Source organism: Megasphaera vaginalis (ex Srinivasan et al. 2021) (genome assembly GCF_000478965.1).
GTDB classification, from domain to species: domain Bacteria; phylum Bacillota; class Negativicutes; order Veillonellales; family Megasphaeraceae; genus Megasphaera; species Megasphaera vaginalis.
This window is the reverse complement of record NZ_AWXA01000004.1, coordinates 1-57,671: the sequence shown is the minus strand read 5'-3', so window position 1 is coordinate 57,671 and position 57,671 is coordinate 1. Positions and strand designations below refer to the sequence as shown.

55 protein-coding genes are annotated in these 57,671 nt (G+C 48.4%); 17 read left to right on the top strand and 38 right to left on the bottom strand.

Features of this window, described 5'->3' with window-relative positions:
- Nucleotides 1-89: 89 nt before the first annotated feature.
- The 7 genes from HMPREF1250_RS00545 to HMPREF1250_RS00515 form a co-directional block, all read right to left on the bottom strand.
- Nucleotides 90-524 carry a MarR family winged helix-turn-helix transcriptional regulator gene (locus HMPREF1250_RS00545; protein ID WP_023052645.1) on the bottom strand — a complete coding sequence of 145 codons (435 nt, stop codon included), beginning with the start codon at nucleotides 522-524 and terminating at the stop codon, nucleotides 90-92.
- 113 nt (nucleotides 525-637) lie between these two features.
- Nucleotides 638-1,651 (bottom strand): 2-hydroxyacid dehydrogenase, encoded by a 1,014-nt coding sequence (locus HMPREF1250_RS00540; protein ID WP_023052670.1) that lies wholly within the window; start codon nucleotides 1,649-1,651, stop codon nucleotides 638-640.
- Between the two features lie 86 nt (nucleotides 1,652-1,737).
- Nucleotides 1,738-2,190: a pyridoxamine 5'-phosphate oxidase family protein gene (locus HMPREF1250_RS00535; protein ID WP_023052610.1), complete on the bottom strand. Its 453-nt coding sequence runs from the start codon at nucleotides 2,188-2,190 to the stop codon at nucleotides 1,738-1,740.
- Nucleotides 2,191-2,192: 2 nt separating this feature from the next.
- Nucleotides 2,193-2,699 carry a pyridoxamine 5'-phosphate oxidase family protein gene (locus HMPREF1250_RS00530; RefSeq protein ID WP_023052634.1) on the bottom strand — a complete coding sequence of 169 codons (507 nt, stop codon included), beginning with the start codon at nucleotides 2,697-2,699 and terminating at the stop codon, nucleotides 2,193-2,195.
- A 34-nt stretch (nucleotides 2,700-2,733) separates the two neighbouring features.
- On the bottom strand, nucleotides 2,734-4,140 hold the full coding sequence (locus HMPREF1250_RS00525) for an FAD-binding oxidoreductase (RefSeq protein WP_036242137.1): 1,407 nt from the start codon (nucleotides 4,138-4,140) through the stop codon (nucleotides 2,734-2,736).
- Nucleotides 4,141-4,492: 352 nt separating this feature from the next.
- The gene (locus tag HMPREF1250_RS00520; RefSeq protein ID WP_023052658.1) at nucleotides 4,493-5,812 is read right to left on the bottom strand and encodes a serine dehydratase subunit alpha family protein; all 1,320 of its coding nucleotides are present in this window, start codon (nucleotides 5,810-5,812) and stop codon (nucleotides 4,493-4,495) included.
- A 26-nt stretch (nucleotides 5,813-5,838) separates the two neighbouring features.
- Nucleotides 5,839-6,525, bottom strand: coding sequence for a helix-turn-helix transcriptional regulator (locus HMPREF1250_RS00515; RefSeq protein WP_023052587.1), 687 nt, complete (start codon nucleotides 6,523-6,525; stop codon nucleotides 5,839-5,841).
- Nucleotides 6,526-6,830: 305 nt separating this feature from the next.
- On the opposite strand from HMPREF1250_RS00515, the gene HMPREF1250_RS00510 reads away from it, so the two are divergent.
- The 3 genes from HMPREF1250_RS00510 to HMPREF1250_RS00500 are packed head-to-tail and all read left to right on the top strand — an operon-like array spanning nucleotide 6,831 to nucleotide 10,516.
- Nucleotides 6,831-8,090: a hypothetical protein gene (locus HMPREF1250_RS00510; RefSeq protein WP_023052613.1), complete on the top strand. Its 1,260-nt coding sequence runs from the start codon at nucleotides 6,831-6,833 to the stop codon at nucleotides 8,088-8,090.
- A gap of 29 nt (nucleotides 8,091-8,119) precedes the next feature.
- Nucleotides 8,120-9,316 (top strand): amidohydrolase, encoded by a 1,197-nt coding sequence (locus HMPREF1250_RS00505; protein WP_023052630.1) that lies wholly within the window; start codon nucleotides 8,120-8,122, stop codon nucleotides 9,314-9,316.
- Between the two features lie 30 nt (nucleotides 9,317-9,346).
- Nucleotides 9,347-10,516: a M20 metallopeptidase family protein gene (locus HMPREF1250_RS00500; protein WP_023052604.1), complete on the top strand. Its 1,170-nt coding sequence runs from the start codon at nucleotides 9,347-9,349 to the stop codon at nucleotides 10,514-10,516.
- A gap of 962 nt (nucleotides 10,517-11,478) precedes the next feature.
- Here HMPREF1250_RS00500 and HMPREF1250_RS11470 read toward each other — a convergent pair.
- From HMPREF1250_RS11470 to HMPREF1250_RS11000, 7 genes are all read right to left on the bottom strand, one after another.
- Nucleotides 11,479-11,724: a hypothetical protein gene (locus HMPREF1250_RS11470; protein WP_155914471.1), complete on the bottom strand. Its 246-nt coding sequence runs from the start codon at nucleotides 11,722-11,724 to the stop codon at nucleotides 11,479-11,481.
- Nucleotides 11,725-12,164: 440 nt separating this feature from the next.
- Nucleotides 12,165-13,064, bottom strand: a complete 900-nt coding sequence (locus HMPREF1250_RS00495; RefSeq protein WP_023052619.1) for a hypothetical protein — start codon at nucleotides 13,062-13,064, stop codon at nucleotides 12,165-12,167.
- Nucleotides 13,065-13,122: 58 nt separating this feature from the next.
- Nucleotides 13,123-14,160 carry a hypothetical protein gene (locus HMPREF1250_RS00490; RefSeq protein WP_023052657.1) on the bottom strand — a complete coding sequence of 346 codons (1,038 nt, stop codon included), beginning with the start codon at nucleotides 14,158-14,160 and terminating at the stop codon, nucleotides 13,123-13,125.
- Entirely contained in the window at nucleotides 14,120-17,713 is a 3,594-nt protein-coding gene (locus HMPREF1250_RS00485) for a hemagglutinin repeat-containing protein (protein ID WP_023052625.1), read from the bottom strand. Before HMPREF1250_RS00485 ends, HMPREF1250_RS00490 begins: the two co-directional genes overlap by 41 nt.
- Nucleotides 17,714-17,827: 114 nt before the next feature.
- Nucleotides 17,828-20,968: a filamentous hemagglutinin N-terminal domain-containing protein gene (locus tag HMPREF1250_RS10785; protein WP_196806830.1), complete on the bottom strand. Its 3,141-nt coding sequence runs from the start codon at nucleotides 20,966-20,968 to the stop codon at nucleotides 17,828-17,830.
- A gap of 39 nt (nucleotides 20,969-21,007) precedes the next feature.
- Entirely contained in the window at nucleotides 21,008-22,687 is a 1,680-nt protein-coding gene (locus HMPREF1250_RS00480) for a ShlB/FhaC/HecB family hemolysin secretion/activation protein (protein WP_023052635.1), read from the bottom strand.
- Between the two features lie 299 nt (nucleotides 22,688-22,986).
- On the bottom strand, nucleotides 22,987-23,700 hold the full coding sequence (locus HMPREF1250_RS11000) for a helix-turn-helix domain-containing protein (protein ID WP_023052638.1): 714 nt from the start codon (nucleotides 23,698-23,700) through the stop codon (nucleotides 22,987-22,989).
- Nucleotides 23,701-23,813: 113 nt separating this feature from the next.
- On the opposite strand from HMPREF1250_RS11000, the gene HMPREF1250_RS00470 reads away from it, so the two are divergent.
- From HMPREF1250_RS00470 to HMPREF1250_RS12235, 7 genes are all read left to right on the top strand, one after another.
- Nucleotides 23,814-23,993, top strand: coding sequence for a hypothetical protein (locus tag HMPREF1250_RS00470; protein WP_023052590.1), 180 nt, complete (start codon nucleotides 23,814-23,816; stop codon nucleotides 23,991-23,993).
- Nucleotides 23,994-24,099: 106 nt separating this feature from the next.
- On the top strand, nucleotides 24,100-24,501 hold the full coding sequence (locus tag HMPREF1250_RS00465) for a hypothetical protein (protein WP_023052644.1): 402 nt from the start codon (nucleotides 24,100-24,102) through the stop codon (nucleotides 24,499-24,501).
- A gap of 735 nt (nucleotides 24,502-25,236) precedes the next feature.
- A complete protein-coding gene (locus tag HMPREF1250_RS00460) occupies nucleotides 25,237-25,746 on the top strand; it encodes a plasmid mobilization protein (RefSeq protein WP_036242136.1) in 510 nt (169 codons plus the stop codon).
- On the top strand, nucleotides 25,697-26,548 hold the full coding sequence (locus HMPREF1250_RS00455; protein WP_023052586.1) for a relaxase/mobilization nuclease domain-containing protein: 852 nt from the start codon (nucleotides 25,697-25,699) through the stop codon (nucleotides 26,546-26,548). The genes HMPREF1250_RS00460 and HMPREF1250_RS00455 overlap by 50 nt, the downstream gene beginning before the upstream one ends.
- A 14-nt stretch (nucleotides 26,549-26,562) precedes the next feature.
- Complete coding sequence (locus HMPREF1250_RS00450; protein WP_036242134.1) at nucleotides 26,563-27,033, top strand: hypothetical protein; 471 nt, start codon at nucleotides 26,563-26,565, stop codon at nucleotides 27,031-27,033.
- Nucleotides 27,034-27,048: 15 nt separating this feature from the next.
- On the top strand, nucleotides 27,049-27,894 hold the full coding sequence (locus HMPREF1250_RS00445; RefSeq protein ID WP_023052595.1) for a site-specific integrase: 846 nt from the start codon (nucleotides 27,049-27,051) through the stop codon (nucleotides 27,892-27,894).
- A complete protein-coding gene (locus tag HMPREF1250_RS12235) occupies nucleotides 27,801-28,115 on the top strand; it encodes a tyrosine-type recombinase/integrase (protein ID WP_081696462.1) in 315 nt (104 codons plus the stop codon). Before HMPREF1250_RS00445 ends, HMPREF1250_RS12235 begins: the two co-directional genes overlap by 94 nt.
- A gap of 107 nt (nucleotides 28,116-28,222) precedes the next feature.
- Here HMPREF1250_RS12235 and rplL read toward each other — a convergent pair whose 3' ends face one another.
- The 15 genes from rplL to HMPREF1250_RS00370 form a co-directional block, all read right to left on the bottom strand.
- Nucleotides 28,223-28,591 (bottom strand): 50S ribosomal protein L7/L12, encoded by a 369-nt coding sequence (gene rplL, locus HMPREF1250_RS00440; protein WP_023052688.1) that lies wholly within the window; start codon nucleotides 28,589-28,591, stop codon nucleotides 28,223-28,225.
- A gap of 57 nt (nucleotides 28,592-28,648) precedes the next feature.
- Nucleotides 28,649-29,206: a 50S ribosomal protein L10 gene (gene rplJ, locus HMPREF1250_RS00435; protein ID WP_023052626.1), complete on the bottom strand. Its 558-nt coding sequence runs from the start codon at nucleotides 29,204-29,206 to the stop codon at nucleotides 28,649-28,651.
- 171 nt (nucleotides 29,207-29,377) lie between these two features.
- Nucleotides 29,378-30,091 carry a 50S ribosomal protein L1 gene (gene rplA / locus HMPREF1250_RS00430; protein WP_023052628.1) on the bottom strand — a complete coding sequence of 238 codons (714 nt, stop codon included), beginning with the start codon at nucleotides 30,089-30,091 and terminating at the stop codon, nucleotides 29,378-29,380.
- Nucleotides 30,092-30,151: 60 nt separating this feature from the next.
- Nucleotides 30,152-30,577 carry a 50S ribosomal protein L11 gene (gene rplK / locus HMPREF1250_RS00425; protein ID WP_023052663.1) on the bottom strand — a complete coding sequence of 142 codons (426 nt, stop codon included), beginning with the start codon at nucleotides 30,575-30,577 and terminating at the stop codon, nucleotides 30,152-30,154.
- 91 nt (nucleotides 30,578-30,668) lie between these two features.
- Nucleotides 30,669-31,208: a transcription termination/antitermination protein NusG gene (gene nusG / locus HMPREF1250_RS00420; RefSeq protein WP_023052637.1), complete on the bottom strand. Its 540-nt coding sequence runs from the start codon at nucleotides 31,206-31,208 to the stop codon at nucleotides 30,669-30,671.
- 14 nt (nucleotides 31,209-31,222) lie between these two features.
- On the bottom strand, nucleotides 31,223-31,459 hold the full coding sequence (gene secE / locus HMPREF1250_RS00415) for a preprotein translocase subunit SecE (RefSeq protein WP_023052607.1): 237 nt from the start codon (nucleotides 31,457-31,459) through the stop codon (nucleotides 31,223-31,225).
- 50 nt (nucleotides 31,460-31,509) lie between these two features.
- Nucleotides 31,510-31,659 (bottom strand): 50S ribosomal protein L33, encoded by a 150-nt coding sequence (gene rpmG / locus HMPREF1250_RS00410; protein WP_014015374.1) that lies wholly within the window; start codon nucleotides 31,657-31,659, stop codon nucleotides 31,510-31,512.
- Between the two features lie 165 nt (nucleotides 31,660-31,824).
- Nucleotides 31,825-32,208 (bottom strand): nucleotidyltransferase substrate binding protein, encoded by a 384-nt coding sequence (locus HMPREF1250_RS00405; protein ID WP_023052668.1) that lies wholly within the window; start codon nucleotides 32,206-32,208, stop codon nucleotides 31,825-31,827.
- A gap of 185 nt (nucleotides 32,209-32,393) precedes the next feature.
- Complete coding sequence (locus HMPREF1250_RS00400) at nucleotides 32,394-33,047, bottom strand: potassium channel family protein (protein WP_023052616.1); 654 nt, start codon at nucleotides 33,045-33,047, stop codon at nucleotides 32,394-32,396.
- A 14-nt stretch (nucleotides 33,048-33,061) separates the two neighbouring features.
- A complete protein-coding gene (locus HMPREF1250_RS00395; RefSeq protein ID WP_071784744.1) occupies nucleotides 33,062-34,468 on the bottom strand; it encodes a TrkH family potassium uptake protein in 1,407 nt (468 codons plus the stop codon).
- 202 nt (nucleotides 34,469-34,670) lie between these two features.
- Entirely contained in the window at nucleotides 34,671-35,906 is a 1,236-nt protein-coding gene (locus HMPREF1250_RS00390; protein ID WP_023052696.1) for a [Fe-Fe] hydrogenase large subunit C-terminal domain-containing protein, read from the bottom strand.
- Nucleotides 35,907-36,073: 167 nt separating this feature from the next.
- A complete protein-coding gene (locus HMPREF1250_RS00385; RefSeq protein WP_023052592.1) occupies nucleotides 36,074-36,673 on the bottom strand; it encodes a SanA/YdcF family protein in 600 nt (199 codons plus the stop codon).
- A gap of 178 nt (nucleotides 36,674-36,851) precedes the next feature.
- Nucleotides 36,852-37,775, bottom strand: coding sequence for a thioredoxin-disulfide reductase (gene trxB / locus HMPREF1250_RS00380; protein ID WP_023052632.1), 924 nt, complete (start codon nucleotides 37,773-37,775; stop codon nucleotides 36,852-36,854).
- Nucleotides 37,776-37,788: 13 nt separating this feature from the next.
- Entirely contained in the window at nucleotides 37,789-38,106 is a 318-nt protein-coding gene (gene trxA, locus HMPREF1250_RS00375; protein WP_023052596.1) for a thioredoxin, read from the bottom strand.
- Nucleotides 38,107-38,209: 103 nt separating this feature from the next.
- Entirely contained in the window at nucleotides 38,210-38,878 is a 669-nt protein-coding gene (locus HMPREF1250_RS00370) for an ArsR/SmtB family transcription factor (protein WP_023052641.1), read from the bottom strand.
- Nucleotides 38,879-39,088: 210 nt separating this feature from the next.
- Between HMPREF1250_RS00370 and HMPREF1250_RS00365 the strand changes: the two genes are divergently transcribed.
- From HMPREF1250_RS00365 to HMPREF1250_RS00355, 3 genes are read left to right on the top strand one after another with little or no spacing between them, the layout of a single operon-like run.
- Nucleotides 39,089-39,334, top strand: a complete 246-nt coding sequence (locus HMPREF1250_RS00365; RefSeq protein WP_023052689.1) for a DUF1858 domain-containing protein — start codon at nucleotides 39,089-39,091, stop codon at nucleotides 39,332-39,334.
- 11 nt (nucleotides 39,335-39,345) lie between these two features.
- Nucleotides 39,346-39,936 (top strand): hypothetical protein, encoded by a 591-nt coding sequence (locus HMPREF1250_RS00360; RefSeq protein WP_023052631.1) that lies wholly within the window; start codon nucleotides 39,346-39,348, stop codon nucleotides 39,934-39,936.
- A gap of 27 nt (nucleotides 39,937-39,963) precedes the next feature.
- Nucleotides 39,964-40,557, top strand: coding sequence for a hemerythrin domain-containing protein (locus HMPREF1250_RS00355; RefSeq protein ID WP_023052600.1), 594 nt, complete (start codon nucleotides 39,964-39,966; stop codon nucleotides 40,555-40,557).
- A 609-nt stretch (nucleotides 40,558-41,166) separates the two neighbouring features.
- Here the strand turns inward: HMPREF1250_RS00355 and HMPREF1250_RS00350 are convergent.
- From HMPREF1250_RS00350 to HMPREF1250_RS00325, 5 genes are all read right to left on the bottom strand, one after another.
- A complete protein-coding gene (locus HMPREF1250_RS00350) occupies nucleotides 41,167-42,993 on the bottom strand; it encodes a subtype B tannase (RefSeq protein WP_023052664.1) in 1,827 nt (608 codons plus the stop codon).
- A 451-nt stretch (nucleotides 42,994-43,444) separates the two neighbouring features.
- Nucleotides 43,445-44,272, bottom strand: a complete 828-nt coding sequence (locus HMPREF1250_RS00340; RefSeq protein ID WP_023052648.1) for an ATP-binding protein — start codon at nucleotides 44,270-44,272, stop codon at nucleotides 43,445-43,447.
- Nucleotides 44,273-44,449: 177 nt separating this feature from the next.
- Nucleotides 44,450-45,214 (bottom strand): TIGR03943 family putative permease subunit, encoded by a 765-nt coding sequence (locus tag HMPREF1250_RS00335; protein WP_023052666.1) that lies wholly within the window; start codon nucleotides 45,212-45,214, stop codon nucleotides 44,450-44,452.
- A complete protein-coding gene (locus HMPREF1250_RS00330) occupies nucleotides 45,211-46,776 on the bottom strand; it encodes a permease (protein WP_023052639.1) in 1,566 nt (521 codons plus the stop codon). The genes HMPREF1250_RS00335 and HMPREF1250_RS00330 overlap by 4 nt, the downstream gene beginning before the upstream one ends.
- Before the next feature lies 1 nt (nucleotide 46,777).
- Nucleotides 46,778-47,818, bottom strand: coding sequence for a CobW family GTP-binding protein (locus HMPREF1250_RS00325; protein ID WP_023052682.1), 1,041 nt, complete (start codon nucleotides 47,816-47,818; stop codon nucleotides 46,778-46,780).
- Nucleotides 47,819-48,038: 220 nt separating this feature from the next.
- Between HMPREF1250_RS00325 and HMPREF1250_RS00320 the strand changes: the two genes are divergently transcribed.
- Nucleotides 48,039-49,577 (top strand): putative polyphosphate:AMP phosphotransferase, encoded by a 1,539-nt coding sequence (locus HMPREF1250_RS00320; protein ID WP_023052683.1) that lies wholly within the window; start codon nucleotides 48,039-48,041, stop codon nucleotides 49,575-49,577.
- Nucleotides 49,578-49,738: 161 nt separating this feature from the next.
- Here the strand turns inward: HMPREF1250_RS00320 and HMPREF1250_RS00315 are convergent, their stop codons facing one another.
- Together HMPREF1250_RS00315 and HMPREF1250_RS00310 are read right to left on the bottom strand one after the other, a co-directional pair.
- Nucleotides 49,739-50,953 (bottom strand): L,D-transpeptidase family protein, encoded by a 1,215-nt coding sequence (locus HMPREF1250_RS00315; RefSeq protein WP_023052660.1) that lies wholly within the window; start codon nucleotides 50,951-50,953, stop codon nucleotides 49,739-49,741.
- Nucleotides 50,954-51,059: 106 nt separating this feature from the next.
- Nucleotides 51,060-52,019, bottom strand: coding sequence for an L-lactate dehydrogenase (locus HMPREF1250_RS00310; RefSeq protein WP_023052673.1), 960 nt, complete (start codon nucleotides 52,017-52,019; stop codon nucleotides 51,060-51,062).
- 190 nt (nucleotides 52,020-52,209) lie between these two features.
- On the opposite strand from HMPREF1250_RS00310, the gene HMPREF1250_RS00305 reads away from it, so the two are divergent.
- Complete coding sequence (locus tag HMPREF1250_RS00305; RefSeq protein WP_023052676.1) at nucleotides 52,210-52,566, top strand: cupin domain-containing protein; 357 nt, start codon at nucleotides 52,210-52,212, stop codon at nucleotides 52,564-52,566.
- Nucleotides 52,567-52,584: 18 nt separating this feature from the next.
- Nucleotides 52,585-54,210, top strand: a complete 1,626-nt coding sequence (gene hcp / locus HMPREF1250_RS00300; RefSeq protein WP_023052687.1) for a hydroxylamine reductase — start codon at nucleotides 52,585-52,587, stop codon at nucleotides 54,208-54,210.
- A gap of 113 nt (nucleotides 54,211-54,323) precedes the next feature.
- Here the strand turns inward: hcp and pyk are convergent, their stop codons facing one another.
- On the bottom strand, nucleotides 54,324-56,072 hold the full coding sequence (gene pyk / locus HMPREF1250_RS00295) for a pyruvate kinase (protein ID WP_023052636.1): 1,749 nt from the start codon (nucleotides 56,070-56,072) through the stop codon (nucleotides 54,324-54,326).
- Nucleotides 56,073-56,096: 24 nt separating this feature from the next.
- Entirely contained in the window at nucleotides 56,097-56,489 is a 393-nt protein-coding gene (mgsA, locus tag HMPREF1250_RS00290; protein ID WP_023052697.1) for a methylglyoxal synthase, read from the bottom strand.
- A gap of 232 nt (nucleotides 56,490-56,721) precedes the next feature.
- Between mgsA and HMPREF1250_RS00285 the strand changes: the two genes are divergently transcribed.
- Nucleotides 56,722-57,603, top strand: a complete 882-nt coding sequence (locus HMPREF1250_RS00285; protein WP_023052597.1) for a DMT family transporter — start codon at nucleotides 56,722-56,724, stop codon at nucleotides 57,601-57,603.
- Nucleotides 57,604-57,671 lie beyond the last annotated feature (68 nt).

Genomic DNA, 57,671 nt, shown 5'->3' with positions numbered 1-57,671 from the left:
CGACTATGTCAATAGATTTCTCATACAGTATCTCCATTAACTTTCTAGATACACAAAAGGCTTTCCCGCAGGAAAGCCTTTTATATCCCTTATTCCGCCTTAAAAGAAACGGCCGCATTGCCGACACGACTAAGCAACTCAACCAATTTCTCACGATCTTCAACAGAAAAATCTTTTAATACGTCATCATTCAATTCTTCAATACACTGCAATACTGCATCCTTGATCTTTAATCCTTCCGGCGTCACTTCAACGCGAATACTCCTTCTGTTATTCGGATCCAACACCCGATCGATCAGCCCCCGCTTCTGCATTCTGTCCAGAACGCCGGATATGGTTGAGTTTTCCACACGCAGGTTTTGCGCGATTTCTTTAGGAGTTAACGAACCATCACGCCAAAGACAGGCCAACACGCCGTATTGTCCCGGCGTGATACCGAAATGCGACAAATTTTCCGAGAAGGTTAAGAAAACTTCATGCTGCGCCACTGTCAGCAGAAAGTTTATACATTGATTATAGTCCACGACTCTCGTCCTTCCTCTAAGTAAGATAAAATATTCACGTACTTTTATATAGTTTATCATAAATAAAGGAAGATTACCAGAAAAGCCGCTCTTTCCGCATAACCTCGTTTTTCCTATAAACGGACTTTTTTATTTTCCCTTATTCCCAGCGCTCGGCCGTTGACACAGTCCCGCACGCCCTGTCCGTTGCAGAAAGAAATAATATTGGCCGCCGTTCCGTTTCCCTTAGCCGCCCATGACTGCCGCGTCATGCCGCCGATATGAGGCGTAATAATGACATTGTCCATTTGGTACAACGCATGCTGCGGCGGCAGCGGTTCGATGTCAATGACGTCAAGTGCCGCCTTGGCAATTTCCCCCGTCCTGAGGGCTTCCGTCAAGGCCGTCGTATCAACGGTATCCCCGCGGCCGATGTTCAGAAAGAGTGCGCTGTCCTTCATTTTTCGAAAAGCTGCTCTATCGACGAAATGTTTCGTTTCCGCCGTCAACGGCAAGACATCGGCAACGATATCGGCCGCTTTGTACAGCTCATCTGTCGTGACCCAAGTCATACCGGCCGATTCTGCCGCTTCATGGCGGCGTCGATTATGATAAAGAACGGTCATGCCGCACCCTTGCGCCAACTCGGCCAGCCGAAGCCCGATATGTCCCAGTCCCAGGATGCCCATAACGGAACCGCTGACAGTCTGTCCGAAGAGGAACGGCGCCGCCCCGCGGCGCTGCCAGCCGCCGCTCTTGGCATAAGCGCAGTTCTGCGGCAAATTGCGATATGCGGCGAAAACCAACGCCATGCCCAATTCGGCAACAGCTTCCGTACCGATAGACGCCGTATTACAAAAGGGGATCCCCAACGCGGTACAAGCGTCTACGTCAACATTTTCATAGCCGACAAAGGGCTGTATGACAAGGCCCAGCCTTTCTCCTGCCGACAGTATCTCCCTTGTAATCACGCTTTGATAGGCAACGATAAGTATCTGCGCATCGCTGATCTTGCTTTTCAACTCTTCCGCTGTAAAATGCAGTCCCTTTTCCGGCTTTCTGATCTCAAACCTGCCATCCCGTTCCAATGGCGGTAATACGTGTTTATTGATCGGACCGCTTATTAGGACGATCGTTTTATCTGTCATATATCCCCTCTTCTTCCCTGAAATCGGACAACGCCATGCTTTCGCACCGAAAAAAACAGTTCCCCTGCTTCGGTGGACGACGGCCCTTATCTGCGGCTCTTCGCAGTCAGAAAATCAATGGTAATCTTGTAAACGCCCGTTGCCGCTGCAGCCTTCTCGATATAGCGGGCGCCTTCTTCCCGAAAAGCGGGACTGTATTTTGCGACAAACAACTGCAAAGCTTTTCGTTTTTCTTCTCCTTCTATCCGCGTTGCCCGTCCGAAAACGATCACGCTGCTATAGTTCGTACTGAAAGCAGCCGGTAATACCTCCGTTGCTCCGACAACGGTAAATGACACCGTTTCATGAGCTTCCATATTGCGTGACCATAGCCCCCTCGCCGCGGCGCCGTGCAGGTAGATGGCCTTGCCGTCTGTAACGTAACTCATAGGTACGCCGTAAGGATATTCGTCTCCCTGCGTCGACAGAACGCCGTATTCGCCGTCCCGTAAAATAGCCATTCCTTCTTCAGCAGATAATTCTCTATCTTTTCTGCGCATGATTATCGCCCCTTCGCCGCTTTGGCGCGAACCAATTCGATCGCTTCCTTGCCGCTCAGTTTCTCAACAGTCATCGCCAAAATCGTCACTGCCGCCAGCGATTTCTCGACAGACTGCATCACCCGTACCGGGTCAGACGGCAAATACTTCGCGCCGAGCAGCTTAAGCGCCGCAACTTTTGCCGCCTCATCGGTTACCGCATATATTTCTCCAAAGGCAATGGCGCTGCGAAAATAGGTCGTTAATTCTTCCGGAACGATCTGATCCTGATCAATGACACAGAAGGAAACCTTCTGATGGTGAGCAATAGCCTCCAGCTTATGGCCGGATGTAGCCGAATGAAAAAAAATCCGCTTTTCCGCACGGTCATAAACATAGCTGAGCGGTACGGCATAGGTATATCCGTCCTGATCAAGAAGCGCCAGCACACCGGCAGTGCCGCGCTCCATTACGGCAACCGTTTCCGCCTCACTCAACAGTTGCCTCTTCCTTCTCATTTCTCTGAACATGTTGTCGCCCCCTCATCACACCGTACACGCAACGCTATATATCCAAATCAAATATCTTCCCCGGATTCAGAATATAATTGGGATCCAATGCGCGCTTAACCGCTTTCATCATATCCAGTTCATCGGGGTTTGTAAATGCTTTCATCAAGTGTTTGCGTTTAAAGCCGATGCCGTGTTCGCCGGAAAGTCGACCGCCAAGACGATATATGGCGGTATACAGTTCTTGCTGATTCTTTTCAACCTGTTCGTTCCATCGGTCGTAGCTTAATTCTTCATTTTTCAGGATATTTAAATGAATATTGCCGTCACCGGCATGACTGGCAATCCGCGTTATCAGACCGTATTTCCGCGCCAGCTTCAAGATCGTTGCCAGCAGCGCCGGTTCCTGATCGACAGGCACCACAACATCTTCTTTGCAAACGATCCGGCTTTCGGCGCGGACGGCTTCGGCAAAGGCTTTGCGCGCCTTCCAGATACGGGCCGAATCGGCAACGAGAACAGCCGAAGCCCCGTTTTCACTGCAGAGCGCATCAAGGAAAAGAGCCTTGTCATCCAAGTCGTCTTCATCTTTCCCTTCCACTTCGATGATCAGATAATTTCCCTGCGCACTCCCCTGCAGCGGTTCCCCGAGAAAGCGCTCCACCGACTTGATTGTAATATTGTCCATAAATTCCACACATGTCGGCGTTATCCCTGCTTTATCAATTTTGCTGACAATGCCGATAGTAGCATCGACGCTGTCGAAAACCGCCAAGATATCGAGCGTATATTTCGGCTTCGGCAACAGCTTGAGCGTAGCCTTCGTGATAATTCCCAGAGTCCCTTCCGAACCGATGATCAGCTGATCGAGGCAGTAACCGGTCGACTGCTTCTTCAAACGGGCGCCGAGTTCCACGATCTTCCCCAAGGGGGTCACGACTTCAACGGCATATACCTGATGACGCGTCGTGCCGTATTTTACAGCCCGATTGCCGCCGGCGTTCGTTGCAATATTGCCGCCGATCTGGCAAGAGTCGCCACTACAGGGATCGCCGGCATAAAAGAGTCCTTTTTCCTCAGCAGCGCGCTGCAAATCGGCTGTACGCACGCCGGGCTGAACAACGGCATACAACGCGTCCTCATTGATCTCTTCAATGGCATTCATCTTCTCCAGGGACAAAACGATGCCGCCGCAACTGGGAACGGCGCCGCACGCCAGCCCCGTACCTGCGCCGCGCGGCACGATAGGGAAATGATGCTCATTGGCTAAGATGACAACTGCCGCCACTTCTTCCGTCGTCTGCGGAAACACCACCGCCTCCGGCAAATGATGGTACGCCGGATCCGTAACCTCATCGTGCCCGTAAGGCTGCATCGCCTCAACGTCGGTCCAGACATTCTTCTCTCCGACAATAGTCCGGAGCTGCGCCGCAATATTTTCAGTTACCTTAGTATAGTTCATTTCCTTCACTCCCATATGCAGAAACCCACTTCTGCTATTTACCCATTTACATGCTATCATTGTATCAATTTCCGCATAAAAGATAAAGCTGCGGGAAACAGACGGCGGCAACGTAAATCCTCTGTTATCGCTCCGATCACCATTCCGTTCCTTTTTCTCCCGTCCTTAAAGCGATCTTTTTCGGCAAAACGATTTTTGCTCGCCAAGAATACACGTTATTTCTTTGAAAATACGTTGACGCACTGACTTTAATCCGTTACGGGCCTTGAAACTACAGGTATGACAAAAGGAGAGGCCTCTTCAGCCTCTCCCAAAATGATGCTATCTCGTATCTATCTTCTGCCATACAGCGCTATTGGCGACGGTCGCCTTGATTCTTGTGCAGCATAATATCCAGCACTTCATCATCTGTCTGCTGCATCCCCTTGGACGCCAGGAGTCCGATATTGCGAATCGATTCCTCCACATCATTGGCAACGAGTCCGTCGTCGCCGCTGACACGCGTCCCGTTCAACGCTAATACCGTCGCCTTATAAGCCGCACTGACAGCCGTTGATACCTTCATAGAGCAGCTGTTGGCAGCGCCGTCACAGATCATTCCCGCAACGTCGCCGGTCATCGAGCAGATAACCTGGCCGATCCGCTCCAGCCCATGTTCCCTGTCGAGCAACCAGGCCATTCCGGCTGCAGCCCCCATGGCGGCTGTAACGGTAGCACAAAAAGCGGAAAGCTTCGGCAAGTACCCGTGAATATAAATCGCCGTCATGCTCGCCAAAATCAGCGCGCGAAGCCGCGTTTCCTCATCGGCATGAAGATAATCGGCGACAACGGTAACCGGTTCCGTCACGGCTATTCCCTGATTCCCTGATCCCGAATTCGTCATGGCCGGATACGCAGCACCGCCCATGCGGGCGTCAGAGGCCGCCACCGTGCGAATCAGGATCTCATTCTGCAAATCTTTCCCCGTCATACCCGACTCCTGAGCATCCTGCAACGTACGTCCTATCTTCAATCCGTACTTGCCGGTCAACCCTTCCTTCGAAAGCGCGTCATTCAGGTCCTCCGCTTCTTTGATAAAACGGATCTCTTCAAGCGGCGCCTGTTCGGCAAAAGCAAGTATTTCCTTTACGGAAAGCGTATGAAGAAAGGCCTTTTTGTCGTCACCTTCGCCGTTATCTTGCGCCGCTGCCGAAAAAATAACTTCGCCGTCTTTTTCAATAGAAAGGATATTCGTATGATCATCGACGATAACGGCTTTAACATAATGCTTTTCACCGTACACGCAAGCTTCGGCATAAAGGACGTGATCCGTTTCCTTATTGACTCCGACGGTAACCGCGCCGTTATCAACCATCATCATGCCCTGCTCCACAACGCTTGCGGACAACTGCCGCAGAACCTGAAGGCCGGCGTCGGCATCGCCGCCGAGAGCCCCGACAGCAGCGGCGATCACGAGCCCGGGACGCCCCGTACCGGGAACCATGACGCCCATGCCGTTCTTCATCAAATTGGCCGAAACACGAGCTTTTACGGAAATAACGTCTTCGCCCAAATAACGGGCCGCCGTTGCCGCCGCAAAGGCTAACGAGATCGGTTCCGTACACCCCGTTGCCGGTACGACATCGCTTTTGATGACAGCAATCATCTTCTGCCACCGTTCATTCGTCATCATTGCACATTCCTCCTCCAGCGTAATCATTATCCATTTTTTACAGTATTGATATATCGGTACACCGTCGGCTCAGAAACGCCAAGCCTCCTTGCCAACGCTCCAATCCCGCCTTTCAATAAAAACAATCCATTGTCATATAAATTTTTTACTACTGCCAGTCGTTCTTTTTGTGAAAACCGTTTCGGATCAACAGCATACTGCATGAGTTCTTTACTAATAATGCTATCAATTGTTTCATCTGCAGTCTGAGACAGATTTTCCGATATTACGGTTAAAAGATTGTTCTCACTTGCCGAATGAATGACCATTTTGCTTTGTTTGTCCCTTTTCAACAGAAATGCATTATCCAACGCATCTCTCACTCGCAAATATTCCTGAAGATTATAATTAATACAAAGAACACCAAGTACCTTCCCGGCATCGTCATGAATAAAATAAGACGACGATCGCAAAATCTGTCCATCCTTATTTTTTCCGAAATAATTGGTAATATATTCCGCCCTTTTATCTTTTCCTAATTGCAACAGTTTTAATACGAAATCCGTCGCAGGACATCCTACTTCCCTGCCGCTAACCTGCCCATTGGCAATCGCAATGACGGAGTGCTCCAAATTCCGCATATCATGCAGCACAACTTCGCATTGATCGCCTAACACCTCCCCAAGAAAAGCTACCAATTTTTCGTACATGACTAATGTATTATTGGTGTCCATTTACTATTTCCCTCTTTTCAAATTACAAAAGCCATTTTTTATTATTTTATTATAACGATAATATATTTTCAAGTTAATACTCTGCATTATTTTTCAAAATTATTTTAGATAAAGGCCCAGTTATATGTTTGTTAAATTAATTTAAATCGGTAATATGTTAAATTTTATTGTATTTTTAGATTGTTATTTTATTATTAATATGATAGCATATTATTATGAGGTTGGCTTTACATATATTGTATGTTATTTTTTATCCCCTACCAACCATCTGTTTTTTTAGTTTATTTTTAAGGAGGGATTTAACTATGGAAGGGTTTCAAGCGTTTTTGACCACTACTCCTGTTTTCGCTCTATTTGTTCTCTGTGCCGTCTATGCTATCGGTGAATTTGTAGGCACTTTCACTAAGGCATGGATACCTTCCGTGTTTGTTGTCGCCATTTTATTTTTAATAGGCTATTGGACAGTCTTTCCTAAAAACATCGTTACGCTTGGCGGGTTAGGCGCTCCTTTAGGAGGAATCATCGCTATTCTGTTGTGTGTAACGCATATGGGGACTGCGATCAGCCTTAAAGAACTGGCCGGTCAATGGAAAATTATTTTAGTCTGCCTCGCAGGTCTTGCAGGGATGATCATCCTTTGTCTCGCATTGGCCGTATTTAACCTCGTTGATTTCAACTATATCGTCGCCGGTCTGCCCCCGCTTACGGGAGGTATTGTTGCCGCTACCATGATGCAAACTGCCGCACAAGAGCTGGGCTTAGAAAAAGCAGCCATTTTAGCAATTTGCATGTACGTATGCCAAGGTTTTGCCGGCTATCCTTTAACCGCCGTAATGTTGAAAAAAGAAGGAAAGCGTTTGCTAAAGGGATATAAAAACGGCGAAATCACCGCAGCAACCACGATTGGCAATATCGACGAAACGAATGGTAAGTTTTCCGTCACTGAAGAAATGACTCACAAAAAGCTTTTCCCCTCTATTCCGGACAAATACTATTCCGTCACCTATTCTTTAGCTACCATGTGCCTGATCGCTACACTCTCCATCGTAGTGAGTGCCTGGACAAGGACATTTATGGGAGCCTATGCCATTAACGCGGCTGTATTAGCGTTAGTATTCGGCATTTTGGCAACGGAATTAGGATTTTTGCGTCCCAATATTTTAATGAAAAACGGATGTTTTAATTTCCTTATGTTCGCTTTAATGATTTTTATATTCTCAGGATTAAGCGGAGCTACGCCTGAACTTTTATCCGAAATTTTAGGACCAATGGTCACCATCATTGTCGTCGGCGTAATTGGCATGATCATACTTTCCGTTCTTGCAAGCAGGTTTTTAAAGATCAGCCCATATATCGCCGTAGCAACAAGTTTAACGGCGTTATATGGCTTCCCGCCAAACTATGTATTAACAGATGAATGCACTACTGCACTGGCTGAAACGCCTGAAGAAAAAGCATTCTTGATGGACAAAATGTTACCTCAGATGATTGTCGGCGGGTTCGTAACGGTTACAATCACGTCCGTAATCATTGCCTCCATTTTTATTCCCTTGTTGCAAAAATAAATACGTACGCTTGAAAGGAGTGCTTCTCGATGAATTTCAAAGATCTATCCGAACAGTTGGAACAATACATTATCGAAAGGCGCCGATATTTCCATGCTCACCCCGAACTTTCTTTCGAAGAAGTAAATACGACAAAAGAAATTGCTAAAGAGTTGACAGCCATGGGATTGGACGTTCACGTCTATCCAGATTACCCCGGTTGCTGGGCTCTGATTAAGGGCGGTAAAGCAACGCCAAAGAGCAAGACGGTCGCTTTACGTGCCGATATTGATGCGTTGCCGGTAGAAGAACATACAGGACTTCCCTTTGCAAGTGAAAACAAAGGGGTCATGCATGCTTGCGGGCACGATTGCCACATAGCCATGTTACTCGGCGGAGTCAAAATGTTACTGTCGCATAAAGCTGAATTGGCCGGCAATGTGAAAATTATTTTCCAAGCTGCAGAAGAATCCTGCTATGGCGCTCGATACTACATAGAAAACGGATTTCTGGACGACGTGGACGCAATATACGGAACACATATATGGGGAGATTTTGATTCACCGTATATGAATTTCGACAACGGCCCGAGAATGGCCAGTTGCGACAATTTCCAAATTATCGTTGAAGGAAAGTCCGCACATGGTTCCGCGCCTCATCAAGGAACAGATGCAATTGTAACGGCTGCCGACATTATCAGCCAAATACAAACTCTGGTGGCAAGGAAAAACAATCCCATTAATCCCCTGGTTATCACTATCGGAGAGATTACCGGCGGACAACGTTTCAATATTATTGCTAACAAAGTAACCATGAAAGGAACGATCCGCACACATTCAAAAGAAGTGCGCGAAAGCGTTGAAGGCTGGATTCGCAACTTGATCGAAAATATTGCCAAAGCCCATGAAGCAAAGGCGACATTGCTATACGAACCATATCTAATTCCTGTCATTAATGAACACGAAACGTTAAACAGTATTGCAGAAAAAGCGGCCATTAAATTATTCGGAAAAGAAGCCCTAGGCCCTCTCGCCAAAATGATGGGAAGCGAAGATTTCGCCCTTTACATGGAAAAGGTCCCGGGAATATTCGGCTTCGTCGGCGCCAGAAACGCCGCTTTGGGAATTGTTGAAAAGAATCATAACGACCGCTTCACCGTTGATGAAAGCGTGCTCAAACGAGGAGCCGCCATGTACGCCCAATTCGCCTATGACTATTTGGAAGCGATGACATCATCCAACTTATAAAACGGTATCTATTCAGAAGGGAGGCATTCGATGTCCTTAAAAGACACTTTGGGAGATTACTCAGCGTATATTCAAAACATAAGAAGGGAGTTTCATCAATATCCCGAGTTAAGCATGCAAGAAGTGAAAACGACAAAGAGGATCGCGGAAAAACTCGAAGAATTGAAAATTCCCCATGAAATCACGCCTAGCGGTATTGGCGTAATAGGAATCATTAACGGCAACCGTCCAGGACGATCGGTTGCTCTGCGGGCCGACATTGACGCACTCCCGGTAACAGAAAAAACAGGCCTGCCGTTTTGTTCTAAAAACCAAGGAATCATGCATGCTTGCGGACATGATACGCACATCGCAATGCTGTTAGGCGCCGCTAAAATGCTTGCAGATAATCGCGATCAAGTCCAAGGACGCGTTTACCTGATTTTTCAACCGGCAGAAGAAATCGGCAAAGGCGCTACGTATATGATGTCTGTCGGAGACTGGTATGAAAAAATCAGCGCTATTTTTGGAGCACATATTTGGACAGATATTCCGGCAGGAAAATTCAGCGTTAAAGCAGGACCGGCAATGGCGGCAACCGACAGGTTTGTAATCAAAGTACATGGAAAGCAATCCCACGGCTCCCAACCTCATGCAGGAATTGATGCCGTTCTCACTGCAGCCGCTATTGCGGTAAATTTACAATCAATCATTTCCCGTCAAATAAATGCGCTGGATACAGCCGTTCTCACAATAGGAACGATACATGGCGGAGATCGCTGGAATATTGTAGGCGGAGAAGCTTCCCTGGAAGGAACCACTCGATACTTTGATCCCTCTATAGGCGCGTTACTGGAAGAAAGAATGAATAGGATCATCAATTCTACAGCCGAAGCGTATGGCGCCACTGCCGAAATTGAATATCTCCATGTCGTCCCTCCCACTGTCAATGACCCAACCTGCTCAGAAATGGTGGCTCATACGATTTCCGACTTGCTGGGAAACGAAGCGTTATTAAACTACGAAAAGGTTATGGGCAGTGAAGATTTCGCATTTTATCAAAAAGAAAAAGCCGGCGGTTTTTTCTTCATTGGTGCGCGGAACCCTGATATAGGGGCTGTTTATTCCAATCACAGCGATCACTTCACGATAGATGAATCCGTACTTCCGTACGGGGCTTTGATCTACGCTCAACTCGCCATCAATTGGTTAAACGGGTGATTTTTTCCTTATGGCCTATACTGATTCTCTACCTGTATTCAAAAGCTTTCGTACCGGAATAAGGTTAAAGAATCCACAAAGAGGTATGCAACGTAAGTTGCATACCTCTTTGTATGTATCGGTCCCGCAAGATGATCATCGGCAATTTTTCGCAAAGAAACAGGCACCCCGGCTTCCGCCTAAAGGGGTGCCTGTTTATCTTTCCAAAAACAAAAAACCTGAACCGGCACATCGATTCAGGTTTTGATTGAAACTGCAATTATGTCCGGCCTATGCCGGCATCTTTTCTCCAGGCTGATGTCTCCATTACTCTATTTTAACGCACTGTTTCTCGAAATAAACCTTATTTTCACAGTTTTTAGAAAAAATAAGGCCATATGCGTATCACACCCGGCTCCCTTTGCGAGGCGTCTCTACGTGTTGGAGACAGCCTTTTTCTTGAAGCATCTTTGTATAATACTCGATAGTGCCAAGAGGCAGTACCAGTTGCCGCGGCAGTTTCCTGCTAAGTACTGTCAGGTCTTTTTTTGAGATATGCTGGAATCGCTTCTTCCTTATCATTTAATTTTATGATCTGCTCCATCCCGGTTTGATCAGTCCTTAGTCTTGTCTTTCAGTCTTGTCAGTTAAACGAACAAGCTCTGCAAATCGCATGTTCATGCAATGTACAGACTAAGCCATTTTTATGGCATCAGTTTTTCAAAATCAGCCTCATTTGAGCAGTTTTTTTTTAAATAGTATCATTTGAGTATCACGCCCCGGTATTCTTTACGATCCGTCAGCATGTTTTTTGCCATTCAATCAACGGCTTAGTTCTGATAAAGCTATTCCCGATTATTTTCATCGTCGATAGACAAATCCAGATTTGCAAATAACCCACAGCTTTAAGTTTTTTCAAAAATGTCACTAGTCGATTTTCACCTTCCTTCCAAATCTTTCGGGTTAAAAGATCCCCAACTGATTCAGCGCATGATTCGTATCATGATAAAGCTGAACCTGCATTTCTTTTCCAACAACCTTAATAATACCGTCTCATCTTTTTCCTTCGAGAATCCGGCATCCACACCGCTGATGGCCCCACCGGTAATCGTCATGCCAAGAGAAGCCCCTTTACTATTGTAATGTTCTGCTATGGTCTGCGTGTTGGTCGCTGCTCCCAGGTCAATATCATGAGACGCTGCCGGAGTAACGTTCTGTCTCTGTATCATTTCGCCAATGATCTACTTGGCAGATAACAGTTCACATATTCTAAGTAAGCCACTCCCTCAAACTAAGCACCAATAAAGCGAGTAGTAAATATTTAGCCAAATCCTTTGATATCCTCATTTTCTTTTGATACTTTTCATTATTTTTTTCAAATTTTGCTAATATACCTGTGCTATAAATTACTAGCGAATATCCAATGCATGTCAATACAAACAGCCATTCCGTATACTCTATCGCAAAGTAAAAAGAATACACTACTCCCAATAACGAGATTAAAGTTACAAAACATCCTCCAATAAAGGGAATGCTGTATTGATAAAACCATAATAAATTTTCCGAAAATCTTGTCGTCCCTTCATAGCTAATGCATAAATAAAGAATAAAGCTAAACTCCCAGTAATCAGTACCTCTTTGAATTCATGAATAGAAATCATATTATACCTCACTTATTAAAATCCACTTTTTTATTCTCTTTTTCTACATCCCTTTTATCAGAGAAAGTATCTGCACTAGCGGCAAATAATGTAGCAATAGAAGAAGAATTCGCACCAATTTCCTCTCCAAATCTTTGCCCTGCCTTTCCAGCTAATCCAGCGAGCATAGAATTGAACAATATTTCTTCTGGAGATTTTCCTTGTAAATAATCATCAACGGCGCCTCCTACCGTAATACCCGCTGTTCCGGCCATCGGCAGTCCATATTTCCCTCCGATACGGTTCAATGCTTGTTCCAACAGGGCTTTGCTTACATTCTTTGTATATAGAAACGACGTATCATTCGAATAATCTGGCTGATCATTATTATGCTGCTGTTGACTCTGTAACAGTAAATCTGCTAAATCGGACGGGTCTGGCGTATTGTTCGGCGGCATCATTGCTCCTTCTGTCACTCCAGAAGAAATACCAGGATTCTTTATTTGCGCCGTAGTGTATTCACCGATACCGTCTGTGACAATAACTTCTCCCGTTTTCCGATTCACTCTGTCATACCATGCATGGATACCACCAGGCAATACCCAATCATTTAGTTTAACAGTTTCTCCCGTATCATTGGCAGTACCAATAAGGTGTCCAAATTCATCACGTTTTTCGGTAGAAGTAGCGGTGCGGTCGCCTCCTATATTATATTGTTTGTTTAAATACGCCGTATTTCCGTTTGCATCAACACCATAAATCTGATTATACTGATCGATACCTGCAATGGTATAAATGATTCCACATGATTCCACCTTTTTCGAATACTTATTATGGGATGATATGTTTACTGACCATCGATTGAATTTGTCAATTAGCCCATTTAAAGTATATAAAAAGCCATATGCTAATAATTCGTAGATATTCATCGCAACCTACTTATCTAGAGCAAATGTCCCCTTCACGATACGATACACTATTATTCCTTTACACGATGTATTGATGAAATTCTGCCTCAATCAACTTTAGATTCATGGGGGCACAATAACCGGTTAGTGCAGCATTCTGACTAGGAAGCAACTGTTTTACTTCGTCAGGTATATCATAAAATTCATTTTTCACTGCATCATATAAATATGGGTGGTAATACCAATAGTCGGCATGATCAATTAACGAATAAGCTGCCAATGCCGGATCCCATAGGGGAACTTCTCCACTGTTATGAGAAAACTGAACAATAACAATATGACCCATATTTCCAACAACGTTCAAGTCCCCATAGCTAGGAGTTCGGAGTTTGATTCTCGTTTCATCTTTTAACGACACCATTTTTGCCATATCTTTGCTCTTGATAATAACTGTTTCTCCTTCAATTCCCCAGCCACTAACTCTTTCCTTAGAGGATAACCGTAACATCTTTTTATCGCCATTACGTTCAGTTAATGTAAGGAAATCGCCCTGTCTCAACAACAAACTGCCTTCTTTTGTAATCAATGGCGTTTCAAGCCGTTCCAATTGAATTTTTTCTATTTTCAAGTCCGTTTTACTTAGTTTATACAGACACCGCCCCGATAAAATATAATAAGATTTGTCAGTAATATAAATTTTAGGATAAGCACCTTCTGCAATCCGTTGATCACTTAATGTTTCCAAAATAATCTGCCGCTGGCCATTGCCTTGGGTAATCACTTTTAAAATTAATTCGCTGGGAGATTTCGAATTGATGTAAGCAACAAGAATTTTATCATCATCAATTTTACAGTCACACGCCTGATGATTGATTGTTTCCGGAAATACAAGTTTTTTCTTATTCAAAGTGACATGACTATACCCTTCCTGGGGAGCAACAAAAGTACAAGATTCACCTGAATCAATCTCAAGAACAGTGAGAGGTCCCCACTCTACTGCGTCCTTGTCGCTACTGAATAAAAGCCCCCCAATAAAAAAAATTGCAAGTATAAAGATAAAAACCATTACTTTAAATTTAATGTTCCTCTGGGTCGTAAATTTCTGAAACCAAACCACTTGCAAACCCCCATTGCTTCAATTTCCAATTAACTATATAAGGAGATATTTCATCACTTAAATCATTCAACAGCCAATTATCTTTCCCACTAGGCCCATAAAGAGCCAACATCGTCGTTGTCGTGCAGTTATTATAAAGTAACCGATAATCAGATTCTCCTCCATTTCTATAAGAATCACCCGAGTAAATTGCATTGCCGTTGATATCTTTCCCAATAATTATTCCGTTTGGAGGATTATAACTATAGTACCCATTGTTCAAGATTGTTTGATTATAATAATATGCTATGTCATTAGCATTTAAATTCAACCAATATAATATTTGCCCATCCTTTCCTGGATAATAGTGATAATCAAATGTATATGTCCCAGATCCATTAGGAGCAGGATATCTTCCAAAACTTATTCTTTCTCCATCACCCCCATATCTCCCAAAGTTAGTTTGCTCATATGTTCCATCTGCAAATTTCATAACCAATGATGTATGTCCCATAATTCCATGTTCAATTCCAATTGCTACGTCTGTAATTTTCTGTCCAAGATGTCCATCACCAAATAAATTCCATTTTGTCCCGTACTGTGCGGTAGCACTACCTGTTTGGGTATCTTTTCCAATAACTGAATTGACAGTAGCCCCCAGTGCTGCACTAATCCATTGCGCTTTCGCCGGATCGCCTCCGGACCATTCTTTAATCTTATTAATGAGCAGTTCATTCGTAAATCCAGCGGTAAGACCACTGCCAACTCCATTCCCGGCAATCTGAGACGAAATTTCTGCTACGAGGCCATGAGCTAAGGCTTTATCAAAATTACCGTCACGGTCGTAGTAATGGAGTAGTTCATTAGCATTTTCAGAGAATAGCTGCGCCAGTTCCTGCCGTTCTTTGATATCTTTCTTATCAAAAATCTGATCCAGTTTATGAAGAGCGTCGGACGTATTCCGGTTAATCTGTGACAAGTCTGTTTGCGCTTTCGTCGTAACGATTATCCCAGGCGCAATAGCCGACTGAGTAGTAGACGACGCTTCATTCTGCGCACCCGGCGAAATAGACGGCGTAAGGCCGCTCTGATTGAAATGCCGGTTGCGGTCACTTTCTGAGCCATAGTGATGATAGGAAACACCGATATCCTTCACATTATAGGCGGCCTTATTGCCGATATCTTCCATCGTCAGCGTCCCCGTCGTCAGGCTGTTTTTATCTGCCGCCGCAGTACTGTCTAGGAGCGCTCCCGTAAGATGCGTATTATCTACGACATGAATCGAAAAACCGCCTTCACCGGCATAAATCCCTGCCTGCTTCGTTACGCTGGCATAGTCGCTGTCCATACTGCCTTTTCCCCAGAAAGCCGAGCTGCTTGTCGTTCCTGGGACATATGGGGTGGAATCATACTTACGTAAGGAGTCTGGTAGCCATTCCTTCTTACTGCCGGACGACATGGATCTGGATATACCGCCGCCCAGAGAAGCATTATCGCCCCGATACGTTTCCGTATCCTGCAAACTGGTGATGTGCAGATTTCCACCTATGTCTGCTTTTACCGTATTCCCACCGACCTGAGAACCCGTAATATTCGTATCCTTCCCAGACTTAATAGTCAGCGTATCCGACACCATCACCGTCGTCCCGACATGGGTCGTCGTTTCCGTCGTTCCTTTGTCTTTTTCCTTCGAGAATCCGGCATCCACACCACTGATGGCACCGCCGGTAATCGTCATTCCAAGAGAAGCTCCTTTACTATTGTAATGTTCTGCTATGGTCTGCGTGTTAGTCGCTGCTCCCAGATCAATATCATGAGACGCTGCCAGAGAAATATTCTGTCCCTGTATCGTTTCACCAATGGCTTTAATATTTCCCTTCGCGGCGTCTTCACTGCCGGCAGCCAGCGTAATCGTCCCTTCGCTTGCCAGCGTCCCACCGGCATAGGTGACCGTATCCTTCTGATATTCCTGCTTAAATGAGCTGGAGCCGATACCTACATGAATACCGACCGATCCGATCCCGCCCTGCTTCATGGCGTGAATCTGGTCGTTCAGTGTCTTGCCGCCTTCATAGGCTTCCAAAGCCTGCAAGGTCTTATTATCCCGCGTCTGGGCTGTGCGGATGGTACTGCGAATGCCTTCTGCAGCTCCAATGACCGGGCTGTTCAAGCCGATAGTAAGTCCTGACATGGATTCTTCATGGGTCTGCCGTTCATAGGCATTGTTCTGCTTGCCGTCTAGAATAATGTTCTGGGCAGCCATATCTACACCGGTCTTGCCAATAATATCTGTCGTCGTCAAATGCGCCGTATCACCGGCCGCAATCGTTACGCGCCCTTCGGAGGACCCGAGGGTCGTCCCGATCTGTGTCTTGAACTCACCTTCGTAATTATCCTGCATCTTCTGTGTGCCAACCATGAGTCCAAGGCCTGCCCCCAATACACCCGAAGATTTGACCTTCGTGTAGGCCGTAGCCTTATCATACTGCATATCCGACGTCGTCGTCACATTCCGTCCTGCCGCAACGGTTACATCATCCTGCCCGACAACAGTAGCTGCTGTCATATTCACATCCTGTACAGCCCCCATCTGTACCGCCTGTCCCGTAACCGTCGTGCCGAGGACCGTCTGATGGTCGTCATGAGTGCGGACAGTCGTCGTAGAACTCGACAGAAGCCCCGATTCTTTATGCTTCAGTCCATAGTCGTCTACGGCAATTTCACGGCCCGTCGTAAGGTTAATATCCCTGCCGGCTGTCATAGCAACCGTGCCTTTATCACTATTGATATACGCTGCCCGCGCATTGATATCCTGACCAGCCCGAACCGCAACGCCGCCTTTAGCATCAACCGACGTACCGACTTCAGTCTGCCGCTGCGTCCGCAGATAATTGTCCTGATTGAGGGTCATATCCTTACGGGCATTCAGTGTCTGTGACGTTACGTTGACGTCCTTCCCGGCCTGCAAAATTACAACACCCTTTTCACCCAGCGCCTGCAGGGAAGCCCCTGCCAGATTCAAATCACGGCCGGCACTGATGACGGCCACGCCTTGGCTTCCCGTAACGGCAATGCCTGCCGTACGATTGAGGACATCCTGATTGTCCAAATGGTCGACCGTATTTTCAAGCGTAATATCGCCCTTGGCCTGCATCCGAAGCCGGTCGGCAGCCGTAATCAAGCCCGTTTGATGGATATTCTTTTCACTGGCAATCGCAATATCCTGTCCCTGAACATGGCCGGCATTGTCTACCGTGTCAGCTTGGATTCGGATAGTCTTACCGGTAAGGGTGCCACTATTTTTGACGGCGTCCTTTGTATCAACAATCAAGGTATTGGCACTGATGAGGCTGCCATCAGCCAAAAGCTGTTGTCTACTTCCGGCCCGCAGATAGACATGCGGATAAATGACGGTTTCTTTTTGGCCGTCTACGGTAACCGTCTTCGATTCCAGCCATACCATATCACTCGTAAGCGCTGCGGCCTGAGACGCAGATAAAGACACCCCGGGGACCAGGCCTGTAGCTTTGGCATACGTGATGCCTGCGTCCATCAGTGCTTTATACTGCGTCAAATCATCCGTATAATCCCCGAGATAGCGACGTCCTGTCTGGTCAAGGATCTGACTGCGGATAAGATTTTGTTCATAGAAGCCGTCACCCAGCCGTTTCGGTACTTTATCCGGATTTCACTGCATCTGTTGATACATATAGTCCGAAGACAGGAAATTTCGTTTATTCGTAAAAGCCGGATCTGTTTCGACAAGGTATTTCGCAGTCGTTTCTGGATGGAGCGTATAAAGGGAACTCGTTAAATTGGCGGCTGTTATCTGCCAGGAGGACGGTGTCCATTCCGGATTTTTTGTATCGAGGGAAAAAGGATCCAAATAGGAAGAGACCTTATTTCGTGCCGTCTCGGTAATATCCTGACGAGCCGGGACTGTGCCGTGATCTGCATAGGCACCTACAGCCAGCGACGAGGTGTTGCTTAACTCTACTTGGGGTGTCATGAATACTTCCAAGTTGTAACCGCGGACTCTCGCCTTATGAGGCCAGTGGAGCTTATAGGTATAGCTGCCCTGGGTCGTCCCAAACGTTACAGTCCGTTCCTGATTTTCCTTCGACGTATTAACGACGGTGCCGGAAGCGATAAGGGTGCTCCCTGCCGTAATCTGGCTGTTGTCATTATAAACGGCCCCGTCTAAATTCATAGCCTGACCGCTGCGGATAATCCCGGCATTAGTAGACTGTACTTCTTCATGCGAGGTCTGAGAATGGCTGCGGATAATCGTATAATTGTTAATCTTTTGAGTATCTGTCAGTCCTAAGGCCGCATTATGCTTTTCGGCTTGTGCATTGTAAGCCGTAATCTTTTCATCCAGTTGATTCAAGAGCGTTTGGAACTGACTGTCCCAAGCACGCTGTGCGTCGCCAACCGTATCTGGTCGACTTGTCACCATGGGTGTCAGGCCAAAGGTCTGAAAAATAGGGTCATTCCATTCATAATTCGCAATCAGACTGCCGACCGGATGATCCGGGTCTGCTGTTTCTCCGGGTTCCGGAGCTTCTACTGTATCATAAGCCGGAGCATACGTAGGCATAGCCTTCGGATGATGATAAGCCCTATAGCCGCTGGAAAGGTTCGAGAACTCACTACGGTCAAAGGATTCTCCCTGTTCGGGATGACCCGCCTGATCGATACGGATTTTCTCTGGATTATCTACCCATTCGCTGCTGACGCGTTTAGCAGCGAATGCGTCGTTTTCATTGCGAATCTGCCCGGCCTGAATCGTTAAGTTCCCCATGCTTTCAATAGAGGCTCCCTGGTTGGTCAGCGTGTCGGCAGCCGTTAACTGCATATCTCCACCACTGTACAACATCGCATTATGTCGGTTTTCGATAGATTTTGCCTGTACAGTCAACAAGTTACGGGCTGCAATCGTCCCGGCTTTATGTTCCTCCAGTTCTGCCCGGACAGAATTCACAACCGCGAGTTGAGCCTCATAGGCTTTATCTGCACTGGCAATAGCCGCCTTATACTGTGCTTCCTGTGTACTGCTGGTATATTTCGTGACATCGGCCGCATAGGCAGCTTCGAGAGCCTTTTCTTTTTCTGTTAGTGTCTTCATGGCTGCGGCAAGCTTTTCTTCCAGCTCAGCCTGACGACGATTTTCCAGTCGGTCCGCCCGAAGGGTCACGTCATCCCCATAAATACGCCCATTTTCGTGATTAACGATATTTTCTGCCGTCACGGAGATGTGCTGCGTCCCATTAATCAGCCCCGTATTATCAAGGGTCGTCGTTTGTTGAGAGACATCTTGTCCATTCATTTCTCCGGTCGCGGTATTATGGATTCCCTGTCCTGCTTCAACGGTAAGGGTCTTGCCGCTTTCTATCTTACGGCTGTTCGTCAATGTCCCATCGGTATGCAGCGTAAGGTTTCCGTCAGCCATAACCGTCCCCATGTTTTCTGCACTATGGTCATTACTCAGAGATTGATGTGTGGTAATCGTCGCCTCACCCCCGCTGGCAATGACGCCATGCAGCGACAGGGCATCTGACTGAATCGTCAAATTCCCTTTCGCAGAGACTTTCCCCTTCTCCATATCCATGGTCTGCGCAGACTGAACGGCAGCGTCGCCCTGAGCAGATATTTCCCCTTCACGGTTGGAAATCGTCTGGGCCTGTACATCCAAGCTGCCGCCGCTGACTACTTGGGCTTTATCATTCTGCAAGGTTGTTGTCTTAACCGTGAGATTCCCCTTTTGTTGGACCTTGCCGTCCCGACTGACGCCGGCACCGACGACACCGGTGTTGACCATCCCACTATCCGCTTGGATAACAGCCTCACCACGACTGGCCAAAGTCTGTTCATTTGTCACGGTGCCGGTCGTATGAAGGTTCAAAGCATCCTCACTATAAGCGGTACCCGTCCGGGTAATATGCAGGTCTCCATTAGTTTCAAGCGCAAACGACTGAGAGGCTGACATCATACCGCTAACATTGACGCCCAGCCCTTTTTCAGTACCCACAAGATAAATCCGGTTGGCATACATGCCGCCGAGTGCGGCCACATCCAGTGCCACTTTCGGGACGGTACGCACACCGTCTTCCTCTGATGCTGCTGGTGCGATCTCTAAGGAACCATACGTAACCTCATTGCGCCCTGTTACGACATGCACTTCTTTCGCCCAGACACCGGCGTTAATCTGCACTGCCCGTGCCAGCATATCGACCTGATCCGTCTCTAATGCGTCAAGGCCTTTACCTTCTACCTGGATGGTGCCATCCGCCACCTGAAGCGAAGCAACGTCGCCATTTTCTGCATACCGCGGTCGCCCCGTCGTGAGCATAGCCCGCGATGTATTGAGGAATCCGCCTCCATTGACAGCGATACCGTTCGGATTGGCAACAATGACTCCGGCCCGGTCGCCCGCTACTTCCAGAAAGCCCTTCATGGCCGTTTTATTCGTTCCGGTCACTTCATTCACAATAAGTTTGGCGGTACCACGTCCTAAGTTGGGATTCGCCTGGACATATCCGGCAAGCTGGGTGTTCGTCACCTTATGGGCATTGTTCAGGACCGCTCCCTTTTCCGGAACGTTGAAATCAGTATACAAATTGCGCGATACCCCGGAGGCCGTCGGAGCCGTAATCTGTACTAAAGGAATACCATTCGACGTCTGCTGTACCAGTGGTTGATGGGCAGCAGGAGCTTTAGAATCCGACGAAATCGGTGCATCCGTTGCAAAGATGGCCGCCGGTTCGGCAATAAAAAGGCTCATGAGCATCCAGGCTGTAATTTGTCGCGTCAAAATTGTATATTTCATTTCTGTCATCTCGTTTCTTCCATTACTTGCAAATATGTTTTAAAAGCGCCAACTCAGCGTAATACCGGTCGTGACGCGGTCCGTACGATATCCATCGGGTTTATATAAGGGGCATCCAATAAAGGCATCATAAGAAATACCAGACGGGAAATCGCCCCTCATACCGAGGACAGCACCGACAATCGTGTGCCCTAATAGGTCTTCGGTAGCCGGACCATAAACGGCCCCTGTGTCAACACCAAGATAGATATCACTGTGCAGAGATTCAATTCGGGAGGAAAGCTCATTGCGCCAATACCAACCGCTTTCAGCCATCAAGGTCATTTCTCCGTCAAACCCACGTACCGTATAGCGATTGCCGATACTGAGCATATCGACACCGTAAAGCCGGTCTCCTTTCGCCGTCCATTGACCGTGAAGAGACGAAGTATAAGCTGCCGGCCGATGCCCCATCGTAAACGCATGACGATAGTCCATATCAAAAATCCACATATGATAGCGTGTCTTAGGCCCATCTTCATAGGTATTTTCCGGCATCGCACCGAACCAGCCCAAGCCCATGCGATGGGCGAGACGTCCGTACCACATATCCTCACCGTGATATAACTGCTGTGATAGCCCAATTTCCAAAGCGGTCGTATGCAGAGTCTGGACCGGGATTTCCAAATCGTTGATGTAATAATGAGAATCCCGCTTACGGAGGCTGACATCGAAGTTCGTTTTCCGGTGCTGGTTCCGACTGATGAGGTGTTCCCAGGAAACCATACTGATGTTACTCTTCCCACTGCTGATGAAATCATACGGTGTATTGGAAACAGTCTGATGATATTTATAATGGCTGTAAGAAATAGAGAAGTTTTCCTTGCCGTAAGGAATACGGTAATAGAGCTGCGCTCCCCGTGTACCGCGTTTATACCCGTCGGCCATGCCATCACCGTTTAAATCTACCTGAAGATAATCATTCGCATAAAAAGGATTGTCGATACCAAGTCCAGCACTAAGCTGCCAACGCCCAGTCTCACTGAGGCCGGAATCATCGATAGAAAGGATGCCGTGGACCGGGGAAGTGCGCTGAATTGTCAGAACAATATCGCTTTCTCCTGGGACACCTGCCGGTACCAGTTCCATGTGGACATCTTGTGAACTCAGACGCTTCATCTGCTCGATGCCCTGTTCCAGCAGATGTACGTTCAAAATATCACTTTCCCAGATAGGAAAAGAGGTTCTCCACGGTAGATGGGCACTGCCTTCACTGTACCGCACTTGATGGATCCGTCCTACCTGGACATGAAGCCGCAGGATACCGTCGGCAATATTCTGCTCTGGAATGACAACCCGACTGGTCACATAGCCTCTTCTGAGCAATTCTTCATTCATTTTGTGAACAACCTGATTTATATCTTTTAAATTCACCTTCTTATTCTCACAATCGTGAATATAGGAAGAGAGAAAAGAAAATGTCGAGTCTTCTGTTTCAAGTACAACATGGCGAATAAAAAAAGACGGCCCCGACGGCAAACCGGCAGACGTATCGATTCCCATTTCTGTTTCTGGAAACGAAACTACCGGACGAGACTGTAAACGTGACTCTCGCAATGCCGCGTTCTGCCGTGCCTGTTCTAATTGTTCTTGCTGCAGGACTGAATTGGCCGCCAAAGCTGAAAAAGGGAGTACAGTCAACACAAAAGCCAGACTGTATGACGAAAAGGAAAATTTCATTGAACCATTCACCTCGGTTAAATATACGATGAATACTATGTTTGTATTTTACAAAAAACAATACATAAATTCAACAAATTGTAATATAACAGCACAGAGCGCATAAAGTAATGTTCTTTTATCATTAAACATCCGCATTACGACTTGTATTTCATCATATATTTATCAAACCGAGACTCTTTAAGATTATAAATCGGCAGACATGGTTTATGATTATTCAGTGCTATTAAATAATAAAAGAAAGAGGTCATCATGATTTGATAACCCCTTAAGATAAATGGACTTTGCAAATGGATAAATTATTCATTGGTATCGTCTGTTTCCTGCTGCAATTTGCGGTAGGCGGCTGCTACATCATATACAGGAACCGTCCTTTTTATTTTTGCCTCCTTGCCATCAATAATCTGTGTATCTAAACAAATTAAAGATGATAGAATTTCCGTTTTTTCCTTCTCTTTTGCCGATAGATATTCAACGATTTTATCATCACTTTTGAAGAGTTTCGCTAGCTTTTGCAATCTATCCAAAAGCCCTTTCTTCCTATACATCCCTTCAAGGTAATACCAAGACCAATACAAATTTTCAAGCGTAACAAGATTATGTAGTACAACTATATTCGCTCGGACATCTAAAGAATAGTATTTTTCTCTTTTATCCTTATAAAGATACGTTGGAGCCATAAACTCCCAGCCCTTCTGCAATGCTGCAATATAATTAAATCCAATTTGCTCCCCCAAATTCATAAATTGCTCGTGCAGCGCTATTTCTCCTTCAAAAACAGATTCCTTTGTATATATAATATTTGATCTTCCAATCAGCCAATCTAAAGACACCGCATAAAAATTAGCAATTTGAATCAAACTATTAAAAGAAGGTACACTTTTATTATTTTCAAATTGACTAATTGTTCCTGTATTCTTATAGCCCCAAGTAGTTGATAAAGTCTTCATAGACAATCCATAGGTGGTTCGTAATAATTTTAATCTTTTAGAAAAATAAATAGAATAGTCCATAGCCCTTGTTTTCCTTTTAATAAAGTGATATGATTTGGTTAATAGATACTTGCTTCATTTAATGAAGTATTTTTCTTCTTATTATGAATATCATTTGGAAAAGAGATTATTTTATGGAAAACAACGAAAAAATCATGCTTACCGCTGCTGATGTTGCAGAAATCCTGCAAATCAAACCGTCCCGTGCGTACAGTATCATTCGACAAATGAATGCTAAGTTGACAAAAAAAGGAAAGCTGGTTCTTCGCGGCCGCGTCAATCGTCGTTATTTTGAAGAAAAAATTTCCATTTAAAAAGCTCCGCCCCGTGTTGCACCACAGGTCCGGAGCTCTCAAAAAATTATCATTTTTATTATATCAAATTTTAGCCAAAAAGTACATTATACGATAGGAGTTAACCATGGGTAAATCTCAAACAATGATCGATATTTCAACCGTAAATAGCGGCCGTTTTTTAACCTTGCCTCCAACAGCAAAACTGCTCTACTTTTACTTATTAATGTATGCTGCTGATGATGGTATTGTCGATGCATATCTGCCAATGGAAGCCAGTCACACACAGTTTTCTGACTTAACGGAATTGGAAGAGAAAAAATACGTTTGGTTTTTGGAAAAACCTACCATTGGTTTTCTTCCCGACTATCTCAAGCATAACCGAAATTTGGATATCCGGGGAAAAAGAGATAGTGACCGCTTACCACTGTTAGCCGAAAAATTCCCCCATGCTCAAATTATGGTCGCAATTACAAAAAACGATAAAAAGACAAAACAAATTCTGCCAGTAATCAATATATTAAAATAAAGGAAAGCACTAGCTTTTTCCCCCTTGAAAACAATCGAATTACGGGGAATTCCCTGGAAATTACGGGAAATTCCACGGAGATTACAGGAAATTCCATGGAGATTACAGGAAATTCCATGGAATCACACGAAGCTGTCGTGGCGGATAACATGGCAGATACCGCGACAGACAACATGAATTTACATGACAATACAATACAACATAACATAATACAATTTAATGAAAAAAAGGTTAACACAACATAACATAATGGAAGGTGAGTCCTTCTGCACTCTAGAAGATCTAAAAGAGGTGGGCTTCTCCGGTCCGGCGCTCTGTAAGCTACACATTGCCATAAAAAAAGACCCAATCACGAAAACCGGACTCTAACGATACTTCCAAAACAGTAAAAAGAAAGATAATCCAATGGGATATCTTTATGAGGCCATAGCGAATCACTACAAGCTTTTCTGACTTATCGGCTACATTCACAGGATTCCCCCCCACCTTGTCAGTCCATTAATATTATTCATCGTCTTATGGATAGGCAGGATGGCATCTTTATCAAAATTTTCTTCCCGACAATTACTGAGATATCTTCGATACATCCGACAACTAGTAACCGGATGCCCTGACCGTCACGTCCGTGTTTTTAGGTGGGTGGCAAGATGGCCTATTGTTCGCACAGCGAGCAATAGGCCATCTTGCCCAAAGGGGCTCTGCCCCCTTGGGAATCCCCCCAGAAAGGATTCAAAAATGAAAAATTGCCGCATTTATTTTCGCGTCACAAATGAGCAAAAACAGCAGCTGATTCTCCATGCGAAAGAAGAACAGCTAACCTTAACATCATATATTCTTCGCCACGCACTGTCCGAAGAAAAAGAACGCGACGATGAAGACAAAGGACTCATGAAAGAACTTCATCGCATTGGCGTCAATCTAAATCAAATAGCCCGTTCGCTCCACCGTGGCAAACACTTTACTGAACAGGAAAAAGAATTACATCAACTAATACAAAAGCTCGATACCTGCTGCGACGAAATTTTGACCGCAAGGAAGGCGTATCTCCGAGAACTCCAAATATATCATCGCGATTTTTTAAATCTTTGCCGAGAAGAAAATAAAACAAAGGAAATGCAGAAAAAACTAGACGCTTCTATTCAATTGAAAAAGCTAGAGTTAAAGAAAATAAAAATCCAAAAAGAGGGGATAATACATGGCTATCCTAAAAGCGCTACCAAGTCGTCGCAATCCTCAAGCGATTGAGGACTATTTATTACAGGACAAGAAGATCCAAGATAGCGTCATCTACGGATTCAATGTCAGAGCTGATAAATTTGGAAAGCAATTCGACCAAGTACAGCAGCTCTACGGTAAGACGCAAGGCCGACGATATTATCATTTCATTTTAGCTTTCAGTCCGGAAGAGACAAAAAATCTTTCTCCATCCGAAGTTAATACACTGGGCATCGAAGGCGCCGAAGAGTTTTTCGGAAAAAAAGGGTTCCAGTTCGTCATCGTAACCCACACCGATACGGAGCACTTACACGACCACATCGTCGTTAATGCTGTCAACCAAGATACTGGAAAAAAACTCCACACATCTCGTCATGACTTGAGACAGATGAAAGAATACATCAACGAGATTTGCCAAAGGCGTGGTCTACAACCGATTCCACAGCGTAGTGAAGGAATTGCAAACGGTGAATATTGGGCAGCAGCTCGAGGCCAAGACGTCTGGAAACAAGAGCTGAGAGACGTCATCAGCGCAGTCCAACAAGAAGCGAAAAATTACGACGATTTTAAAACAATGTTGGAAAACGAGTGGGGCATCGTCATCACACGTGACCATGGCCGAGGTATGACCTATATCCATCCCAACGGAAAGAAAGTTAGAGGTCAGAAACTTGGACTCAACTACGATAAACCCAGCCTATTTAAGGCTTTTGATTCTGAGCAAGCAGCTTCTTATCGTATCCACAGCCAGATTGACGACGAAAGCCGTTATAAAAAGAAAAGCAAGCTCCGACGTATCGAGAAGGAAATATATCGCGGATGGAGTCTATAAAGGAGGTCTCACCCATGGCATTAGTAAACAAAAACGGACTTACACCGAGCCAAGTAACAATACAAAAAGAAATACTCGATCGGTTCAATGCACTAGAAGCGCAAAACGCGGAACTAGAAACACATATCACTGATCTAACGAAAGAGCTTCAGAAATTTCAAAGAGACAATGACAGAATCTGTACTCAAGCGATTGAAACGATAAAAAGAGAACGGGAGGACCTCTCGGACGACGTCCTAGACTCAGAAATACGTATCCAGAGAAATGTCGATGAACGACAATGGATTCTAAAAATGCTCCTCATCTTTCTCATAGTGCTTCTATTCCTAAGTATAGGATTTACCTACACAGTTAACAAAACCACAAGAACTACGCTCGACGGGGTCTATATGATCAATAATCTCTTACGTGGAGATACATCTTTTTGGTATGATGCTGACAATCAGCAGCTCTACGTAAGAAGCCGGGAAGATACCGGGCAATAGAAGAAAGGAAGAACAATGCCTGTCTATCGAGATGAAAAGACAAAAAAATACTATGCTAAATTTTATTACCGGGACTGGCGCGGCCAGCGTCACCAAAAACTAAAACGCGGTTTCAATCGATCCCAGGAAGCCAAAAAACACGAAAGAGATTTTTTCAACGAGCTGACTCAGGGCAGTTTGATCACTTTCAACAATCTCTGCCAGAACTATCTTAGCGACAACGAAGGCCGTCTAAAACCGACGACGCAATATACCAGCCAAAATATTATCAAACGCTGGCTTCTGCCCGCTTTTTCGAATATGCCCATCAACCAGATTACACCGCTTATGATCCGAAAATGGCAAACCGAACTGATTCAGCACAGCAATCTTGCCCCTACCTATCAACGCTCTATTAACACGAAGTTGTCAGCGCTCTTCAACTATGCTGTTAAATACTACAACTTACCAGAAAATCCGGTACACAAAGCAGGAACTATCGGCAGCAGTCAATCACCACACCTATCCTTCTGGACCTTAGACGAGTTCAAAACGTTCCTGGAAGGCCTGACCGATGAAAAGGATATCAGCTTCCGCGTCGCTTTTACAACGCTTTTCTTTACGGGGCTGCGCCTAGGAGAAATGCTGGCTCTCACGCCGGCAGACTGTGATTTCCAAGCCCATACACTGCAAATCAATAAAAATTACGTTCAAGTCACAGGGGCCAAAGTAATACAGACACCGAAGACGTCTAAAAGCCACCGCACCGTTAGTATCCCCATCTTCCTATGCCAAGTCCTTCAAGGCCACATAAATCGTCTCTATTCGCCGGAACAGCGCATTTTTTCAACCTCAATAAGAGTAGTCTTTCCCGAAAATTAAAATCAACGGCAAAAAAGACTGGCGTCAAAGTCATCCGGCTGCATGACCTACGTCATTCTCATGCATCACTGCTCATAGAAATGGGTTTTTCACCATTGGTCATAGCCGACCGGTTGGGACATGAAAAAATCACAACGACTTTGCAGATCTACTCTCACCTCTATCCCCATAAACAAACCGAAGTTTCCGAAAAATTAGATACGGTTAATTTTAATTTTTAGAACTTTTAGTATCAAAGTAGTATCAAACGCGCATTTTCAAGAAACAAAAAAGCTCTGCAAATCGCATGTTCATGCGATTTGCAGAGCTTATAATTTCACGAATGAAATTATTTCAGTTCTACAGAAGCACCGGCTTCTTCCAATTTAGCCTTAAGAGCTTCAGCGTCAGCTTTCGGCATTGCTTCTTTAACGGTCTTAGGAGCGCCGTCAACTAAATCTTTGGCATCTTTCAAGCCGAGGCCGGTTACTTCACGGACGACTTTGATGACGCCGATCTTCTTTTCGCCTGCAGATTTGAGGATAACGTCAAATTCATCTTTTTCTTCAACTTCGGCAGCACCGGCAGCAGGAGCGGCAGCTACGGCAACAGGAGCAGCAGCGGATACGCCGAATTTTTCTTCCATGTCTTTTACGAGTTCGGAAAGTTCCAAAACAGTCATCTGTTCAATGGCTTGTAAAATTTCTTCTTTTGTCATGTTAAATTCCCTCCATAGGTGTTAATCAGTGTTAACGGAATAAATTGCAGAAAGAGCTTACGCACTTTCCTGTTCAGCTTTTTTGGCGCGAACGGCTTCAAGCGCATACACAACGTTGCGAATATTTCCCTGCAGTACGTTGACCAGGCCGGTAATCGGGGCATTCATGCTGCCAAGCAATTTGGCAAGCAATTCTTCGCGGCTCGGCAAGCTGGCCAAAGCGTCAACGGCAGCGGCATCAATGACCTTACCGTCAGCCAGGCCGGCCTTGACAGTCAAGGTTTCGGTCTTCGTTTCTTTGATGAATTGCTTCAGGATCTTGGCCGGAGCAATGACGTCTTCCGTAGAATAAGCAAGCGCCGTCGTCCCTTCCAGGAACGGATCCAAATCGTTATAGCCGAGTTCATTGGCGGCAATACGGGTCAATGTATTCTTGATGACCTTGTATTCAACACCGCCTTCACGGAATTTACGGCGAAGCTTGGTAACGTCAGCAACGCTCTGGCCGTTAAAGCCGACCAGAACAGCGCCCTGTGCGCTTTGAAGCTTTTCCTTCATTTCCGCAACAACTGCGACTTTAGCCGGTGATACGGCTTTCTTTTCAGGCATAGACATTCTTTCGATACACCTCCTTAATGTGAGATCGATATCGCCTTAGCAATACAACAGGCCTCATACATACAGTACGAGGCCCGAACTAGTCTTTCACATATCTAGTTTCATAGCCTCAGATGGCGGACTTACGTCCATTATACATACCTTCAGTCTACAGCTAAGAGAGATATTTTATTCTTCCGTTTTGACGGCACTCTTTACGCTGAAAGGATTAATGTGCACGCCAGGTCCCATCGTGGAACTAACCGTGATGGATTTGATGTACTGACCCTTGGCTCCCGACGGTTTGACCTTGATCAGGGTATCGACGAGAACAGTGAGGTTTTCGATCAATTTATTTGCTTCGAAAGACTTTTTGCCGATAGGAGAATGAATATTGCCGGCCTTATCCGTACGATATTCAACCTTACCTGCTTTGCTTTCGGAAACAGCTTTAGCCACATCCATCGTTACCGTACCGACTTTCGGGTTCGGCATCAGGCCTTTCGGCCCGAGGATCTTACCCAAGCGGCCTACTTTACCCATCATGTTCGGCGTAGCGATAGCCACGTCAAATTCGAGCCAGCCGCCCTGGATTTTTTCCACCATGTCGTCTGCACCGACATAATCGGCGCCGGCTTCAAGGGCTTCTTTTTCCTTATCGCCTTGAGCAAATACGAGGACGCGCTTCGTCTTGCCGATACCATTCGGCAGCACGATCGCACCACGGACCTGCTGATCGGCATATTTCGGGTCAACGTTCAAGTTGACGGCCAATTCAACGGTTTCGTCGAATTTGGCAGTATCCATCTTTTTCAAGATGTCAATAGCTTCTGCCGGATCGTACAACGTGGCTTTATCAAAAAGCTTTACGGCTTCAGCATATTTCTTACCTACTTTTGCCATCTTATTTCCTCCTTATGTGGTCTAACGGGGATATCCCCTTCCACGGGCCGATAGTGTCAATCAGTCGACAATATCGATGCCCATGCTGCGGGCAGTACCTTCAATCATCTTCATAGCCTGTTCAACGTCGTTGGCGTTGAGGTCGGGCATCTTTGTCGTGGCGATTTCACGGACCTTATCGCGGCCCAATTTCGCAACTTTCTTTTTATTCGGTTCGCCCGAAGCTTTGTCCAAGCCCGCGGCTTTCTTCAGCAAGACAGCTGCCGGCGGGGTTTTGGTGATGAACGTGAAAGAACGATCTTCATAAACGGTAATTTCAACAGGGATGATGAAACCGGCCTGCTTTGCAGTCCGTTCATTGAATTCCTTGACGAAAGCCATAATGTTGACGCCAGCCTGACCTAATGCAGGGCCAATCGGAGGCGCCGGCGTTGCTTTACCGGCTTCGCATTGAAGTTTTACCATTCTAGCTACTTTTTTTGCCATGGTGAGTTACACCTCCTTACATTACAAGATGTGGTACGGCGAATCGCGATGATTCTCCCACTCGCGGCAGAACGCCGCAGGTTAGAAGTTTTTATTCCAGACTTTTCTCAATTTGAGAATAGTCGACTTCTACTGAAGTTTCACGGCCAAACATATTGATCAGGCCTTTGAGCGTACTCTTTTCTTCATTAATCTCCGTAATTGTCGCAATGAAATCTTCGAACGGCCCCGATATGATCCGAACCTGTTCGCCTATTGCCACGGTAATCTGGGGTTTCTGCCGCGTATCCAGTCCCTGGGATTTCAGTATGCGTTCCACTTCATGCGCTTCCAAAGGAATCGGCTTCGTCGCCGAACCGACAAAGCCGGTAACACCCGGCGTATTGCGGACAACATACCAGGACCGGTCATTGACTTCCATTTCAACGAGAACATATCCGGGGAAAACCTTACGTTTTACCGTGCGCTTCTGTCCGTCTTTAATGTCAACTTCATCTTCCATCGGTACAAGGATGCGATTGATAACATTTTCAAGGCCCATAGACTTGACCTTGCGTTCCAACGTCGCCATGACTTTGTTTTCATAGCCGGAATACGTATGAATGACGTACCATTTCTTTTCAGATTCCACCTAGCACACGCCTCCTAACCGATTGCGGCGCGAAGCAGCCGGAAAAGCTGCGAAAAAACGCCGTCTGAAACGGCAATGATCGCCATGACTACGATAGTTGCCACAATGACCATAACCGTATAATTGATCAGCTCTTTTTTCGTCGGCCAGATAACTTTCTTCATTTCCGCCTTAACGCCCTGGAGGAATCGACCTGAATCCTTTTTTCGTTTATTCTTTTGTACTGCTTTTTCTGACGCTGAAAGTGACATATATCCTCTCACTGGCAACAGAGATTCCGGAGAATCTCTTCTACAACCGATTATTTCGTTTCCTTATGCAACGTTTCTTTTTTGCAGAACGGGCAATATTTCTTCAATTCCAAACGGTCGGGATTGTTTTTCTTGTTCTTGTTGGTTCGGTAGTTACGCTGTTTGCATTCCGTGCATGCCAATGTAATCGCTGTACGCATTCCTTACACCTCACTTCGTAATAGTTAACCTGCTTTTTGCGCAAGACTGCTTATATAATGTATCACAAGAACAGCCTCACGTCAAGGCGAATGGGTCAACTTAAAAAAAGCTAGGGCCACAAAGCTCCTAACTACTCTTAATCATACAGGATGTGCACGGTCCTGTCAATCATACATTTTTTTAGTCGCTTCCACCGCCAGGAGCTGCAGCGCCGGCACGTACACGGAAAAAATGCGCCATACGACTGCGCTGTCGGGCTCTTGCCGATTTCTGCCGGCACGGTCTTCCAGCATCGCCAGCCATACGTCCTCTTCGACAAAAGAATAGCTGTCATACGCGGCCATAATGACTTCCTTCGCCGTTCCCATAACGGTCAGTGCGTCGCCGTCCTGCCGCAGCATACTGCGAAACAGGTCGCAGGCGGCGTCAAACTGCTTGCAGAACAGACGGATAATTCCGTTACGAATATACAGATTATTCAGATCTTCGTCAGCACCTTGTGCCAGAACGGTCAAACTCGCATTGAACGCTTCAAACGACATCCCCATAGCGACACCTCCATTTTTATCATATACCGATTTGAAACGTCCGACAATAGCCTCCTTTCTTACTGTCCGTCAGCGCCGCTATTCCGGACGATGCCATCTGTCGATTTCGAAAAAAAGAACGCGCAGATTACTGCGCGCTCTTTTTTCAGGTTCCGACGCCGCTTCAGCCGGCGCCGTTCTCGTCTCTATGTATTTTCCAGCCTGTGGATATCGTCATCCCTGCCGATAATGATCAGTTTATCTTCAGCCGCCAGGGGAATATCCGGGTCAGGCGCTACGATCAGATTTTCATCGTGCCGGATAGCGGCAACGATAAGCCTGTACTTTTCACGAAGCCCCGATGTTTTCAACGTTTTTCCGACGAGAAACTCAGGCGTCTCCATTTCTACCAGACCGGCTTGGGCTGAAAGCTGCAGGTAATCGACAACATGTCGGCGCGTCAGCATCTGCGCCAATCGCATCGCCATATCCGACTCCGGGTAAATGACGGTGTCGACGCCTATTTTTTCCAGTAATCGGCCTTGCAGTTCATCTTGCGCTTTCGCGATAACGCGCCGGACGCCTTGTTCTTCAACGAGCATGGCCGTCATCAGATTGGCCTGTTTATTGGCGCCGATAGCGACGACAACTGCATCGAACTGATTCAGGCTGAGCGACTGCAACGCCGCTTCATCTGTGCTGTCGGCAATGACGGCATGCGTCACGTAAGGGCTGATCTTCTGTACTCTGTCGGGATCGACATCGACGGCCAGCACTTCGTGCCCCAAATCGGCAACGGCTTTGGCGACGGTTGTCCCGAAACGCCCCAAACCGATAACGGCAATAACTCTTTTATTCATACTGTTCCCTTCTTTTACAATAAAATGTCGCCTTCCGGGTATCGGATCGGCTTCGGCGCCTGCCGCTTCAGTGCGACAATGCCGACCAGCGTCAGCACGCCTATACGCCCGGTATACATGACAAAGATCAGAATCCATTTGCTTAGCGGCTGCAACGTCGGAGTAATGCCCGTAGTCAAGCCGACGGTACCGAAGGCAGACGTCGTTTCAAAGAGAAGCTGCAAAAATGTCGCCGGCTCGTACAGTGTCAATAAAAAGACGGCCGTAAGCACCAGAAACAGCGAGAGAAAGAAAATACTGAAAGCACGCCGAACCTGCACCTCCGCAATGCGCCGCTCCAATAGTTCAACGTCCGCTTTATTGCTGAAAATGGAACGGGCCGCCGCCAGCATGACAGCTGCCGTCGTAATCTTGATACCGCCGCCCGTCGAATTCGGCCCGGCGCCGATAAACATCAGCATCACCGTCAGAAACAGCGTTGCCGGCCGCATGGCGCCATAATCCAAGGTGGCGACACCGGCCGTACGCGGCGTCACGGCTTGCAGAAAGGACGCGACGACCTTATGCCCCGTATCGAGGGGCCCCAAAGTAGCGCCATTGCCCCATTCCAGGATTAAGATCAACACGGTGCCGCCAATCACTAAGCACGCCGTCCCCAAGAGCATGATCTTCGTATTGACGGACACTGCCTTCACGCCGTACCGTCTGCCCGTATCCCAAAGCTCGAAAATAGCCATATAGCCGAAACCGCCAAGCATGATCAGCACGCTCGTCGTCAGGGAAAAGAGAACGTCTCCGGCCATCGCATAGGGCAAGTCATTGTCAAAAAAGACGAAACCGGCATTGCAAAAAGTGGAAACGGCTTGATAAATCCCGCTGCGAATGGCCGTCGTTCCGAGGTAAGGATATAAGGCAACAATGTAGACCGCTGCGCCTGCGGCTTCAACGGCAAAGGTCAGGAAAGCGACATGCTTCGTAATGCGCAGCAATCCCCGCATACTGCCGTTTCCCATATCATCGCGCAGCAGCAGCCGTCGTTGCAGGCCGATATGCTGCCCAAAGACGAGAGCCAGTAACGTCGTCGAAGTCATGATTCCCAGACCGCCCAGCTGAATCAGCAGGACCATAACGGATTGGCCGAAAAGAGACCAGTGACGATAAGTGTCGACAGTCGCCAGCCCGGTGACGGAGACACAGGATACAGCCGTGAACGCCGCATCGACAAGATCTGTTGTTTCGCCATCGGCAGCGGCAAAGGGCAACGACAAAAGAGCCGTTCCCAAGAGCATGGCAAGAAGAAAACTGAGTGCCAACAACGTATACGGATTTTGGGTGCGAACCCGTTCCTTCGCTTTTACTTTATAGCTGTCCCGTTGAAACATGAATAACACCCCAAAGAGAATACAGGCCGCGAAAAACATCGCCGCGCCCTTTCTTCTCCCTCCGCCGCGCCTGACGACAGAAGGGAAAAGCGCCGCAGCGTCTCAAAGCTGACTAAGTATAGCACAGCAAACGCCAGCGTACAATATGGGCGGCGGATTCTACATAAACGGCCCCTTTCACCGGCTGACAGAAAGGAAGCAAAAAGCTGCCGCAGAAAAATTCTGTCGGTAGCTTTTTGCTTTATCCATCCAGATTCCGATCGTAAAGATCACTCTTGGTCAGGAATTCTTCAATCGTTGTAAAACCCAATCGTTTCAGCATTTCAATGACGTACGGATTATCCATCGGCGTTTCATAATGAGACGAATCGCCATACGCCTGTACATGCTCTTTCCCTTCATCTTTCCCGATGATAGCTCTCGGACCGCCGACGCATCCGCCGATGCATCCCATCCCTTCAAAAAAATTGCCGTCCCGCTTGCCGGCGAGAATATCATTAATCATGGCTTTGCAGGCCGGTACGCCGTCGGCGCGACGCGTCCGAATGGTAACGGCGCGTTGCGGATTCAGTTTTTCCAGTGTCGTCTTCACAGCTGCGGCAACGCCGCCGGCATAGGCATAACAAATACCGGTTTTCGACGCGTGGGGGAGCGAATCTTCCGGCAACGAGGCCATATCAATATCCGTTACGGTTAAAAGATCGCTCAGTTCCTGATAGGTTAATACATAATCGATAGCACCAGCCAGATCGGGTTCATTCTTTTCCGACTTTTTCGCCATGCAGGGGCCGATGAAAACGGTCTTGGCTTGCGGGTGCAAAGCTTTTACCGTCCTGCCGCCGGCAATCATCGGCGAAACCGAGCCGGGAACATTCGGCAAAAGCTGATGATATAACTTTTTGATCATGGCGATCCACATGGGACAGCAACAGCTGGTCAGCTGAAAATCATTTTCGTCATGAATGTTGCGATCAAATTCCAGCGCTTCTTTTAAGGTCAGGATATCGGCAAAGGCGGCCACTTCCAAAACGCCGGTAAAGCCCAGCTTCTTCAACGCCGTCCGCACTTTGCCGAGCGTAACCGCAGGACCGAACTGACCGGAAATAGCCGGAGCCACGAGGGCATACACCGGTCCGTCATACTCGTGCAGCTCCCGGACGACGGGAATAATATCTTTTTTCGTCTTCAGCGCGTCAAGAGCGCAAACATCGACACAGGCCTGGCAGCCGACACATTGCGTCTGATCGATCGTGACCCCGTTCTCGCCGTCGGCTTTGACAGCATCCCAGGCGCAAGCGTCGATACAGGGCCTGTCATCGGGCGGACAGAGGCACGGCTTCGTTCGAAAAATCAAGGTGTTGTCGGACTTAGCCAGACAATCAACCATATGCGGATCGGCATCTTCCGGCGCAATCTCTTTCTTATTGTCCGCCGCATTTTTTAACATCGTATAATATAATTCGTCTAAGGAATCCATTGGACAGCCCCTTTCTGCAACGCACACGCTGACAGTTTACGTTATAAGAAAATTATAGGGCTATTCATTTCATTTTGCAAGAATAGTTAGCTTTTTTGTTTATTTATGAAAACAGTTTTCATTTTACAGCCATCCGTGCCCGTCTCCTCTGCGCTCGCCGCCGGCCGTCATCTTTCGAAAAAATGAATCATGAGCCAGGCTTTGACACGGGCCGGAACCTCGCGCAAATCCCATATCCATTGATCGTGGTACCGAACGCCCGGCGGCACATAGCCGATAACGTCCAGCCCGAGATGATCCGCCAAATAAATGGCTCTGGCCATATGATAAGCCTGCGTAACGGCAATAACGCGGCGGTAACCGTAGACGTCATGTGCGCGGCGCATACTTTCATACGTAATCGTACCCGCCTCATCAATAATCAAATCACGTCGATCAATGCCGGCCGCCGTGACATAAGCCGCCATTACCTCCGTTTGATTAGCACCAGCTTCGTTCACGCCTGACAAAATTAATTTTTTTACTTTCTGCCGCTCATACAGGGCAATGCCGCCGTCAAGCCGTTCTTTCAGCAAAGGCATGGGATAATTATGTTGTACGCCGGCGCCCAAAATGACGGCCGCTTCATAAGTGTCATCCGGAATGGTCGCCATATTTGTCACTTCTTTCGGCGCCGCTTGCCGCATCATGTCATAATTCACACCGCCGCTAAACGCAGCGGTTCCCGCCAACAGGCAAAGACACAGACCAAACAATCGTTTTTTCATGGATTCTCCTTTTGGGGCGCCGCTCCCGGCCCCCATTAATACGATCAGTGTAGCGTAATTGTATATCAAAAAACACCCGATTTGCAACAGCAAATCGGGTGAGAACCCTGTCAACTATATGTATATACCGAAACCAAGTCGGTCATAATCAAAAAGCGCGTCCCTTTATCGGCGGTGATTATTCAACCGGCTGCGCAACGTAACCGGCGGCGTCAAGAGCGGCCATAGCGCCGCTTCCAGCCGCCGTGACGGCCTGTTGGTAACGACTATCCTGTACATCGCCGGCAGCAAAAATCCCTGCCGTCGACGTTGCCGTCGATTTATCCTTCGTAAGGATATACCCCTGCGAATCGAGGGCCACGACTCCCGCCAGAAAGCCGGTGTTCGGCTGATGCCCGACAGCGACGAAAATACCGCTTGCAGACAACGTCTCCTGCGCGCCGGTCTTATTGTTCCTGAGCGCCAGTCCGGAGACTCCCGCTCCGTCGCTCAACACTTCCAACGGCGTATAATCAAGCTTCCATTGAATCTTATCGCTCGCCTGCGCCCGCTGTACCATAATTTGCGCAGCCCGCAAACTGTCGCGACGATGAACAACGGTGACACGAGCGGCAAACTTCGTCAAAAACAGCGCTTCTTCCATGGCTGCGTCACCGCCGCCGATAACAACGACCTCCTGACCCTTGTAGAAAAAACCGTCGCATGTGGCACAAGCACTGACGCCGCGGCCGATATTTTCCTTTTCGCCGGGAAGTCCCAAATACCTGGCACTGGCCCCCGTCGCCAGAATCAGCGCCGTTGCTTCCAGGCTATCGCCGTTTTCCAAGGTCAGACGGATCGGTCTGCCTGCCGCTACGGCGGTCACCTTCGTCAGCAAAAATTCCGTACCGAATCTCCGTGCCTGCGCCTCCATTTTTTCCATCATTTCCTGTCCCCAGACGCCGTCAGGAAAGGCCGGATAATTCTCGACGACACTGGTCGTCATCAACTGGCCGCCAGGCTGCGGTCCCTGTATCACAACATGCTTCAAACCGGCACGTCCCAAATAAATAGCGGCAGTCAGCCCCGCCGGTCCGGAACCAATAACGGCAACATCATACATCTGTATCCCATCCTTATTGCAATATGGCGTCAATCTTGGCGCGCAGCGCTTCTTTGCTCTGCAGCCCTACGGAAATATCGGCCAGCTGACCGTCTTTGAAGATAGCCAGCGTCGGAATGCTGCGAATGTTGAACCGGCCGGCCAAAGCGGCCTCATCATCGACATTTATCTTGCCGATAGTAACGGCATCCCCCAAATCGGCGGCCAACGCATCCAAAATAGGTCCCTGCATCTTGCACGGCCCGCACCAAGCGGCCCAAAAATCAACCAGCGTTACACCTTTGGCAATTTGATCGGCAAACGTAGCTTCTTTCAATTCGATCGGTTTCATATATATCGACTCCTTTTGTTAATAACCATTCAATTAATTCATTGATCGGTTAAATTATACCTTTCTTGTCCTTATTTGTCAAGAACCGCGTCCTTGGGCCGAATCAGTGCTTATTGACGCCGCGAAATGCCTGCCAATCCGCATAGCTCCGATTCAAACTGTAGGCCTTGAATCCCTGTTCGGTCAAAAAATGCGCGGCCAAATCAGCATATGCACACAGACGGCCGCGGCAGTACACGACAATATCCTTCTGCCGCGACAGGCCGGACAGTCTGCTTTCCAGTTCCGACAAAGGGATACTTTCGGCTTTTTCCATGTGTCCAGCACGATATTCGTCGCCAGGCCGGAGATCGACGAGCGTGATCTCATCCCGTTGCAACCGTCGCCACGCTTCTTCCAGTGTAATCGTGTATACGTCGCTCGTCCGAACGGAGTATTGTTCCCTGATCCTGGTGATTTCCGAAAGCTGCGTCTCACCGACGACACAAAGGGCACGTACCAGGGCGCGCACCTTATCGCCGGCAACAGTATAAACGACATAGTTCCCCCGTTTTTCGGAAATGACGAGACGGCCTTCCTTGAGTACCTGCAAATGCCGTGACGTGTTGGCCGCGCTCATCCCCGTTTCACGCGAGAGCGTTTCCACCGTTTTCGGCCCTTGAGAAAGAATATGCAACACCTCTAACCGTTTTTCGCTGGAAAAACATTTTCCTATCTTGGCAAGTTCATTATAAAATTCCGTCTTATATGTCGCCGCTATTTCTTGTAACATCGTATGACCTCGCTGTAACTATTCAATTAATTTATTGTATTATTTCCTCTTTAACTATAACAGAATGGTTCATTTCGTCAAGAATAACGACATTTTTACATCCGTTGGAAAAACAACTGATTAATGCATACCGTTAACGTATACTATGCACAGAAAGTGAAACTATTCGTTACAACGATTATCTATATGAAACCACAGGAGGTATACATCATGTTAAAATCCATTCTTAACAAATTTGAAGCTATGAACAACACGGTAACACCGGATATGCTCGTCGGCGATATCGTCCGCCTTCATCCGGAAGTCGTCGATACGCTCTTGGCCAACGGCATGCACTGCCTCGGCTGCCCTTCATCGCAGCAGGAAAGTTTAACCAACGCCTGCATGGTTCACGGCCTCGACCCGGAACAAGTAACGAAAGCGGTTAACGTAGCAATTCAAGCCAAAAAACAATAGGAGGACAGACGATGAGCGCATTTTTGGGACCGATCCATTTTTGGTTATATAAAAAGATTCAATTTCAAGAAGAATTAATCGACGCCGTCATCGCTTACAGCCGCCAGCAAGGCTGGGCCGAAGGCGACTGGGAAGATACGTTTGCCACGAATGACCGCCGCGCCTTGGAAGACGTCGTCGACGAAGGTAATATTCACGGCTGGCTGCAGAACCGCATTCACGACGCCGAAGGCCGCTACGCCAGCCTCGTCTTGACGATTGTCGGTGCCGACGAAAGCCGCCTCGGCAAATTGACGGAAGGCGTTTACACCTTCGGCGCGCAGCACCGGCCGGAAAGCGTCGCGACGGCGCCGGAAGCTTTCCACCATTTGGACAACAGCTTGCTCAACGGCATGCCGTGCGATCAAGTCAATAAAGTGACGGACAGCGATCCGAATAAGATCTGTTGGGAAGAAACGCAAGATTTGCACAGCCAATTCTGGAACGGCCGTGGCGAACTGTACACGACGCTCCGCAGCGCCCTGATCAGCGGCATGTTAGCCGATTCTTCCTTTGCTTTTACCGTCCCGTCTGCCAACCACTACGAAATTACGAAAAACTGATTTTCACCGGAGAAAAGAGGAACCGTCATGTATAGCACCGATATCATGGTAGAAGAACACGCCAATATTTCGCGCATGCTCAGAGTGATCAAAAACATGTGCTGCGCCATTTTGGAAGGCGCTCCTGTCGACCAAAACGATTTCGCCGATATTATCGACTTTATCCGCAACTACGCCGACGTCAATCACCACCAGAAGGAAGAACACGTTCTCTTCCCGCAAATGGTCGAACATTTGGGTGATCTAGCCAACACCATCGTCACGCACGGCATGCTCGTCGAACACGACTTGATCCGCAGCCACGTCCGCAGCCTCGATGAAGCCTTGAAGCTGTACGCCAAAGACGGCCGCACGGAACATAAGTTGGATATCCTGACAGAGATTATGGCTTACACAAACAGGCTGCAGGTTCACGTCGAAAAGGAAAACAACGTCGTCTATCCCTTTGCCGAACGCGGTTTTTCTGATGAAATCAAAGCCAAAGTCGACGCCGGCGTCCGCGCCATTGCCGAAGAAAATGAAAAGACCGATTTTAACGCCAAATATTTCGCCATACTGGATCGTTTGGAAAAGAAATACTCGGCCCTCCATTTAGTCACCACTACGGCTGACAAGCAATAACCCCATATCACCACTTTTCCTATAAAAAGGGAACCGTAACGAAACAGTCCTTTGAAAACGAATAATGGGGATTGTAGACACTGCAGTGTCTACAATCCCCATTATTGCTATATTTATCTCAGGAAAGCGTCCTCCAAAGGGCCTCGCCAAAGCGGATCCCCCTTAGACCAGGGTCTGCAGTCTGCTTCTTCTAAAGAAAGCAAAGTTGCAGTGCCACTTGGACGTTTCTTTAAAATCCATGTATTGTCCATGGGATAAGGCGTTTTTACTGTTCGAAAAACAGCCGGTTAATGTCCAATGCAATGGCTTTAGAAGATATAAAGCGCCCAGCCGTATGGCGCTTCGACGCTTTGAGCTAACGTAAATCTAACGATCTGACATACGCTCTTTGCTCAGGTCATCGAAGGACTATCGTTACGCGATTCCCTTACGTTTAATGGACGTATTCATGGATGGTACTAAGTTTACAGCCTACGCGTCTGTTTGGCGTAAGGTATCTCGCATCTTTTTATTTATATTCTTCATATTTGTATTTATGGCTATTGGTACACATTGTATTGGCAGTTAATGTCACCTTTTATAGTTAGTAACGCGTAAAGATCCTTAAGTTTAGCCTTCAGCAACAACTTTATCAATCCAGTCAAACATATTTTTCAAATCATAGTCACTCTTATGATCTACGCCCCAAGGTAAAGCAAAATCTACATCGTAGCCAAGGTTAGCCGCTTTGACAGCTACCATAAGCGGAATGCTGAAGGACGTATTGCTGTCGGCTTCACCATAACGGATTCTCCAATGTTTTGCATTGGTAGCGCCACTGTTACCAAGGTAGTACATGGCATTCATCATATTAACGATGTGCTGATCTGCGCGAGCCGGTGACGTATCGGTGGCGTACAGGGCAGCTGTATCGGTAAAGTGTAAGTTGTTCATAGTAGTAGTGCCGAACTCGTTGTTTTCGCCAGTACTGTTATCGCGACTGTCAAAAGCGCCAGGCGTCTTCATACGACCTACGGATTTATTATATTTTAACCAGTCCACATCTACCATCTTACTGGGATCATTTTTATCATACATTAAGAAGTTTGCCTTAGAAATATCGATGCCGTCTTGTCTGGCTGCTTCTGCACTTTTAATGATAAACGATTTAGCATAGTCAAAGAATGTGCCAGTGCCGTCCGTATTTAAGGTCAGGAGCTGTCCGTTTGCATCTTTAAGTTGAAGGCTATTTACATACGACGCATAAGCTGTTTTTAACATCTTGGAATACGCCATCTGATCTTTTGTAAGTACTACTTTTTTAGCAGTATTGCGGTTCTTATTTCCCATAATTTTCGGTTCGGCAGTTGTACTCTCAGCGGTAGTTTGGCCAGGAGTAATTACTGCTGTCGCGGATCCATTATTGATTTTCGGAAGTTGCGGCACTGTAGCCGTCGTCTTAGAAGGATTATTATTGATAAGCGGTAACTGTCCCTGTGCCATCATCATGCCGCCAGCGTATTCATTCACGCCATTATAAGACCATTCATACGCCATATCCGCATGATCCAGATTCGTAATGGGACAGAAAGCAGACACTGCAAAGATATCGGTACGGTCATTAGCTGCGCCGAGCGCTTCTAAATAAGGTTTCATATCTTGACTGTTTCCGGCTGCGCCGACCAGCAGAGAATAAGCGCCACCGGCGCTGCCACCATTTGATACGATGCGATCTGCGTTACCGGGCATGACCGCATCATTGGCGTGTAAGTACGCAACGGCTGCTTGTAAATCTACAATACCTGCCGGAGCCTTACCGGTATACCTACCGTCATCGCCGATAAGGGAGCGACCACGTGCACCCGGAGCGGCTATGATATAGCCACGACATAGGGCGTAGGCTTCTGCGCTTTCCGTATTGCCCCAACGCGCTTCTAAGGTACCTGCTTCTCCGGGCATATACCCGCCAACAGTGTTGGGGAAAAAGATAGGGGCTGTGTCTTTGGTATAGTTGCCTACGGGCTTATTGTGAAAATAATTTTCCGGAATATAGATATTCATATTTTCGTATTTAGCGTCAACGGGATTCGCTACATAAGGTACAGCCTTATACGCTCGGTAAGCTACCGTTTGATTGTTGACGGTAACAGCACCTGTTGTATAGCCCGTATTCGGGGTAAATATCAGGGAGTTGTTCGTAGTCGTTTTAGCTGCTAACGGTGCATCGGCAGGGACAACGTTAATTTTACCGGAAGCAGCCTCTCTACTAGCTGTTTTTGTTGAAGTGGATAGTTGGATCGCCGCAGTATGTCGGTCTTGATGTACAGCAGTTGTATGCACTTGCGTAGCCGTTGAGGCTTGCCCTTGATCAGTCGCCGGCGCATTGGCCTGTATGGCTATAGATGTCGCCAGATTTAAGGATAAAGCAAAGAGAGCCGTTAATTTCATTTTACTCATTGTGAATCTCCCCTTTCTTTTTCAATGTGAAAATTAATTAAAGTATATCCAATTAACGTGTAGATATCAAATCAGTATCAACTATCTGTTCATCATATGAATAAATAATGGTGTAAAAATAGGAGCCGCAATTAAACCAAGCGGTTATGAATGCCGTAAGCCTGACAAGTACAAAGACGATATTAGCAGTCCTGCAAATGTGCCCTATGACGCGGTCACAGATAAATATCTTTTTGCGAACAGGCGTAAACACATATACAGCGGCGTAAAAAGGAAAAACGCCGCTCCGGATAAATTTACGAGCGACGACGTTACCAGCGTAAATCCCGTAACCATTGTTTGCTTCATACAAAGTGTCTCCACTCAAAATTCGTAAAGTGCGACTAAAAAAAGACTGTAACGAAATGAGATTTCCAGTCTCGTTACAGCCCTTTTTATCAGTGTTATCTAGTTATTTTCGGCCGGCACCGTTTGCCTTTTTCCCAGCAATCGCGTTCTCAATCATTTCCCGCACATAGGCCTCCGTAACTTGACTGTCGTGCTGCCGGGCCGCCTTAAAAGCGCTCATCAGCACGGCGTTGGCAATATCACCGCCGGAAATACCGGCGTAATCGTGGGCCAAGGCGTCGATATTGATATCGTTAGGCATTTCGTCGGGAATATAGCGCCGCCATAACAGCTTCCGCTGTCCTTCGTCAGGCAGATCGAAGCGGACGTGAACGGGAATACGACGCATAAAGGCCGAGTCGAAGCTTTCGATGAAATTCGTCGCAAAGATGATGAAATCTTCATATTCATTCATTTCCATAAGCATGACCGACCGCGTCTGATTGACGCTGACGTCGGAAGCACTGGCCATGTGCGTCACGCGATGCCCCAAAATGGCATCGGCTTCATCGAAGAAGAGAATGCTGTCCGTATTGGTTGCCGCATAAAAGGCTTTCTTGATGTTCTTCGGCGTCTCGCCGACGAATTTTGACTCCAATTCGGCGTAGTTGATCGTAATCAGCTTACGTCCCAGATAGTCGGCAATGGCATGGGCGGCCATCGTCTTGCCCGTCCCCGACGGCCCGTACAGATTAATCCCGAGACTTTTAGCGTGCTTGTGCGTCTTCCCTAGGCCCCAGGTCTTAAACACGATATCGCCGTAACGAACCGAATCGGCGACATCCATGATCCGACTGCGCACATAATCGGGCAAAATAATATCATCAAAGGTGTACCGCGGCTTTTCCGGTATGAAATTGATGACCGGATTTTCTTCTTTTTTCGTTTCCATGGCTATGTCCTCCTGATTAATCCTATATCGAAAAGCGGTCTGTCATTGCCGCTCGATTTCACATAGGTCAATCATATCACACATAGCCGGCATAAGACCAGTAAAAAGAGCAACTGCCGCCCCTTCGCAAACGCGGTCCGGACCGGCAGCACCGGCAGCGGGACGCCTGCCCGCGCTTTATTGCGGGTACACATAGCCCGGTACCCTTTTGGCCGGCACAATTTTTTCCACTTGAATCGTCGGCTGCGGCCTGCTATGGTATGTCCGGCTCGTAACCGTTCCTTTGACGGCGACCCACTGATTTTCAGGCCAACGTTTATTGCCCGTGTACAGGCAATCCAACCCAAACGGCGACAGGTCGTTGACACAGCAGAACATGAGATACCGGGCCAGAACGAAACTGTTGTCTTTAAGACGACCGTCAGAGTAGGAAACGAATCCGATCATATAGATATCATAGCCTTCATAGGCCTTGATATCCTTCGTCAACGTGAGAATGACGGAATAATAATTTGCCGTCGTTAAGATGATCCGCTTGCCCTCGTTGTCGATGCCGCTACCGTGATCGGCATCAAAATCAATCCCGTAGGGCTTCTCCGCCACGTCGTCCGCCGTCTCCGCGGCAGCCGCGCTTACGGCGCCGATACCAGGCGAATACGCCGTACCCAGCAACAGGGGACCGGCGAAAAGGAGTACGGGAATAAGCAGCGTCAGACAATGACCATAGGAAAAACGATAAACGGGCCGGCCCATCTGTCTCAACGATACGACCCCCCAGACGGTCATGACGGCCGCCATCAGGCACAGACAGGGGAAGAGGCGCGGCGCGACAAAGGAAAGGTAGCGTCCCGTTGCCAGCATGGCCGCCGTTACGCCGCCGGCCGCCAGAAAGCTGACGCCTTCCAGCAGCGCCTGTAAGTTGACCGATGTATAGCGTATCAAAGGGCTCCGCCTCCCCATAAAAGCGCATAAAGCCAAGCCATAACAAAAGAAACAAAAATGATCGTCGCCGTCAGCCTGTAGACGAAGGCTTTCGGAAAGAGCGCTGAAAGGATGAGAAAGTTCTTCACATCCAACATGGGTCCCATAATCAGGAATCCCATGACCGCCGGCAGCGGCACACGGGTACTCAGGTTGCGGGCAATCATCGCGTCTGACGTCGAACAGAGGGACAAGAGAAAGGCCAATGCCAAAAGCAGCACAATCGCCGCCGGCACATGTTCCTGCAAGTCGTAGAGGAAAAAAGCCCCTTCGCCGTATACCTGAAACAGCGACGACAAGACGGTGCCGATAAGCAAATACGGCGCCATGCGGAAAAAGTCGCTCCGCGCGTGAAGCAGAAACTGCATGCCCTTGCCGTATGGCGCGCCGGAAGTCGCGTCAAAGCCGCAAAATTCCAGCGGAACCTGCTGCCGGAAATCCTCCCGCTCCAAGCCTTTGTAGCCGAGAAAAGAGAGACTGACGGTGACGGCCGCAGCCGTTCCGAGGACGAGCCGGGACAGGACGACGCTGTTTACGCCCATAAATGCATAGTACGTCGATAAAATGACGATCGGATTGAGCAGCGGCCCTGCCAGCATAAAAAGCATGGCCGTCGGCACCGGCACCTTGCGGCTCACGAGTCCGCGAAAAACAGGAATAGCCGCACAGTCACAGACGGGAAAGAGAACTGCGCCAACCAATGCGCTGACCATGCCCTGCAAGAGATTTCCTCTTAAAAAGGTTTCGATGAAAGAGGCCGACAAAAAGAGCTGCAAGGCCGATGAACACAGAATTCCCAGCACGAGAAACGGCAGTCCTTGAAGCAGCGTCGCCATAGAATACGTCAAAACCGTATTGAGCGAATCGTAATCAGGATCGCCGGCTGTCGCAAAAAAGCCGTAGAGACCGGCAAGACAGAGAAAAAGCACGAAAAACCGGACCAGCGATGTCTTCCTCACAGGCCGGCAAAGTCGGTTCGTCCGCTGCGCCGACGACAACTCTCTGAAACATGTTATCCCTATATCGGGACGCAGGGTTTTTACAATATGCCCGGCAGCATGCACCGTTTCCCCCTCCGTCAGCGCCGGCGGCTCGAACATAACGACTTTATCGGCATTGCGAAGCTGACTGACAACGGCAGTACCGGTCTTGCCCAATCGGTGCAGGCAAAATGCCGCCGTCGTAACGAAAAAAACGGTCTTTATCTCGATGAGATTCCGCAGATCACGATGAAAAAAGAGCGCTTCCGCCAGGCGGAAAGGCACCATGCCGTTCCACTCTACCCAAAGCTCGCCGACAGGATGTTCTCGCAAATAACGGCGCAGCAAATAAGCGATGCCGCGTATATTTCCGTCAGCCGCCAACGGTACGGTCAGCACATGATCGCAAGCCGGCGCCGTCATTCCCTCTTCCATCAAAACGACACCGGCCGTCGTCTCGCGCCACGGTAAAACGTGATTGATGAAACGCGTCTTACCGGTACTGAGAAAACCGGTAACAATATACACGGGAATTCGTTTCATCTTACGCCTCCCACAACGCTTTGAGGGCTCCCTCCTGTAAATGGGAGCCGATGATCGTCAACGTCGACGGCTCCAGCGTCGTTTCGTCCAAACGGACGGGGCCGCCGCTATATTGAAGGATCACGGCGCCTGACGGCACGGCCGCCACCCCTTTCAGCCGCAAGACCGTACCGTAAGCGCCGTCGAGCGTGACTGCTGCCAGCTCTTTCCAATCATCTACCGGGCGCTGCCGGGAAACGTCGACAGTAACAGCCGTAAAAACATCGGCGGCACCGTGGTGGTGATGATCATGGCCGTGGTGATCGTGATCATGGTGGTCGTGGTCATGGTGGTCGTGGTGATCGTGGCCGTGGTGATCGTGGCCGTGATCATGGTGATCGTGACTGCCGTCGTGTGTCTGTTCCAACCGGCCATGTCCGTCCGAATCGGGTGCGACGATGCCGTCAGCCGTCTTTCGCCGCGTCAAAAGCAACTCCCTCAGATTCAACTCGCTCCAAGGCTGCGTATAAACCGGCGCCGCCGAATTCAGTTCGCCAATTGCCGCCAGCGTCCTTTCCGTCCGCTTTTTATCTTCATCGGTATGACTGATAAAAATTGCATCGCCGTTGACGATCTGATCGGTAAAAAATTCCCCGAAATTCCGCAGATAAAGCAAACTCTGCTGCCCGTCGGCAATCGTAACGGCACGGACGAGGAGCAATTTGTCCCTCAGTTCCTCGCTGTCGCAAATAGCTATAATATCAGAAAGCTTGGCAACGCCGGACGGTTCGATGATGATCAGGTCGACATCGGCCTTGCAGAGCACCTGCCGCAGCGAGCTGCGAAAATCGCCGGCAAGACTGCAGCAAATACAGCCCGACGTCAGCTCCTGTATGCGAATACCGTCATTGGCCAATACTGCGGCATCGAAATTAACGGTACCGAAATCGTTTTCAATGACCATAATCCGTTCCGTATTGCCGAATTCCGTTAAAAGCTGCCGGATAAATGTTGTTTTTCCCGTTCCTAAAAAGCCGGAAATGATAAGTACTGGTATTTTCATTCCTTATTTCTCCTTTATAATATCTTCCAATCACTACATGATAGCAGTATTTAAACGGATTTTAAAGAGGTGAAAAATTAAATTTATTTTAATAATTTATCTCATTTATATGTTTCTTTATTCATTTGTTTGCTCCAGAAAAAGGACTTTACCGCTTTACAGCCAATTATATTAAGTAAGAACAGTTGACCCGTTTTATTTTCGCAGCGGAGGTGACGCAATGAGTACCTATATAAAAGAACTTTCCAGAAAGGAGAAAAAAAGTCTGGCCGTATTGGGAGAAGAATTGGCCGTCTTACAGCGCAGCATTATCGCCGAAAAGGGATCGGTCTGCATCCTCATCGACGGCTGGGAAAATTCCGGCAAAGGCGAAGTGATCTCGCGATTGACGCAGGAATTGGATCCTCGGTATTATGAAGTCGTGGAGATGCCTTCTCACTGGGAAGCCAAACACAGCCACCGGCTTTTCCGTTCGTTCTGGGCCGCCCTGCCGCGCAAGGGACATATTACCATCTTCGACCGCTCTATTTACAACGGCATTCTCCACAATCCGGAGATTTCCGAAAAAACGCTAGACGGACGGCTCGAAGACTTGACGGCTTTTATTCGCATGCTTACCGATGACGGCATGATCGTGATCAAGCTGTTTCTCCAAATCAGTCACGACGAACAGAAAAATCGGATCCGCGCCATTGAAAAGACGGAATTTAAAAAAGAAATCCTGTCGACGCTGGATTATGACCAGGAAAAGCGATACGCCGACTTCGCCGATCACTTCGCCGAAATTATCAGCCGCACAAACCGCCTTTACAGCCAATGGCACATGATTGCGATGGATGATATGAAAGACGGCTGCCGCGCAGCCATGTCCATCGTCAAAGACGAGCTGACAGCCGGCCTTGACGCCTTCCGCAGCCTGCAGGCGCTGAATGCCGCATCGCGGGAAGAAAAAACGACGGCCGAAATCGCGTCCTATCCCAGCGCCTTCCCAGCGAACCTGACGCTGGAAGTTGCAGAACAGGACTACCGGCAACGCTTGAAAGAGCTGCAGGAAAAAGCCCGTCGTCTTGCATATATGATGTATATTTGCCATATCCCGACGATCTGTGTCTTTGAAGGCATGGACGCCGCCGGCAAAGGCGGCAGCATCAAACGGCTGACAAAGGAAATCGATCCGCGCAGCTATACGATCGCTACCACGGCGGCGCCGACGGCGGAAGAATTAAGTTTTCACTATCTGCGGCGCTTCATGACGAAAATACCGGAACCGGGAAAAATCACGATATTTGACCGTTCCTGGTACGGCCGCGTCATGGTCGAACGCGTGGAAAGGCTGGCCGCTCCCCGCGAATGGCGGCGCGCCTACGAAGAGATCAACGCCATGGAACGGTTCTTAAAGCACATTGGCGTCAACTTTATGAAATTTTTCCTGGTTATCGATAGCGAAGAGCAGCTGCGCCGCTTCAACGATCGGCAAAATACACCGGAAAAACAATGGAAAATCACCGACGAAGATTGGCGTAATCGCGATAAAGGGGATCTGTACAACGATGCTTATCAGGAAATGTTTTACCGCACATCGACATCGACGGCGCCGTGGATAATCGTAGAGGGAAACGTCAAATACCATGCCCGTCTGAAAGTTCTCCATACCTTTGTCACGCAAAGCGAACGGAAACTGCGCAGCTACGAAGAAAACCATGCGAAAGAGTTTAACTGGAAAAATCTCTGGAACGAATATGAAACGATCGGCACGTAAGACCGCCATTATCGGTAACAACCGCAACGAAGGGGCTTCCGAAAACGGGAGCCCCTTCGTTATCTTTGCCGGTCATGCGCGCACTCGTCTCGCTGTCTAGCCGTCTTGTGCCGGCCCGACGCCTCTATCGCCTCGCGACGCCGTAACCGGCGATGCAGATACTACGCTTTTTCCGCGCCCTTCTGCTGTATTTTCTCTTTCAAGTCGATGCGCTTCGTCTTCTCCTTTACGGTATCGTTAACCGGGGCTTTGACCGTTTCCTTTACCGGCATTTTATCGCGAACCTTACCGGCCTCTTGCCCGGCTGCCGGCGCCGGCGACACCGCCTCCTTGATCGACATCAGGGAATAGGTCAATTCCGGCGTCAATCCGCCGTCAAGATGGAACATGCATTTGGCATCAGCCGCTTCGACATAAACGACATCGCTGTGCACGCTCCCCGGCACTGCGGCATAAGGGCCCGTCAACATCTTCTCAGCAGCGTTCCAGGTTAAATTGGCCCGCAGAGCTGTCGCAACGGCAACGGCCGGCAAATAGACCTTGCCGTTCTTGCCCAAAGCGCGAAGCGGCAGCTTCCGGCCGTTCACCAAAAGATCATAGGCTTTAGCAACATACGTCGGCTTGCCGTCGGAAGCGGCGATTTTCGCCTGAATAGCTTCAGCCGATTCGAAATTATCCACACCGTAGCCGGCTAACGCCTTTTTCACGGCCTCCACCTCCAATGGCTGCCGCTCGTAACCGTCGGGGTAAATGTAATAAGACACCGTATGATCAGGCGCGCTGTCAATGACGATGCGATCATAAAAAATTTCTACCGGCGTCCCTACCGGCGTGTGGTCGTACAGGTCTTCTATATCCTTTTCCAGGAGACGAATACAACCGTTAGATACGTAGCCGCCAATGGACTCCGGCCGATTAGTCCCGTGAATCCCGTAATTTCCGTGTATTCCCATCCAGCGGTACCCCAGGGGGTTTGTCGGCCCCGATTCAATCTCCGTCCGGCTGTCGGGATCAATCCATGTCGGATTCACTTCTTTCACCTGCACGGAATAATACCCGATCGGCGTAGGCGTCGCATACTTGCCGACGCCTACGGGATACATGCGAATCTTCACCTTCCCCTCATAAAGCGTTAACATCCGACTCGCCAGATTCAGGACTATCTTCTTTTCCTGCGACTGCTTCCGCACCGTTGCCGGCGCAGTCGCAGGATTATCGGCATGAATGGAAACACTGGCAACAGGTGCAGCTTTCGCCGCTGGCGCAACCGTCGCCGCCGGCGTTGCAGCCACAGCCGTTCCGACAGTCAATGCGGCCAGAGCGGCAATCAAAAAACTGCGGCGCCGGGCAAAAAGGGATCGTTTTCTCCTATTCATTTTCAATCTCCAACTCTGATAGTAAACTGTTTATCATCAATAATATAAATCTAACGGTACGGCAACGAAAAAGCTGCCGTCACGCGCTTCTCCAAAGGTATCGTTTTTAATGCGGCAACGCTTCGGCGCGGTCGAGGAAACTGCGCAAAACATCGCAGGAATCATGGAATTGCCGCTGTTCCGACTCCGTCAATTCCATTTCCAAAACGCCTTCCATGCCGTTTTTGCCGATAATGCAGGGAACGCCGGCGGCGACATTGCGTTCTCCGTATTCGCCATCCAACGCCGTCGAACAAGGCCAAACCAACTTCTGATCCTGAAATATCGCCGTAATCAACATACAGGCCACGTTGGCAATGCCGAATTCCGTGCACCCCTTACCATCTACTTCCACATCACCGGCCTGTTTTACGGAACGCTGCAACGCGTCGAGCGTCGTCGCTGCCAACGCCGCCCGTTCTTTCCGCAGTTCCAAATACGATTTGCCGTTGATCAAGACGCGAGACCATACGACAAAGCTCGAGTTGCCATGTTCGCCCATGCAAAATCCCTGAATCGAACGGCGGGAGACCCCGGTTTCCCCGGCAATGACCCGCAGCAGCCGGTACGTTTCCAAACTCGTACCGGTGCAAAAACACCGGTTCCGCTGCCAGCCCATGCGCCGGCGAATATACTCGCAAATAATATCGGCAGGATTGGAAATGCTGACCATGATCCCCCGGAAATCAACCTTTTTTAACTCGCCGATAACGTCATTGGCCATACGAATGGAGTCATCAAACATATCCAGCCGTGTCTCACCGGGACGGCGGCTTCTGCCGAAAGCCATAACCAGCACATCGGCATCTTGAAGCTCGCCGTATTCGCCGGCGCGGACCTGCGTGTCGCGGCCGCAAAGGCTGCCGCTGACAGCATCATCCAGGTCAAGAGCCTGTCCAAATGCCTTTTCCCGATCCTTATCAATCAACACGATATCATTAGCCTGGCCTGCCTGGAGCAGAGCCAGCGCCACATGGGAACCGACGTGCCCGGCCCCTATAATCACCACTTTACGTGTCTGCATCATTACAAATCCTCCTCTTAATTATCATTCTGATTTTATTATAACATAACCGGCTGCCGAAACAGAGGTGATGCAAAAGATCGTAAAAAAGATTTTACCGTTGCATATACAACAGACGGGTTCAACAATTCACCGTATACTGAAGAAGTAAAATGACGAAAGTTTACGAAATTTCCAGTAAGGAGGGTTTTCTATGGCAGAAGTGCAGATCAAGAATATGGAGCACAAAAAAGTTCTGGCCTTGGCCAGTCTTGTAACCGTCGTGCCGGGACAAGTCGTCAGTCGGACGCTGGCGCAGAATGACGCCGTCAGCCTGACGCTCTTCGCCTTTTCCAAAGGAGAAGAAATCAGCATGCACGAATCAAAAGGCGACGCCCTGGTCACCGTTCTTGAAGGGACTGGAAAAATAACGATCAGCGGTGTAGACTATACAGTAGAAAGCGGTCAGTCTCTGGTCATGCCGGCAGAACAGCCTCACGCCGTTTTTGCCTTAAATGACTTCAAGATGCTTCTTACTGTCGTCTTTCCTCATAAACAGGAAATTAATTAAAGCTTAGGAGGTATTTTCATGGATCAGAAAATGTTTTGCTTTCAATGTGAACAAACAATGGGCGGTACAGGCTGTACAGGCGGCGCAGGAGTCTGCGGCAAATCGTCGGCGGCAGCAAACTTGCAGGACGAATTGACCGGCGCCCTGATCGGTCTTGCCCGTACCTGTCAATCAGTTCCGGCCACGGCGCACACGTACCGTGTCATCTTGGAAGGTCTGTTCACGACAATCACCAACGTTGACTTTAACGTCGACACGATTCAGGCCATGACCGATAAAGTCAACGCCGAAAAAGCGGCGCTCATTGCCGGCAACGAAGGCGCTTTCGACAAAGTGCGCAAGCTTTTCGGCGGCTCTTCCGCGGCAGACAAAGCCGCCGCCAACTACAACATCCAGCAAGTATGGAGCGGCAACGAAGACGTTCGTTCATTGAAATCCCTGATCCTTTTCGGCATGCGCGGCATGGCTGCCTATGCGTATCACGCGCTGATGCTCGGTCACTCCAGCGATGAAGTAAATCAGTTCTTCGTCAAAGGACTCCACGCGCTCGGCGAAGACTGGGGCATGGATGAACTCTTGCCGATCGTACTGGAAACAGGTAAAGCCAACTTCGCCTGTATGGAAATGCTCGATCGCGCCAACACGACGACATACGGCACGCCGACGCCGACGACTGTTCCCCTGACAATTGAAAAAGGACCGTTCATCGTCGTGACCGGCCACGATTTGAAAGACCTCGAATTGCTTCTGAAACAGACAGAAGGCAAAGGCGTCAACATTTATACGCACGGGGAAATGTTACCAGCCCACGGCTATCCTGAATTGAAGAAATATAAACACCTCAAAGGCAACTTCGGCACCGCCTGGCAGAACCAACAAAAGGAATTCGACAATGTGCCGGCAGCCTTCCTCTTTACGACGAACTGTCTGATGCCGCCGCGCAAATCGTACAGCGACCGCGTCTTCACTACGGAAGTCGTCTCCTTCCCCGGTCTCGTGCATATTGATGACAATAAAGACTTCACGCCGGTTATCAACAAAGCTCTCGAACTCGGCGGCTATGCGGAAGATCATGAAATGACCGGCATCAACGGCGGCAAAACGGTCATGACGGGCTTTGGCCACGGTACCGTTCTCGGTGTCGCCGATAAAGTTATCGACGCCGTTAAAGCCGGCGCCATCAAACACTTCTTCCTCGTCGGCGGCTGCGACGGCGCCCGTCCGGGTCGTAACTATTACACCGAATTCGTGCAGAAAGCGCCTCAAGACTCCGTTATCCTCACCTTGGCCTGCGGTAAATACCGCTTCAACGACCTGGATCTCGGCACCATCGGCGGACTCCCCCGCATCATGGATATGGGCCAGTGTAACGACGCCTTCAGCGCTATCAAAGTGGCTCTTGCCCTTGCGGAAGCCTTCGAATGCGGCGTAAACGAACTGCCCCTCAGCCTCGTCCTCTCTTGGTATGAACAGAAAGCCGTCTGTATTCTCCTGACGCTCCTCTACTTGGGCATCAAGAACATCTACCTCGGACCTACACTTCCCGCCTTCGTATCTCCCAATGTGCTGAACTACCTCGTAGAAAACTACAACATCAGCCCGCTCAGCACACCGGAAGAAGACTTGAAGAAAATCTTAGGATAAAACGGAACTATATAAAAAGACCTGCTCTCCTAGGAGAGCAGGTCTTTTTTCAATTGCTTAACTTTATGTTCTCAGTACATACCCCTATTTTATACCTTGTACAGGCAGTCTAACTACCGTGCATTGGCCTCGCCGCGATAGATGGTGCCACGGCTGCTGTCAACCGTAACGGTTTCCCCGTTTTCCAAAAGCTCCAGGGCATTTGTCGTCCCGATAATCGTCGGGATCCCCAAGGTAATAGCAACGATAGCCGATTCGCTGGAAAGCCCAACTTCCTCGGAAATAATGGCGCCAGCCCGTTTCATGTAAGGGATGAGCGCCGGTACTGCACTGCGGATGACGAGGACGGCTCCATCTGTAAAGTCCGCCGCCAACGAAGACTCGTCCTTGGCCAGGCAGATCTTACCGATCGCCGAATTTCGTCCGATGCCGGTACCTCGCAATAAGACGTCGCCGACCACTTGCACACGGATCATATTCGTCGAACCTGCCTGCGAGACCGGGACGCCTGCCGTCAAAACGACGAGATCACCGGCTTTAATCAACTCATTGTCGAGCGCCGCAAAAATTGCATTTTCAACGACTTCATCGGAATCTCCCGCTTCTTTTCCCAAAACGGCATGAACGCCCCAATTCAGTTGCAGCCGCCGAATGATCGTTTCGTGCGGCGATACGGCAATAATCGGGCAATCAGGACGGTATTTGGAAATCATCTGCGCCGTACTGCCGCCTTCGGTAGAAGCGATAATCGCGGCGGCGTGAAGATCCTTTGCAATCCGCACCGTCGCTCTGCCGATTGATTCCGTCGTCGTCGATGACGACGCGTGCTCATCTTCATGAGAATTCGGTTCGAAGGTTCCTTCCGTATACAAGGCGACGCGAGCCATCGTCTGCACGGCTTCGACCGGGTAGAGTCCGCCGGCCGTCTCTCCGCTGAGCATGATCGCATCGGTACCGTCCAAAATAGCATTGGCAACGTCACTCGTTTCCGCCCGCGTCGGCCGCGGATTATTGCACATCGATTCCAGCATTTGCGTCGCCGTGATCACCGGCTTGCCGGCCTGCTGGCATTTGATGATCAGCATCTTTTGCAGTGCCGGAACTTCCTCTGCCGGCACCTCCACCCCGAGGTCGCCGCGGGCGACCATGATGCCGTCGCTCATCTTGATAATCTCATCGATGTTCTGTACGGCAGCTTGACATTCGATCTTGGAAATAATTTTCATCGGACTGTTGTGTTTTTCCAATATCTTGCGGATCGTCACGACATCCTTGCCACGTTGAATAAATGAAGCGGCGATCCAATCCATATTCATGCGGACGCCGAATTCGATATCCCTTTCATCTGTTTCCGAAACGGCCGGCAAATTGATGGCAATGCCCGGTACGGCAACGCGCTTACGATCACTCATCTTTCCGTTGTTGAGAATGACGGTATGAATATCTTCGCCTTCAATACCGGTTACTTCCAAGTTGACCAACCCGTCGGAAAGAAGAATGTGGTCGCCGACATGAAGGTCCTGCGGCAGTTCTTTATAATTCATCGACGAAATCGTTTCATCGCCGATTACGTCCCGCGCCGTCAACGTAAACGGCGCGCCGGCTTTCATTTCGATCGAGCCGTTCTTAAATAAACCGAGGCGAATTTCCGGTCCCTTCGTGTCCAACATCAACGCGATCGGGCGCTGCATCTTTTGGGCTGCCGCTCTGACGGCTTCTATCCGCCCTTTATGTTCATCATGTGAACCGTGCGAAAAATTAAAGCGAGCCACATTCATTCCCGCTTGAATCATGGCTTCCAATTTTTCCGGCGTTTTCGAGCTCGGCCCCAAGGTGCAAACAATTTTGGTTTTTTTCAACATGTTCGTTATCTCCCCATATTTGTCTTATTCAGAAAACACAGCCATCTGCCCATCAAGAGCGGTCAGCAAAATCCTGGCGCTGACCGCATTTGTCGCAACAGGAATCGAATGAACGTCACAAAGCCGCAAAAAAGCCGATACATCCGGCTCATGGGGCTGCGCCGTCAGCGGATCGCGCAAAAAGACGACTGCCAATACTTCCCCGGCGGCGATCATCCCGCCGATCTGCTGATCGCCGCCCATAGGACCGGGCTGCATCTGCTTGACGTCAAGTCCCGTCGCGGCATGAATCCGCCGCCCCGTTTCACCGGTACCGACTAAAGGATACCTTCTCAACAACGCTTGAAATGTATCGGCAAGAGCTACGATCGCATCCTTTTTCGCATCATGCGCAATCAGTGCAATATACTTTTTCATCGGGTCTCTCCTTCTCTTAATACGTTTCCGTTCCCACCGGTTCTTTTTTTGTCCCACATAAACAACAGCAATACACCTTTTCCGTGTCTACAGTGATTGTATCGTATCCCTCGGGAGATTGCAAGAAAAACGCCGGGAAAAAGGACATTCTTACAAAGATCATACGTTTTTTCCCATTCTTGACAAAGCGCTCGCTCCAAGAGGAGAATAAGAGAAGAAGGGGGAGAGTGTATTGCTGAAAATACTTTCTGTTATTTACATGTTATGGGGCTTCAATTGGGTCGTAATGAAGGAAGCCAACCTTTTCTTTTCGCCGACCATGTTCGTCGCACTCCGCTTTGCCGGCGGCGCGATAGCGCTTCTGGCGACAGCCGCCTGGCTGAAGTTGCCGCTGCCGCCGCGGCCGTATTGGAAATGGATCGCCGTTACCGGAATCCTGCAGATCGCCGTCAATAATCTTGCCATACAGATCGGCGTCGTCGCCCTCGGTGCAGGGCTTGCGGCGGTACTGAACTACAGCATGCCCGTGTGGGTCGCCATAATGGCCCATTTCATTTTGAACGAACGGCTGACGGTACGCAAGCTCGGCGGCATCGCCGTCAGCATGGCCGGACTCCTCATTCTCATGAAAGTAGACGTTATAGGCAGTACGAACGGTATTCTTATTACCTTAGGCGGCGCTGTCGCCTGGGCTGCCGCCAGTATCCTCATGAAGATCCAAGGCCGCGTCATAACGGAAAATCAACGAAACGGCCGCCGCGCTGCGTGTCACATCATCCAATACACGGCTTGGCAAATGGTGGTCGGCTCGCTCAGCCTTTTCGCCTACATGGCGATTTCACCACCGCCGCCTGCTGTCTGGACGCCCCTCGCCGCTGCCTGCCTCCTATACAATTGTCTCTTTGCTTCGGCTTTGGCCTTTTTCCTCTGGAACCATCTGCTCACGCTGATCGAAGCCTCAACCGCTTCCACCGCCGTTCTCGGCGTCCCTGTCGTCGGCGTCCTCGGCGGTGTCATCTGTTTCGGCGAACCGCTGACCCCGCAAATCGCCATCGGCATGGTCATGATCCTGGCCGGTATCGTGACCATCGTACGTGCGCCGGCAACCAAATAACGGCCGAACCTTGCCGACTGACATCCCCGCCGACATCCGGCGCCAGACAGAATCCGGCAAAAAAGCGC

Coding starts and splice junctions, on each gene's coding strand:
- HMPREF1250_RS00540 (WP_023052670.1), bottom strand. CDS start 1,651: ATGACAGATAAAACGATCGTCCTAATAAGCGGTCCGATCAATAAACAC.
- HMPREF1250_RS00535 (WP_023052610.1), bottom strand. CDS start 2,190: ATGCGCAGAAAAGATAGAGAATTATCTGCTGAAGAAGGAATGGCTATT.
- HMPREF1250_RS00530 (WP_023052634.1), bottom strand. CDS start 2,699: ATGTTCAGAGAAATGAGAAGGAAGAGGCAACTGTTGAGTGAGGCGGAA.
- HMPREF1250_RS00525 (WP_036242137.1), bottom strand. CDS start 4,140: ATGAACTATACTAAGGTAACTGAAAATATTGCGGCGCAGCTCCGGACT.
- HMPREF1250_RS00520 (WP_023052658.1), bottom strand. CDS start 5,812: ATGATGACGAATGAACGGTGGCAGAAGATGATTGCTGTCATCAAAAGC.
- HMPREF1250_RS00515 (WP_023052587.1), bottom strand. CDS start 6,525: ATGGACACCAATAATACATTAGTCATGTACGAAAAATTGGTAGCTTTT.
- HMPREF1250_RS00510 (WP_023052613.1), top strand. CDS start 6,831: ATGGAAGGGTTTCAAGCGTTTTTGACCACTACTCCTGTTTTCGCTCTA.
- HMPREF1250_RS00505 (WP_023052630.1), top strand. CDS start 8,120: ATGAATTTCAAAGATCTATCCGAACAGTTGGAACAATACATTATCGAA.
- HMPREF1250_RS00500 (WP_023052604.1), top strand. CDS start 9,347: ATGTCCTTAAAAGACACTTTGGGAGATTACTCAGCGTATATTCAAAAC.
- HMPREF1250_RS11470 (WP_155914471.1), bottom strand. CDS start 11,724: ATGATACAGAGACAGAACGTTACTCCGGCAGCGTCTCATGATATTGAC.
- HMPREF1250_RS00495 (WP_023052619.1), bottom strand. CDS start 13,064: ATGAATATCTACGAATTATTAGCATATGGCTTTTTATATACTTTAAAT.
- HMPREF1250_RS10785 (WP_196806830.1), bottom strand. CDS start 20,968: ATGAAATATACAATTTTGACGCGACAAATTACAGCCTGGATGCTCATG.
- HMPREF1250_RS00480 (WP_023052635.1), bottom strand. CDS start 22,687: ATGAAATTTTCCTTTTCGTCATACAGTCTGGCTTTTGTGTTGACTGTA.
- HMPREF1250_RS11000 (WP_023052638.1), bottom strand. CDS start 23,700: ATGGACTATTCTATTTATTTTTCTAAAAGATTAAAATTATTACGAACC.
- HMPREF1250_RS00470 (WP_023052590.1), top strand. CDS start 23,814: ATGGAAAACAACGAAAAAATCATGCTTACCGCTGCTGATGTTGCAGAA.
- HMPREF1250_RS00465 (WP_023052644.1), top strand. CDS start 24,100: ATGGGTAAATCTCAAACAATGATCGATATTTCAACCGTAAATAGCGGC.
- HMPREF1250_RS00460 (WP_036242136.1), top strand. CDS start 25,237: ATGAAAAATTGCCGCATTTATTTTCGCGTCACAAATGAGCAAAAACAG.
- HMPREF1250_RS00455 (WP_023052586.1), top strand. CDS start 25,697: ATGGCTATCCTAAAAGCGCTACCAAGTCGTCGCAATCCTCAAGCGATT.
- HMPREF1250_RS00450 (WP_036242134.1), top strand. CDS start 26,563: ATGGCATTAGTAAACAAAAACGGACTTACACCGAGCCAAGTAACAATA.
- HMPREF1250_RS00445 (WP_023052595.1), top strand. CDS start 27,049: ATGCCTGTCTATCGAGATGAAAAGACAAAAAAATACTATGCTAAATTT.
- HMPREF1250_RS12235 (WP_081696462.1), top strand. CDS start 27,801: ATGCCAAGTCCTTCAAGGCCACATAAATCGTCTCTATTCGCCGGAACA.
- rplL (WP_023052688.1), bottom strand. CDS start 28,591: ATGACAAAAGAAGAAATTTTACAAGCCATTGAACAGATGACTGTTTTG.
- rplJ (WP_023052626.1), bottom strand. CDS start 29,206: ATGTCTATGCCTGAAAAGAAAGCCGTATCACCGGCTAAAGTCGCAGTT.
- rplA (WP_023052628.1), bottom strand. CDS start 30,091: ATGGCAAAAGTAGGTAAGAAATATGCTGAAGCCGTAAAGCTTTTTGAT.
- rplK (WP_023052663.1), bottom strand. CDS start 30,577: ATGGCAAAAAAAGTAGCTAGAATGGTAAAACTTCAATGCGAAGCCGGT.
- secE (WP_023052607.1), bottom strand. CDS start 31,459: ATGTCACTTTCAGCGTCAGAAAAAGCAGTACAAAAGAATAAACGAAAA.
- rpmG (WP_014015374.1), bottom strand. CDS start 31,659: ATGCGTACAGCGATTACATTGGCATGCACGGAATGCAAACAGCGTAAC.
- HMPREF1250_RS00405 (WP_023052668.1), bottom strand. CDS start 32,208: ATGGGGATGTCGTTTGAAGCGTTCAATGCGAGTTTGACCGTTCTGGCA.
- HMPREF1250_RS00400 (WP_023052616.1), bottom strand. CDS start 33,047: ATGAATAAAAGAGTTATTGCCGTTATCGGTTTGGGGCGTTTCGGGACA.
- HMPREF1250_RS00395 (WP_071784744.1), bottom strand. CDS start 34,468: ATGTTTTTCGCGGCCTGTATTCTCTTTGGGGTGTTATTCATGTTTCAA.
- HMPREF1250_RS00390 (WP_023052696.1), bottom strand. CDS start 35,906: ATGGATTCCTTAGACGAATTATATTATACGATGTTAAAAAATGCGGCG.
- HMPREF1250_RS00385 (WP_023052592.1), bottom strand. CDS start 36,673: ATGAAAAAACGATTGTTTGGTCTGTGTCTTTGCCTGTTGGCGGGAACC.
- trxB (WP_023052632.1), bottom strand. CDS start 37,775: ATGTATGATGTTGCCGTTATTGGTTCCGGACCGGCGGGGCTGACTGCC.
- trxA (WP_023052596.1), bottom strand. CDS start 38,106: ATGAAACCGATCGAATTGAAAGAAGCTACGTTTGCCGATCAAATTGCC.
- HMPREF1250_RS00370 (WP_023052641.1), bottom strand. CDS start 38,878: ATGTTACAAGAAATAGCGGCGACATATAAGACGGAATTTTATAATGAA.
- HMPREF1250_RS00365 (WP_023052689.1), top strand. CDS start 39,089: ATGTTAAAATCCATTCTTAACAAATTTGAAGCTATGAACAACACGGTA.
- HMPREF1250_RS00360 (WP_023052631.1), top strand. CDS start 39,346: ATGAGCGCATTTTTGGGACCGATCCATTTTTGGTTATATAAAAAGATT.
- HMPREF1250_RS00355 (WP_023052600.1), top strand. CDS start 39,964: ATGTATAGCACCGATATCATGGTAGAAGAACACGCCAATATTTCGCGC.
- HMPREF1250_RS00350 (WP_023052664.1), bottom strand. CDS start 42,993: ATGAGTAAAATGAAATTAACGGCTCTCTTTGCTTTATCCTTAAATCTG.
- HMPREF1250_RS00340 (WP_023052648.1), bottom strand. CDS start 44,272: ATGGAAACGAAAAAAGAAGAAAATCCGGTCATCAATTTCATACCGGAA.
- HMPREF1250_RS00330 (WP_023052639.1), bottom strand. CDS start 46,776: ATGAAACGAATTCCCGTGTATATTGTTACCGGTTTTCTCAGTACCGGT.
- HMPREF1250_RS00325 (WP_023052682.1), bottom strand. CDS start 47,818: ATGAAAATACCAGTACTTATCATTTCCGGCTTTTTAGGAACGGGAAAA.
- HMPREF1250_RS00320 (WP_023052683.1), top strand. CDS start 48,039: ATGAGTACCTATATAAAAGAACTTTCCAGAAAGGAGAAAAAAAGTCTG.
- HMPREF1250_RS00315 (WP_023052660.1), bottom strand. CDS start 50,953: ATGAATAGGAGAAAACGATCCCTTTTTGCCCGGCGCCGCAGTTTTTTG.
- HMPREF1250_RS00310 (WP_023052673.1), bottom strand. CDS start 52,019: ATGATGCAGACACGTAAAGTGGTGATTATAGGGGCCGGGCACGTCGGT.
- HMPREF1250_RS00305 (WP_023052676.1), top strand. CDS start 52,210: ATGGCAGAAGTGCAGATCAAGAATATGGAGCACAAAAAAGTTCTGGCC.
- hcp (WP_023052687.1), top strand. CDS start 52,585: ATGGATCAGAAAATGTTTTGCTTTCAATGTGAACAAACAATGGGCGGT.
- pyk (WP_023052636.1), bottom strand. CDS start 56,072: ATGTTGAAAAAAACCAAAATTGTTTGCACCTTGGGGCCGAGCTCGAAA.
- mgsA (WP_023052697.1), bottom strand. CDS start 56,489: ATGAAAAAGTATATTGCACTGATTGCGCATGATGCGAAAAAGGATGCG.